This window comes from Mucilaginibacter gossypii (assembly GCF_017569325.2).
Taxonomy (GTDB): domain Bacteria; phylum Bacteroidota; class Bacteroidia; order Sphingobacteriales; family Sphingobacteriaceae; genus Mucilaginibacter; species Mucilaginibacter gossypii.
Window position 1 is genome coordinate 6,165,587 of the sequence record NZ_CP071878.2, and the last position, 57,671, is coordinate 6,223,257.

Sequence of the window (57,671 nt, forward strand, 5' to 3'; positions counted from 1 at the left end):
TGATGAACGCCCGTGAAAAGATGGAGTTTGACAGGGTAAATGCCCTGCCACGTAAAAAGGACGGCCGTGTGGATTATTATTATAAACCTCAAACAAAATACCCTCCGCGAATCTATGTGTATATGCACGCTGAAATATGGTGCGACCGCAACCGCCGTCCGATGGGGCTGTTTCACGCCATCCCTTTTCTGACCCGGCCAATGAACCAGGAGGAAATTGAATACCACCATTTTGACATCCGGCTTTGTTACCACCAGTACGAAGACTGGAATAAACTGATCTACGCCGAGGAACAGGAAGCTGATGAACTGGATAAGGAAAATCCCGGCAGCGGAGCGGTATTCCTGGATAAATTAAAAAGCTTCCGGGAACGCTGCCCAATTGGTAAAGTTGTCACGTATATCCCGGCTGTCAGGGAGGAAGTACCTGAAAGTGAGGAACGGGTTTACATGCGGGAACTGATCTCCAACGGTCAACAATATACTGTCGGGCAAATCGGGGAACTGCTAAAGCAAGAACAGCAGGGAGAAAAAAGGCCAACTATCCTTATTCTTTTGCGGGAACTTTATAAAAACAAGGCCACAGGAAAAACTGAGCGGCTGGCTATTACCGCCGAGCAAATCGAACGAAAGGCGTTCATTTCACAGGAGCGCACCCGTAGAAATACTGTCAGGCGGGTCTATAAAAAAAATCCCCTGTTTGCATTGGAAGAAATTCGTACCAAATATCCTGATTATTCCGAGGGCATGTTACCATGCGACCTCATGACCGGGAAAATTAAAGTAAAAAAGACAAAATGTAAACCTGTTTTAGACCTGCGCCGATGCCAGCTGAAAAAGCTAACCCATAAACTCCTGGCGGGAAATTTGAATGCCCGTGATTACCAAAATACTTGCTGCCGGATCGTAATGCTCCAAAATGCCCATAACCTCCGTTTGCCGATTCCCTTAACCGTAACGCTGAACAGGCAAACATTGGTTTACGCCTTTAATTGGCGTACAAGGGAAACCGTGGTAAAGTCTTTTGTTGAACTTGCCAACACCCGGGGGATGACACACGAGGAATTGGGAAGACGTTATAAAGATATCCTAAGCTCCAATTATAGCTATTAAAGATTTTTCGTCCGGCGGCCCCGGCAAAGCCGGGGCCGTTTCCCCGCAGGTTTATTTTTCTGACAGAATTCTTTTAAACCTGCGGGGCTGTGTCTATGAAAAAAATCGTCCTGCTATTTAATAAGCGATAGAAAGACCGTTATTTTCAGAATAGGTGTTACCTTCATATTAAAATGCTGTAAGTTAGGTAATAAGGGCAAAGAAATACCAAATATTGTAAAATGGGCTTCATCAAAACTATCGGCAAAGACGGAAAGCCGTACTATTTCCGGTACGAACTGGAGAACCAGCCCTGCCGGGGAATAGCAAAAGTCTGTTTTAAAACCAGGTTCATTAACCAGAAGGACAACAACTGGTTCGATTTTAAAGTCGCTCCTTTTGAAGAGCGCTATATAAAAGTGACCGATATGTTTGACACGCCAGACTCTTCCACTCAGCAGTTGCTATTTCAGGGCAAAGGCCTGCCTGAAGCGTTAATCCTCGAAGCACAGCGGGTCTATCCCGACAAAATCATTATTTCAGACTCCGGTGAAGCGCTTTGGCCCGCAGGCCGTGCGGTCTGGCAGCGATTAGTTGACCGCAAACTGGCGAAGTATGAAGCAGGCTTAGACAGATTTATTTTGAACAGGTAGCAAACAAAACCAACGTTAACGGCAAAGCATTTTTTGATCGCAGGAATAACAAGTGTACGGGTGGCTATTGGTGCTGAAAGCTTTGGTTTGATCAGCAATATCACACGCTGAATCGACGGTCTGTTAAAATGGAAAAACAAGCAATGGAACCGTAATATGCCCGGGAAGGATATTGGTGATGTACCTGCCTACTATTTCTTCAAAATGGAAATGACGGTTAACCAGTACCAACAGATCGTTTTGCATACCGTTGACGATGACGTCAACAGCAATTAACAAATCCTTTTCCCTTATATTATTAAAAAAAAGTTGATCATAATTAACCTTTTTGCAGACTTCTTCAGCAAATACTTCCCGGGCATATGCTTCGGCCATTTCAGTCAATCCAGGTGCAGTTACATGTCCGATGGATAAATTTGCATTCCATGGTTTTGCCAGTGCCGCCAAATACCGTACGATTTGTATGCGGCAATACCTTAAATCAGCGATGTAGGTCAATCGTTCAATGTTTTTCAATGGCCAGGTTTCCGGAACAAGTAATAAGGGACAAAGAACCCTGTTCAATACAGAATGGACATTAAAAGTTCTATTTATTTCAGGTTCAGTTATGGTGTTGGCCATACCTTTAATGATCATCCATACCTGACGCTTAATCACCAGTTCGATCACTTCACTTTCGCTTGTAAACGAAACATCAACTTCTTCTACCCGCGGCTTAAAATTAGTCGTGCCGTCATTAAGTGTTTTTAAGCGATAGCGCACACCTGAAGCAGGATAATCAACGCAATTACAGGCGTCGGGGCAGGGCTTGAATAATTCACCTTTCACTACCTTATCTGAAACTGGATAAGGAAAGCAGTCGCAGTTATCCGTACAGGAGTCAAAAAACGCGTCTGCCGGTACTTTACAAAAGTCTTTCTCATTTATTTCGATGGTATTCAACAATAAAATGTCAGCCTGCATCTTTTGCGCTATTATTAACGCAAATTCTGCGGCATGCCGGGCTTCGGAAGAATTATCGTTGATGATCAAAATGGTGCTCATGACCTTTGGCTATAGCAATTCTATTTTAAGCCTAAAGTTTAAAAACAAAATGCGTTTAAAATATGATGGCGGTCACCAGGAGAAATGTTTGTTGTCAATTCTTAATGAAAAGAACTTTTAAGCCATATACATCTTTTCATAGTACTCATCGGCTAACCTGCCTGCTTCGAATTCGGGTACTATATCGTTAGCTGCGGTTTTAATCATGGCGATCCAATTTTCCTGCTTAGTATAATACATCGGTAACAAGATGTTTTCAAGTGTATCCAGCAGATTTTTGTTTTCCTGGATATCTCGTTCATCCGTCGAAGGCCTGTCCGGTGCTGGTTGTATCATAAAACAATTTTCCCTGTCCTTCGCAAATTCAGGTACCCAGCCGTCAGGCAACGACAGGTTAATGCTCCCGTTCATTGCCGCCGCCATCCCACTTGTTCCCGACGCTTCGTGGTACATCCTTGGATTATTCAGCCAGACATCTGAACCCTTTTTGAGCAATGCAGATAATCCAAGTTCGTAGCCGGTGAGGACGGCACAGTTAGCGAATGGTTTTGTTTGGTTAATGATCTGGTTAAATAACGCTATGGATCCGTCATCTTCAGGGTACGGCTTTCCCGCCCAGATCAGCTGAACAGGATGGTTTTTATTATTCATTAATTTCAGGAACCTGTCCCAGTCTGCCATGATCAGCCCGGCTCGCTTGTAATCAGCAAACCGCCTGGCCCAAACAACGGTCAATATATTTTCATCGAATAATTTTCCGCACTGGTCAGCCACTACCTTAAATAAGTCGGATTTCATTTCTTTTTTTCTGTCGGCGATCGATTGATCATTGCCCGACATAATCGCAGTATTAAATTGAATATCTGCCCAATAGGATTTATTTTGCGCGTTGGTGATGGCTATAATTTCACATATTCCGGGATTGTCGCCCCACATGCGCCGGGCTACTTCCCCGTGAAGTTTAGAAACACCGTTAGCCTTTCGTGCAAACTTTAGCGCCGCCAGTGTATAGTTAAAATAGTCGCCATTCATACCCAATATGAATTTCGCCTCATGATCCTGCAATTGGTAAAAGAATGACATCTCTTTTAGTAAACTATACGAGTGGGCCTCATTGCCTGCCATCTCTGGGGTATGCGTAGTGAAGACCACCCGTTTTCTTACTTCTTCCAGGCTTTTATATTTCGCGTACAAATAAAAATTCAATGATACGGAATGCCCTTCATTCATGTGGTAAACATCAGGTGTTATACCTAAAATATCCAGCAGCATGGCCCCGCCAATACCTAAAACTATGGTTTGCGCAATGCGGGTTGCTTCGTTTTGGTCGTAAAGACAATGGGTAATTGAGCGGGAAAGCTCATCATTTTCTGCGATATCGGTACTTAATAAAAATAACGGGGCCGAATTAAATGTTCCCGGTTTAAGCAGGTAAGCCTTTACATGTACCGGTGAATCATGGACGGAAACCGTAAAAACAATGCCGGTATCCTGTAAAAACGAATACTCCTTTTCTATGAACTCAGGTTTCATCAGGCCATTATTGTCCCTCACCTGGTCATAATAGCCATATTTCCATAATATACCGATGCCCAGCAGGTTTTGTTTTAACTCATAAGCACTGCGCAGGTGCGATCCGGCCAAAAAACCAAGTCCGCCGCTATATATTTTCAACGCCTGGTCGATGGCAAATTCCATGGAGAAATAGGCGACGCTGGCAGTATATTTTTCATCCGGCGCAAAGCCAAAAATATCCCCTCTGGTTATCATTTATCGTAACGCTTTTATTTTTAATATTTATTAACTTTCTGTCCTATCGGTCCATTTCCAATCCAATATTTCCGGCATGTCCTTACCATTCGCCCTGATATATTGTTTGTGTTCAATTAGCTTATCCATCAATTGTTGTTTTAAATGAACGCCCTTGCTGCCGGTTTGGGGCAGCCGGTCGATCACATCCATTACCAAATGAAACCGGTCCATTTCATTTAAAACGGTCATATCGAACGAAGTCGTTATGGTTCCTTCTTCTTTATAACCTCTGACATGGATATTGGCATTGTTTGCCCGGTTGTAGGTTAGCCGGTGTACCAGCCAGGGATACCCATGAAAGGCAAATATGACGGGCTTGCTGGTGGTAAACAGCTCATCGAAATCTTTATCGCATAAACCGTGGGCATGTTCCGTATTCTTTTCGAGTTTGAAAAGGTCAACCACGTTAATCACCCTGATCTTCAATTCGGGTAAATGTTCGCGCAAAATGGTCACGGCTGCCAATGTCTCCAGGGTCGGCACATCACCGCTGCAGGCCATCACCACATCGGGCTCACAATCCTGGTCATCACTGGCCCAGTCCCATATACCGATCCCACGGGTGCAATGTTCAATCGCCTCATCAATGGTCAGCCATTGCGGCGCAGGATGCTTGCCGGCAACAATGACGTTTACATAATGACAGCTTCGCAGGCAATGATCGGTAACCGATAACAAACAGTTGGCATCAGGCGGCAGGTAAACCCGCACGATGTCCGCCTTTTTATTAACAACATGATCGATAAAGCCGGGGTCCTGGTGCGTAAATCCATTATGGTCCTGCCGCCATACCGTTGATGTCAATAAAATATTTAACGAAGCTATATTTCTTCGCCAAGGGATTTCACGCGTTGTTTTTAACCATTTGGCGTGTTGGTTAAACATGGAGTCAATGATATGTATAAACGCCTCGTAACAGTTAAACAGTCCGTGCCTGCCGGTTAACAAATAACCTTCCAGCCACCCTTCACATTGATGCTCGCTTAACATTTCCATTACACCGCCCGATGAAGATAAAAATTCGTCATGTTCATCAACCGGTCCGAGCCATTGCCGGTTAGTCGCTTCAAACACAATATCCAGGCGGTTTGAAACAGTTTCGTCAGGGCCGAAAATCCTAAAATTTCGTTTGTCACGATTTTCTCTGATCACATCCCGGAGGAAGCGCCCGGAAACATAGGTGTCTCCTTCGCCGCCGGTTCCGCGAACGGGAATGGGTACGGCATATTTCTTAAAATCAGGCATACGCAGCTCATGTAACAGTAGCCCTCCATTTGCATGGGGGTTTGCGCCCATTCGCCTGTGTCCTTTTGGTGCCAGTTCTGCCAGTTCCGGATTCAAGCGCCCGTTTTCGTCAAAAAGCTCTTCCGGCTTGTAGCTTTTCATCCAGCTTTCCAGCAATTGCAAATGTTCAGGCGGGGCAGCGGCGGAAACCGCCAGCGGTATTTGGTGAGCCCTGAAATTCCCTTCTATTTTATACCCGTCCACCTCTTTGGGCCCCGTCCATCCTTTTGGCGACCTTAGAATGATCATTGGCCAGCGCGGGCGCGTTAGCTTCTCCTGGCCAACAGCATCCTGTTTAATTTGCCGGATCTGCTCAATTGCTTTGTCCAATGCTGCCGCCATTGCCCAGTGCATAGCCTCCGGCTCATCGCCTTCGACAAAATAGGGCGTCCAGCCATAGCCAATGAACAGCTGTTCCAGCTCTTCGTGACTTATCCGCGCTAAAACGGTAGGGTTAGATATTTTATACCCGTTTAAATGCAGGATCGGCAATACGGTGCCATCTGTAATCGGGTTTAAGAATTTATTGGAATGCCAGGCGGTAGCCAGCGGGCCGGTTTCGGCCTCGCCGTCACCGACCACGCAGGCCACGATTAGATCGGGATTGTCAAGGACAGCGCCAAAAGAATGACTTAAGGAATAGCCCAGCTCGCCCCCCTCGTGTATAGAGCCTGGTGTCTGCGGTGAAGCATGGCTGGAAATTCCACCGGGGTAGGAAAATTGCGTAAAAAGCCTTTTCAGGCCATCGGTATCCTGTGAAATAGCCGGATAAACTTCACTATAGGTACCTTCCAGGTAAGTGCCCGCAACTACCGCCGGTCCGCCGTGCCCCGGCCCGGAGACGTAGATCATATCCAGGTCATACCGGTTGATTACCCTGTTTAAATGGGTATAAATAAAGTTTTGCCCGGGCGTTGTACCCCAATGCCCCAGCAGCATATTTTTTACATGCGCCAATTTCAACGGCTCTTTAAGCAAAGGGTTATCGCGTAAATAAAGTTGCCCGACTGATAAATAATTGGCTGCGCGCCAGTAGGCATTCATTTTTTGAAGCAGTTCGGGCGACAATGGTTCCGGTTTAATCAATTCAGTTTTCATATTTTTAATTTTTAACGGCTCGATCTAATACCCCGGCAACGAGATTTGCGATCATTAATTCTTCATTTGTTTTTATGACGCGGACGGATACCCGGCTCGTCTGTTTAGAAATCAGTGGGGTGTTCTCCAGATTTTTTTCTTTGTCTATATCAATACCTATAAAATCGAGGTCCCTGCAAATCCGGTCGCGGATAACGGACGAGTTTTCGCCAATACCCCCGGTGAATACCAATATGTCCAGCCCGCCCATTGCAGCAGCGAGCATGCCTATAAACTTTTTGGCCGAATAACAAAAAGTGGTGAGGGCTTCTTTTGCCCGGATGTCGTCAGCCTCCATGTCAAGCAATTCCTGCACATCGCTCACACCCGCGATGGCCTTTAAACCGGAATGTTTGCTCAGCAAATCGTCCAGCTCGGCTGGGCTTAATTGATATTGATTTAAGAGGTATAATAATACACCGGGATCCAGGTCGCCTGACCTGGTACCCATGACCAGGCCCCCCATCGGGCTCATGCCCATTGTCGTGTCAAAGCTTGATCCGTTTATTACTGCCGCCATACTGGCCCCGTTCCCCAAATGGGCGATAATGATTTTTTGCGCGGCAAGCGCTTCATATTCATCAGCCAGTTTCTGCATGATGTACTGGTAGGATATACCGTGAAAACCATATTTCATTAAGCCTTTATCTTTATACTCAGCTGGCAGCGGGTAATTTTGAACGTAAGAAGGCATATCACGGTGAAAAGAGGTATCAAAACAGGCGATCTGCGCGGTATGAGGATAAGCTGATTGAAATGCCCTGATGACTTTGATCTCATCCGGAAGGTGATTTGGGGCGAGGTAAATATACCGGTGTAAGGTTTGCAATAACTCATCGATTATTTTTTCCGGCTGGCGGTGTTCCGGGCCGCCTTGTACGATCCGGTGTCCTATGGCAACCAGCGGATAACGGTGCTGCCTGTTTTTCAGCCAGTCAATGATCACATTGGCTGCGGCGTCCATATCTTTAAAATGCGCAACCCGGTTTTCCAGAATATTAAAAGCACTATCCTTTATTTCAAGCCGGCTATTATCAGCCCCAATGGTGCTGACAGTGCCTGAAAATTCAATTTGGATAGGTGCAGAACGATACAGGCAGAACTTCAGGCTTGAAGAACCGCAGTTTACCGCTAAAATATAGGTATCCGGTGTATCGGTCATTTAATTGCTGTTAGCAGCTATAACGAATAGCTGTGTTCAAGATTGAATCCATAAATCAAATATCAGTGCAGGGATGCCGATGAAAAATGACGGGTATCATTATACTTTCTGATGGAGGACAATAGAACCTTTAAATTTACAAGAACGGGGTCATCCATCGTGAGGTTCAGAAACACTCCATCTGCGATCATAAAAAATGATCACAATCACATTTCCAAATGTCCGCGATCAATTTAATTGCCAGGATATGACCATAGATTTGAACAGGATTTCAATTTATATCAAAAATGAATACTGTTCAAAGATATTTGAGGCCGGCAAAAAAACGGGAAAAGGGAGTAGATCATCTTTTTAAAAGTAAACTCCAAAACTGTATTGATCAGATCACGTACAGGGAAGAAGACTGGGCCGCTCTCGAACAAATGCTTGGCAAGTTAAAAATTTGATAATGCGATTCTGAATAAGTAATCTGATAAGTAAAATGTTATTAATTTAATCTCAAAGGTGAAACGCGCAACGCTCATATTATTAACAGCCATTTATCTGTTACCCAACCTTGGGTTAACGGTTAATAGCTATTATTGTTGCGGCGTATTATTGTCGACTTCCCTTTCCCCGGGGCCTAAACATCATGACGGTTGCAAAATGGCGTCCGACGGATGCTGTAAAACCAAGAAGCAATATCTCAAGATTAAGGATCGGCATTGGGGCGAGCCCGGGTTTAATTTGAATGTAAAGTTATTTCCAGCTTTAGACATACTCAGCCCTTATGTTACCACTCACTCGTGGTTAAATAACCGCGGGCACCAGGTTGTTTCTTATAACAACTACCGGCGGCCCCCTGACCGGCTTAAAACATCCGTTTATATTTTCAATTGCACTTACCTGATTTGAGTGATCCTTTGTCTAACCGCCACTTCGGCTGCATGGTTAGCGTTTCCTTTTGATCTTTCTGAATGCCACGTTAGTACCAGGTCTTTTCGACTTAAATTATTTATCGATCCTTTAACGCAAGGGGTCCGTAAATGAAGATAGTCCTATTTGCCGGCAATGGCGATTCATTTGATTAATCGGGGATATAGTTGCTTTATTTCTAAAGTTCTATCAATAATCACGAAAATTAAAATAAGTAAAAATGAAAAAGCTATTTAGCTTATTGATAATGGCCGGAGGTCTTCTCGCCATATCCCAGCCTTCCTTTGCCCAAAAAGACAGCAGCGGCATTTATAAAACACCTGCCGACTTCCAGCAGCAAAAATTATCCTATGCTATCAATTACAAAACAGGCAAGCATAAAATAAAGGACGAAATGTTCTTTCATGAGAGCAAAATAAAAGTCATCCATGAAGGCGTGACCTATACATTAGACAAGAACAGTACCTATGGCTATAAAAGCACCAAGGGAGAGGTCTTCAGATTTGCCAACAACACGGAGTACAAAGTGCTGAATCCCGGTGAGCCGCTGATGTTATATGAACTCCCCAAAATTAACAATGCAAGCAAAGGGCAGTTTCGTACTTATCCGGTTTATTTTTTCAGCTCCGGCGCAGCGTCAGCACCACAGGCTTTAACAAAGGAAAACCTGAAGGCAGCATTCCCGGACAACCATAAATTTCATGATGCGCTGGATGAGAACTTCAAAACAGATGGAGAGCTGGCGGCTTATGATGGCTTTCACAAAGTATATAAACTGAACCGGGTTTTTAACAACAGTTTAAAATAAAAAGATGAACGCGACTTATTTGCATATCAAAAATATGTGCTGCCAAAGATGTATTGAAATAGTACGGAAGCTAACAAAGGGCATTAAATACCCCGTGATTTCAATTAAACTGGGTGAACTGGTTCTTAAGGGCAAAGTGAGTGCTGAAGACAAAAATAACTTTGAAAAAAAACTGAACGAAAAGGAATTTTATCTTTCTGAAACGCATCAGGAAAAAATTGTTGGCCATCTTAAAGCGCTGCTTCTCCGGTATAGGGACGAGCTGATGGATAATGAAAAGCCAATCAAGTTATCAGAGTTTGTAGTCCGTGATATGCAAATGAGTTTCTCTCATTTAAGCAGGGTTTTTTCAAAATCGCAAGGTTTAACACTCGAAAGGTACTTACTGTTACTGCGTTTAGAGAAGGCAAAGGAGTTGCTGATTCAAAAGCAATTATCCATTACCCAGGTTGGCTATAAATTGGGCTATAACAGCCCGCAATCTTTTATAACACAGTTCAGGAGAGAGATCGGTAAAACACCGCATGAGTACCAGCTAAACCCCTCACCGCCAAGGAATAACCTGGATAACCTGACAAATCAATATATCAAACAATAAGAGCATCCGGGCGAACAACGGCGGGATTAAAGTACGCTAAGTTTGTTGCCAGGTGATCATAAATAAAAAAAATTAAAATGAAAAAATTAAAATGTTTTTTGATACTGGCCGGAGGTTTCCTTGCCATATCGCAGAGTTCATTTGCCCAAAAAGACAGCAGCGGAATTTACAGGACCGCCGCCGACTTTCAGCAAAAAAAATTGTCCTATGCTATAAATTACAAAACAGAAAAGCATAAGATCAACGACGACTTTTTATTTAGCGCAAGTAAAATAAAAGTCGTACATGAGGGCAAGGCTTACTTCATGGACAAGAACAGTACCTACGGTTATAAAAGCACGACCGGTGAGGTTTTCAGATTTGTTGACAATAAGGAATACAAGGTGCTTAATCCCGAGGGACAATCCTTATTGCTCTACGCTTTTTCAAAGATCTCCACCGCAAGCAAAGGAAACGTCAGGCACTATTCGGTTTACTTCTTCAGCACCAATGCATCTTCTGTCCCGCAGCCTTTAACAAAGAGTAACCTGAAGGCAGCATTTCCCGACAATCATAAATTCCATGATACACTGGATGAAAACTTCAAAACGGATGACGAACTGGCTGCCTATGATGGTTTTCACAAAATGTATAAGGTAATCAGGGTTTTTGAAAGTAGTTTAAAATAGCAAAATAAAGGCAACTCATTCGCCTGTCGGCAGTGTGCTGTTGGAAGTTGTTTTATGCAAATCATTTTTTAACAAATAAAATTTATAATCATGAAAAAGTTACTTCAAAATATAGCTTCAAAAAAATCTCTACTGTTAATTCTTGTAGGCCCGCTTTTGGTTGCAACCAGTGCCTTTTATCAGCAAACGCTTTGGAAAGCCCCGGCAACTGCCGATGCCAAAAAAAGCCCGCTCAAGGCGGATGATGCGACCATAACCGCCGGCAAAGCCGTATATGCCCAGCATTGTCAGTCCTGTCATGGAAAAAAAGGAAAGGGTGACGGAAAATCTGCCGCGACCTTAAATACAGAGCCAGGTGATTTTACAACTGCTGCAACACAGGGGCAAAGTGACGGCGCTCTGTTCTGGAAAGTAGAAGAGGGAAGAAAAGACATGCCAAGTTTCAAAAAGAAACTAACCGAAGAGCAGGCATGGCAGGTTGTTGCCTATTTAAGAACATTAAAATAATTACAGCGCTATGAAAAGGAAACTAATAATATCGCTGGCGGGCTTGCTAATAGCCTGGTGTTCGGTACAGGCGCAAGTTACGCCTGAATATGTTGACAGTGTCGTCAGGAAAACTGTTGAATCGCAAGTTTCAAGTAACAGTAAATTCGCTCTTGTAGGGTATACCGGCATTTCTGTCGCGATTAGGAAGGACCAGTCTTCTTTTACCAACCTGGTGTTTGATCCTATTTTACTCTGGCAACCGCATCCGAAAATCCTGGTAGAAGCCGAGCTGGAGACTGAATTGGAAGGAGCCGAGACAAGTATTGAATTGGGCTACGCAAATGCATCCTATATCGTAAATAAATACCTCAGCATCCGTGCGGGAAAATTTCTTGCGCCCTGGGGCATATTTCAAGACCGGCTGCATCCCGGTTGGATCAATAAGCTGCCTACCCTTCCCGTTGGTACAGGAGAAGATCCGTATGGCATAGGCCCGATGAGCGAAATCGGCATTGATCTGCGGGGGGGAATTCCCCTTGGATCTGCGTCAATGAACTATAGTATTTACTTGTCCAATAATGCGCAGTTAGTGACCGATCCGGCGGATCCAACTTTGCAGGGCACACTGATGTATGGTAATATTGATGCCAGCAACAACAACAAGACTATCGGCGGGCGTGTCGGCTTTTTGCCCTTCGCGAATTCATCCCTGGAGATCGGCGGGTCATTCAGAACCGGTAAGGTGGGGGAAAGGACCACGCAATACCAAAATGTTGGTGCGCAACAATACGCCCTGGACCTCTCCTATAACAACCAGATGGATTTTATCGGTGGGACGTTCGATGTAAAAGGCCAGTGGAACTTCGAAAATATTGATAAAGCGGCCTATGCAAATCCGACCGACACGGCTGCCACCTATACTTTCGACAATAAACGTAACTCCATGTTTGCGCAAGCCGCTTACCGGCCAACGATGTCCTCCAGTAAGTTTCTAAAGAAAACGGAATTTGTTTTCCGGTATGCAGGCTTAAATCCGGCAAACAACCCTTTCGGGCCAGCTAAGATACAACAGTACACTTATGGAATTGATTACTGGTTTAACTGGCGCACGGTAGTAAAAGCTGCCTGGCAATCGCAAAAAGACAACAACACATTTTTTGTACAGGTAGCAGTGGGCTTTTAATTAATTGTAGTTAAAAATTAAACATCATGAAAAGGAATATAATCATCGTAGCAGCTATTGCATTAATGTCAATAGTGCTGATAGTTGAAAGCTGCGTCACTTCTAAAAAAGTAGCAGGTAAAGACGGAAGTCAGCTATGGAGTGAAAATTGCCAGCGGTGTCATAACGCCCCTCCTATTTCCGCTTTTACGAGTTCTGAATGGGGTATAGTTAATTTACACATGCGTCAGCGGGCGGTACTCACTGACGATCAGTATAAAAAGATACTTGCGTTTATGCAACAGAAGGACTAATGTAAATGCGGACTTAGCAAAATGAAGTCGGTAAGGTATCTGATTAAATACTAACAAAAAAAGTCATGAACAATAACGAAGAAATAGCCAGGGCAAAAACGACATCGAGAAGAAAATTTCTGTGGTTGTTTAGCATTTTATCTGTGTTTACAGCCGCTGCGTCATCCGGCCGTTTGCGTTTCCCGGGTAAGAAACTTTCCGGTCCCGGGAAACCGGACGACAAAAAAAGAACGGTTAAAATGCTTACACAGGATGGCAGGCTGGTCGAGGTCGATGAGTCGCTGCTGACGGCAAACAGGAAAAAAGTGACCAATACCGAGCTCCAGCAATGGATCAAAAAATAGGTGTCAAATACATTTTCAAATTAAACGAGATGGAACCAGAAAATAATTCAAGAAGGGGTTTCCTGTTAACAGGTTTGGCCGTAGCCGGGCTTGTAGCAGGCTGCACGCAAAAAAAAGACCCATTTGAAGCAGGTGCGGAGGAACAGGCCATGGCTTCAGGCAAGACAGTAAAACTACTTTCTGTAGACGGAGAAGTGATCGAGGTAGATGAGGCATTCCTTAAACCAGTCCCGCACATGCCGCCGGTATCCAACACTGAAGCAAGAGTCGGTATTCCGGGCAAAAAATTTGTCATGGTTATTGACCTTTCCAGGTGCAAAAATTTAAAAATATGCCAGGCCGCATGTGACCATGCCCATGAATTGAGTCCGGGACAGAACTGGATAAAAGTACGTCCGATGCAGGATGCAGAACATACTGCCCCATACTGGCAGCCAACGCTCTGTATGCATTGCGATGAACCGCCATGCGTTAAAGTTTGCCCCGTGGACGCCACATTTAAAAGGCAGGATGGAATCGTTTTAATTGACCACGACCGCTGCATCGGCTGCCGTTTCTGTATGGCCGCCTGCCCATACTCGACAAGGGTATTCAACTGGGGTGAGCCGGAAATCTCCACCGAAATTGCAAGCGAGCCTTACACGCCCGAATCCCCCTTTCCTCAGAAAAAAGGAACGGTAGGCAAATGTGATTTTTGTGCTGACATGACGCGAAGGGGAGAATTACCGCATTGCGTTACAGCTTGTCCGAACAACGTTTACTTGTTCGGCGATATGAATGAAGATTCGGTGTCCAACGGTTCCGAAACGTTCAGGTTCAGCGACCTGATCAGGGATAGAGGGGGGTACAGGCTGATGGAAGACCTGGGAACCAAACCAAGTGTATACTACCTTCCGCCGGTGAACAGGAACTTCCCATTTGAATCAGGGCTTGAAAACGATAAGTTACAAAATAGTTAACCTAAAATAATCAATCGTGGAAAATTCAATTTCAATAGCAGACGACGAAAAAATAATTCAGGATCTGTTGCCGGGGAAGTTTAATACCACCGGCAAAGTCTGGGTTGGCATTTTAACAGCCATTTCTTTGGTGGGTGTTTATGCCTATTATCGTCAACTGCGATATGGCTTGATAGTTACCAATATGAGGGACTATGTTTCATGGGGTATCTATATATCAAACTTTGTGTTTTTTGTGGCCATAAGTTTAGTCGGCTCCTTAATAACAGCCGTATTCCGGTTAGCTGGCGTGAAATGGGGTACCCCGCTCACACGGATCGCGGAGATGATCGCCGTGGCCGCTATCATTTTTGCCTCAATCATTATCATTGTGGATATGGGTAGCCCCGAGCGGTTCTATAATTTATTTATACATCCGCGCATCCAATCCCCCATCATGTGGGATGTGATTGTAATTACTACTTATTTTTTTATAAGTATCCTGCTTTTATATTATCCGCTGCTGCCTGATATTAAGATACTGCTTCGCTTTAAGGAAAAATCAGGGCCAGCCCTATATAAATTCTACAGCTTTCTCGGTTCCTTCTGGAAAGGCAGTCACAAACAATATTTATTGAGCAAAAAAGCCATTAATGTGCTTTGTATTACGATCATACCGGTGGCATTTACTATTCACACCGTGACCTCCTGGTTATTTGCCACAACTTACCGCCCGGGTTGGGACAGCACCAACTTTGGTGCATATTTTATAGCCGGAGCGTTTTTAGTCGGAGCCGGAGGTGTTGTCGTTGCCATGTACATTTTCAGGAAATGCAACAGTCTGGAGAAATACATTACACTGGATCATTTTGATAAAATGGGTCGGGTATTGGTTCTTTTGGCCCTCCTATACCTTTATTTTAATGTCAATGAGTTTTTAACACCCTTCTTTAAAATGAAGGAATCCGAGGCTGGTTATTTAAAAGATCTATTGTCAGGATCGTTTGCACCCATGTTTTGGTTCGCGGTGTTGACGGGAATTATCCTGCCAATCATTGTTTTATTATTCAAAAAGGGCCGGAGACCGCTACCGATGTTTATTGTAGGTATAATGGTGGTGGTTGGCGCATGGTTTAAGCGTTACCTGATTGTGACGCCAACTTTATTGCATCCCTTCCTGCCAATGCATGATGTTCCAAAAGCGTATCATTATTATTTCCCAAGCTGGGAAGAATGGGCAATCAGCATGGGTTCATTAGCGGGGGCTATGCTGATCATAACCCTGCTTAGCCGGATATTTCCAATTATTCCAATTCAAGAAACTTTAACTGAACACCATCATGAAACTGCTGCACAAAATATTTAGAGGATCGTTATTGGTTATTTTCCTGCTTTCAGGATACTATGGCTTTTCGCAGGCTACTGATAAGGGCACATTAAGCATCGCCATTAATTACTTTGTCAACAACAACCAGGCACAATACCTTTTGGTAAAGGTAAAAACCAAGGTGAACAGGAAGTTTCGGAATGTAGCAGGCATCGGGCTGAAATTATTCCTAGATAAAGATTCCATCGGCACCATGATTGGAAAAGTGGTTACCAATGAAGATGGAGAAGCAAGCGCAATGATACCATCCGCGTTACAGAAAGAATGGCGCACTTCGGTCAAACACACTTTCCTGGCATCTTTTGAAGGGAATACGAAATATGAAGCTGCAAAAGCCGACCTCAGCATTACAAAAGCAAAAATTTTAATTGATGCCGGCAGCGATAAGACGGTTACGGCAAGCGTGTTTGAAATGAAAGATACGACTTGGACGCCGGTGAAAGGTGTTGACATAGTGTTAGCTGTAAAGCGCCGGTTTGGGGACCTGCCCATAGATGAAAAGCCAACTTTTACAACTGATTCAACCGGCAAAGCTTCCGGCGATTTTAAACGGGATAGCATCCCCGGCGATGTAAAGGGGAATATTACCCTGGTTGCCAAAATAGTAGATAACGATCAGTATGGAAATTTATCAATAGAAAAAAAAGTTCCCTGGGGGGCCAAATTTATATACGCCAGCACCTTTAACAAAAGAACACTATTTGCCACAAATGACAAAGCCCCTCTTTGGCTGATACTGATCGCTACATCGATAGTTGCCGTTGTTTGGGGCATTTTAATCATGCTGGGTTTTAACTTGATCCGGATCAGGAAACTGGGCAGGGAAGCCTGATAGCTTTCTGTACCTGAAAATTGTGATTTAAATAACATTTAAATATATAAAATATATAAGTTATGAAAAAGAGTATGTGGGTTTCGACGGGCATTATGATAATAATGCTTGCGGGATGCAGCAGTATTTACAATGTCGTTTCGTCTGATTATGACAGGTCTGCTGATTTTACCAAATACAAGACCTTTGCCTGGCTGCCGGATAAAGCGGATACCGCCAATACATCGTATAATAACGAAATTATCCGGAATAATATCCGCAATTATTTTGGCCAATGTATCAGCGATAGAGGATATTCCTTTGATGCTGAAAATCCCGATGTGCTGATGCAGTTGATTATAACCAATGCAAAAAAAGAAAGGGTCATAAACGCGTATCCTAGCTCGTATTATTACAGCCCTTATTACTATGGGAGCTATTATTACTCCCCGTACCGCCTTGGTTACTATTATAATTATTATTCAACTTTCAGATACACGTACCCCGGGCCTGCATATCCCGTTGCTTATTCCGCCACACAAAAACAGGAATATGTAAATGGCGCCATCACATTAGCTTTTATAGACAGGAAAACAGGCAAGCTTATTTGGCGCGGAACGGCTGAAGGAGATATTTATGACCTCTCATTTATCAGCCAGGATTTGCATCCTGCCGTGCATAGAATATTAGCGGAGTACCCGGTGAAGCCTTTATTAACGCGCAGTCATAAAGTCAGATAAAACAGAAAAAAATATATGAACGAACTGTATAAAATTAAAATGAAGCAGAAGGTTATTCTGTAAAGTTCAATTTTCAGAACACATGAAATCAATTAAAGATATAGACCTATCCCCCAAGCCGGGTAAAGAATACTGGATGAATTGTCACCGTGAATGGCGGGAGGAGTTTATCTACTTCTTATTGGTTGACCGTTTTCATGACAACAAAAAAAGACAAAGCATGGAATTTGAAGTGAGGCATTCCGGCTTTGGCGAGGAAAAACAATTGGGTAAGTCGTGCGGGGGCACTATTCGCGGCATCACGGACCATCTTGATTATATCAAAGAACTGGGTTGTACAGCGATCTGGCTAAGCCCTGTTTTTAAAAATAACCCGGAATCCTATCACGGTTATGCCATTGAAAACTACCTGGAAATAGATCCGCGTTTTGGCACAAAGGAAGACATGGAAAAACTGGTTGAAACAGCGCACGGTTACAACATGAGTGTTTTCCTTGATATTGTTTTGCATCATAGCGGCGATAACTGGTGCTACCCCGATGATCTCGAATATTTTTATTATAAAGGTTTCAGGTTTCCTTTCGGCGGATGGCGGTATGAAGATGAACCGGCGCCAGTGGAACTGCGCGACCCGGAGTTATATGGCCGTAAAGGACAGATCCGGAATTTTGACAGTTACCCTGAAACGAGGGAAGGGGATTTCTATGGTTTAAAGGCATTCAAAAACGATGAATCTGCCGAGGCTATTTACGTTCAAAAGATATTAGCTGATATTCATTGCTATTGGATACGAGAACTGGATATAGACGGCTTCCGGCTGGATGCCGTAAAGCATATGGGCGAACTATCCATCAGCCGCTTTTGCTCAGCCATACGGGAATATGCCTATTCTCTTGGCAAGGAAAATTTCTTTCTTTTTGGCGAGGTCGTAGGCGCTGACGAAATGTACAGCCGTTATATTGGGGCTAAGACACTGTCGACGTATCACGACCAAAATATATATTATGGCTTAAATTCCGTATTGGATTTTCAGCTGTATTTCACTTTGGAAGGTGTGATCAAGGGCGCTGACTCACCGGAAAAACTGATCGACCGGTATAAACAACTCCAAAAAAGCGCCCTCGACAGGGGCGAATATGGTGAGTTTCTGGTAACCTTCCTGGACAATCATGACCAGGTTGGTTCTGACATCAAGCACCGTTACGGATACAATGCAGAACCCGCCCAAATCATTGCAGGGATCGCCTTCCTGCTTTGTGCCCTGGGTACGCCATGTATCTACTACGGTACCGAACAAGGCCTTGACGGCCACGGTAAAGGTGATACTCATATCAGGGAATGCCTGTTTAATCCAGGCGATAAAACCACCAACCTTCTCAATCAGCATTCTTCCATTTATGAAGCCATAGCCGAACTGGCAAAATTCAGGAGCACGAATAATGTGCTGAAGTTTGGCAGGATGTTCATGCGGGAAATCTCAAATGACGGCATCAACTTTCATTTGCCGGATTGCAACAAATGCACCCTGGCATTTTCCAGGATATTGGCTGGCGAGGAAATCGTATTTGTATATAATTCCTCCGCCGAGGAAACAAAGGAAGAGCACATACTGGTGGACTGCGAGGTGAACCGCAACCGTCAGTGGATGAGACCGGTATATGGCCACGGAATTGATGTAGAAATACGGCAATCGCCCGACCCCTCCAATCCGGTCAGATATATCAGGCTGGATTTAAAACCTATGCAGTTGGTTATACTTAAAAATTATTAAAAATGGAGACGAATGATTACCTGAATGCAGACCTGAAGCCGCTTGTCGAAAAAGTCTATCAGGAAGGGGTTAAAAAGGCAAAGGATGAAGCAGAGCAAATCATTGAAGCTGCAAAACGGCAGGCGGAAGAACTGCTTAAAAAAGCGGAGCAACAGATCGCCAGGCTGGAAGAACGGTCATTGGCTGAGACTAACCGGATCAGTCAAAATTTAAAAAGCGAGCTGAAGGCTGTCGCCAGTCAAACCATTAGCGCCGTCAAAACGGAACTCGCCGCGGTCATCACCAAAAAGACAAGCGTCCGCGAGATCAATGATGCTTTGGCGGAAAAAGAATTCCTGCAAAAAATCATTTCCGAGGTGCTTCGGAAGTGGGAACCCGCAGATGATCAATTCCAATTTGAATTGCTGTTAAATCAGGATGACGAAGCGCGGCTGAAGGAATTTTTTGAGCAGCGGATCAAAAAAGAATTAAGCGCCGGGGTCGATATTACAATTGACAATAAAATTAAAAGCGGCTTTAAGATCGGTGTAAAAAATGAAGATTACTACGTGGATTTTTCCGGCGGAGAGTTTGAGGAATTCTTCAAGGGGTATTTGCGTAAGGGCACATTGGAATGGATTTACGGTACAAAAGAAAACGAACATGTCTGAGCAGCATTATTTTTATCTGATCTCCGGCCTGCCGGACATTTCTGTGGAAGATGCGCATTTGCCTTTTTCTGCGAAAACATTTTTGGATGAGCATAAAGACCAGGTAGGCGAAAATGATTTCAGACTGCTCTGCTACCTGTATTATCCAAACGACAACCGCAACCTCCTCGATATACTGCTCGGGAAAAAGGAGACGACACCATCGGGTGGGTGCTATTCACTCCAGGAGCTAAAAAAGGGAATTGCGGGAGATGGGGCTTTACCGGATTATATGAACAGGTTTATTTCCGCTTTCGGCGAAAATAAGAACCGTTTCAGCGAAACCGTATGGGAAGCCAGGCTCACCGAAGCCTATTTCAGGGAAGCCATGAACTCGGGGAACGGGTTTCTTAACCGGTGGATGGAATTTGAACTGAACCTGAAAAACCTGCTGCTTTTAATGAAGAACCGTAAGCAGCAACTTCCATTTGCCGAATTCTTAATGGAAGCGAATGAAATGGCAGCAATAATGAAACAAAACCCATCGGTTGATCTCAGCACGGAATCGGCTATCGATTTTATGAGCGGCCTTTCTAAAATTATTGAAACAGGAAATATCGTTGAACAGGAAAGAAAAATTGATTTGCTGAGATGGAGGAAGCTCGAAGAAATGACCTTTTTTAACTATTTCACCGTGGAAGCCGTCATGAGTTTCCTTATTAAACTCCTGATAGTTGAACGATGGGCGAAGCTGAAGCATGATAATGAAGCAACCTTTCTTCCGTCCATATTAAGCACCTACCTCGAAAAAATTGAAATGCCCGAAACAGTAAATATACAATAAGATGCGCACCGGAAAAGTAAAAGCAATCGTTTCAAATTTGGTCATCGTTTCAGCGGATGAAACGGTTATGCAGAATGAGATCTGCATGATCCGTCTTGGCCAAATATTCCTTAAGGCAGAAGTGATTAAGGTGGTCGGCAAAGATGCTTATGTGCAGGCGTTCGAAAGCACGCGGGGCTTAAAAGTTGGTGATGAGGCGATTTTCCAGGGCCATCTGCTGGAAGCAGATCTGGGCCCCGGCATCCTTACAAAAAAATATGACGGGCTGCAAAATGATCTGGATAAGATCGAAACTGTTTTTCTTACCAGGGGCACCTATACCGATGCATTGGATAAGGACAGCGAATGGGATTTCACCCCGATCACAAAAATTGCGGAAACCGTTAGGGCAGGCAGCTGGATCGGTGAAGTAAAAGAAAAAAATATCCCGCATAAGATCATGGTTCCGTTCCTGCTCGAAGGCGAATACACCGTAAAGAAAGTGGCTGAGAAGGGGCGGTATAAAATAACGGATACCGTCGCTGTGATCGCAGATAAGGACGGAAATGAAACTGCGGTAACAATGGTGCAGAAATGGCCGGTTATCAGGCCGCTGAAAGGATATAAGGAAAAAGTCCGCCCCTATAAATTGTTGGAAACCGGCATCAGGATCATCGATATGATGAACCCATTGGCAGAGGGCGGAACAGGGTTTATTCCGGGCCCGTTCGGCAGCGGGAAGACGGTATTGCAGCATGCCATCGCCCGGCAGGCGAAAGCGGATGTCGTTGTCATGATCGCGTGCGGCGAACGGGCCAACGAAATTGTCGAGATCTTCACCGAGTTTCCCCAGCTGGATGATCCCCAGACAGGCGGCAAACTTATTGACAGAACCGTCATTATCGCCAATACCTCGAATATGCCGGTGGCATCCCGCGAAGCTTCCGTGTACACCGGGATGACCATCGCAGAGTATTACCGCGCAATGGGATTAAAAGTTTTAGTGCTGGCCGACTCCACTTCCAGGTGGGCGCAAGCGCTAAGGGAAATGTCAAACCGGATGGAAGAGCTCCCCGGCCCCGATGCCTTTCCGATGGATCTGCCGGCGGTTGTTTCCGGTTTTTATGCCCGGGCCGGCCAGGTAAAACTGGTGAACGACGCTGAAGGCAGTATTACATTTATCGGAACGGTCTCCCCGGCGGGCGGGAATTTAAAAGAGCCGGTAACGGAAGCGACAAAAAAAGCGGCGCATAGTTTTTACGCCTTGTCGCAGCAGCGCGCAGATAGTAAACGTTATCCCGCCATCGATGCTATTGAAAGTTATTCCAAGTTCCTCGACTATCCTGAATTGATCGGCTACATGCAGCAAACCATTTCGCAGAACTGGAAGGCTGAAGTGGTAAAAATGAAAGACCGCCTGTTCAAAGGCCATGAAGCGATGGAACAGATCAATATCCTCGGCGATGACAATGTTCCCCTCGATTACCACGAAAAATTCTGGAAATCGGAGTTGATCGATTTTGTCATTCTGCAACAGGATGCCTTCGATGCGGTAGACGGCTTTACCGCGCTTGACCGCTTGAAATATATGCAGGAAAAAGTGGCCGAAATCTGCGAATCATCGTTCCGGTTTTCCGATTACGAAGAAATAGGCGGTTATTTCCGGGCCATCATTAATATATGGAAGCAGATCAACTACTCCCTGTTCCAATCCGAGGAATTTAAAGGTTTTAACGGGCAATTGGATGAGTTATTAAATCAAAGGAAAAAAACAAATGAAAGCGTCCCTGTTTAAAAAAATTCATACAAAAGTTATTCATTTAACCAAGGCCACTTGTACGCTGGAGGCGACAGGGGTAGGTTATGAAGAAATGGCCATCGTGGACGGCAAAGCCGCCCAGGTCGTAAAGATAGCCGGCAAGCAGGTTACGCTGCAGGTATTTGAGGGAACAGAGGGGATCCGCACAGATGCCGAGGTCGTTTTTTTGGGTACAGCCCCAACATTAAAGGTAAGCGAAGAATTAGGCGGAAGGTTTTTCAATGCCTACGGCGATCCTATAGACGGCAAATATGCGCCTGCAGGAAAAGCGGTGGAAACAGGGGGGCCGGCATTAAACCCTGTAAGAAGGAAGCAGCCGTTCGACATGATTAAAACCGGTATAGCCGGAATTGACCTTAACAACACCCTGGTTGCCGGGCAAAAGATCCCGTTTTTTGCTGATTCCGATCAGCCCTATAATGCTGTTATTGCGCTTGTGGCGCTCCGCGCCAATGCCGACCGCATTATTCTGGGCGGCATCGGTCTTTCCAATGATGATTATTTGTATTTCAGGAGCCTCTTTGCCGATACAGACAGGCCTGAAAAGATCGTCGGCTTTATCAACACCACCGAATCCCCGGCCGTGGAGCGTCTGCTCATCCCGGACATGGCGCTGGCGGCAGCCGAATATTTCGCCATTGAAAAAAATGAAAAGGTGCTGGTATTACTCACCGACATGACTTTATACTGCGATGCGCTGAGCATCGTCTCTAATCGCATGGACCAGATCCCTTCAAAGGACAGCATGCCAGGTTCATTGTACAGCGACCTTGCAAAGATCTACGAGAAATCGCTGCAGCTTCCGTCGGGCGGTTCCATTACGATCATTTCTGTAACGACTATTTCAGAGGGCGATATTACCCATGCCATTCCGGACAATACCGGTTATATCACCGAAGGACAACTATTTTTACGAAGGGACACCGAGATAGGAAAAGTTATTATCGATCCTTTCCGCAGCTTATCCAGATTGAAACAGCTCGTGATCGGCAAAAAGACGAGGGAAGATCACCCGCAGGTGATGAATGCAGCTATTCGCCTGTATGCTGACGCGGCCAACGCCAAAACAAAACTGGAAAATGGTTTTGACCTGAGCGACTACGATAAACGCACCCTGGCATTTGCAAAACAGTACGCGCAGAAATTACTCGCCATTGACGTCAACATCGATATTACCCGGATGCTGGATATCAGCTGGAGCCTTTTCCGAAAGCATTTTCAGCCCGAAGAACTCGGCATCCGCGAGAAATATATGGAGGAATATTGGGAAAAAGCGACAGAGCCGGAAGGTGAAGACGATGTCCTAACAGACGAAAACGTAATGCTGGCAGACACCTCATTTAAACAAAGGAATAAGATAGCAGCAAAATGGCAATAAAATTTCAATATAATAAAATTTCATTGCAGGATATGCAAAAGCAATTGAAAGTTCGTTTGGACGCCCTCCCCGTGATCAGGTATAAGGAGATGGTATTGCACGCCGAAGCGGAAAAAGCAAAAAGAGAGACGACAGCCCTCGAAACGACCATTTTGAATAAAATAAACCAATACGAATATATGAATAGGCTATGGCAGGAATTTCCGCAGGATGTAATGAGCGTGAAAGAAATTAAGACAAGTCTGAAAAATATTGCCGGGGTAAAGGTACAGCAATTCGACGATGTCGTATTTGAAATCAAACCGCTTGTACTGTTCAATCAACCGTTTTGGGTTTCTGATGGCATTGCGCTGCTCTGCGACCTGCTGCGCCTTTCCATCGAAAAACAACTGCTGGTGATCAAAACGGAATCATTGAACACGGCCAGGAAAAAAACTACCCAGAAAGTTAACCTTTATGAAAAAGTACAGGTACCCGGGTACCTGATCGCCATTTCAAAGATTAAAAAGTTTATGAATGATGAAGAAAGTTTGGGAAAAGCCACCCAAAAAATTATGAAGAAAAGAATTTTAGCCATTTAAATAAACGGAAGCCATGATCGTACCGATGTATAAATTTTCAATGCTTATTTTCCATAGGGAATATGATGCTTTTTTGGAGGAACTTAAAGGTATAGGCGTTTTCCACGTAGCCGAAAGAACAAAAGGAACTGATGCCGCGCAAACTGACCAGCTTCAAATGATAACGGCAGTCAATGAGGCCATAGCTTTTCTTCTCCCATTTAAGAAGGACACGGATAGTCCGTCAACTGACGCGAATAAAACGGTTGATGAAATTCTGGAGCAGGTGAAACAAGCGAAGGAAAAATCAGGGACAGAGGTAAATGAAGAAGTGAAAACAAACCTGGAACAATCTGCAGCTGCCTGGATGTCCTTGCTGGAAAAAAGAAAAGCCGAACTGGAGGCGGTTTACGAGTTAAACCGAATGATGAAAAATACGCAGCAGGCAGCCGACGGAACGATCAGCATATTGGAAGGCTTCGTTCCGAGACCGGAGGAAAAGCGATTTTCTGCATTTCTCGCAAGCAAAGGCATTGTGTATATAGAGAAGCGGGCGCTTTTTGCTGACAATCCGCCGATCCTGCTGCATAACAACTGGTTCACCCGCCTGTTTGAACCGATAGGAAGTTTGTTTTCACTGCCAACCTACAATGATTTAGACCTCACCGTTTTCTTTGCCCCGTTTTTTGCTTTGTTCTTCGGTTTCGGTATGAACGATGCGGGTTATGGCCTGCTCCTGCTTATTGGCGCAACACTTATGAAGATTTTGGGGAAACCGAAGATCAAACGGTCATACCTTACGCTGGTGCAGCTGCTTGGCGGCATTACCTTTTGCTTCGGGCTGATTACGGGAAACATTTTCGGCTTTTCAATTGCCGAATTACCGGGGCTTTCTTTTTTAAAAAATGTATTCCTGAAAGATAAGCAGATTTTTACCCTTGCCATCGCCATCGGTTTTGTGCAGATCTTATTCGGCATGACCTTACAGGGAATCAATAAGATGGTAAAATTCGGTTTCAGGTATGGCCTTCCCCAGGTGGGCTGGATCATGATCATCCTGCATATACTCAACATGTTTTATTTCAAGATACTCCCCATGTATGCCCACGTTGACATCTTTATCGGGCTGGGCCTGATCATATTTTTTGCGGACCCCGACGCGGGTTTTTTCAAAGGGATCGGCAGCGGCATTTGGGAATTGTTCGGCATCACCGGCCTCATGGGGGATGTGCTTTCTTATATCCGTCTTTTCGCACTGGGCGTTTCAAGCGCCATACTTGGCCTGGTGATCAATAGTATTGCCTGGCAGATCGAAAAAGTATCCTACATCGGCCCCGTGCTTTTTCTTATCGTACTGATTTTTGGCCATACGTTAAACCTCTTCGTGGCTTCGCTGGGTGCCTTTGTGCACACCATGAGGCTCACGTTTGTGGAATTTTACAAGAATGCGGGATTTACCGGGGGCGGAAATCCTTATAAACCATTTGCAACTATTTCAAACTAAAAAAATAATCATTATGACAAATTTATTAATAGCATATACAGGACTCGCGCTCATGATCATCCTGCCAGGTATAGGAAGTGCGATAGGCGTTTCCATCGGCTCGAACGCCACTATCGGGGCCTTAAAAAAAAGACCCGATGCATTTGGGAATTATATGTTGCTAAGCGCCCTTTCGGGGACACATGGCCTGTTCGGGTTTGCAGCATTTTTTATCTTTTATTCGAAGGCGGTGTTTACACCGGCCATAACACCTTTTGCTGCCACAGCGGTGTTTGGCGCCGGATTAATATTCGTTGTCGCGACCTATGCGGCGATCAGGCAGGGGCAGATCTGTGCTAACGGTATAGCAGAAATTGCGTCGGGCAACGATGTTTTTGGCAAAACAATGATATTGGCGGTATTCCCTGAACTGTATTCCATCCTGGCATTTGCCGCGGCCTTTTTGATCAGTAATAAAATATAACCTATTAAAATATTAGCTAACATTTAAACCCAACCCAATTATGGTACAGGCCCTTATAAAATTTGCTTTACGAAACCGCTTTATCGTGCTACTGCTTGCTGGCGGCCTTTTTGCATGGGGAATTTATGCCGTTAAACAAAATCCGGTTGATGCGATACCGGACTTATCGGAAAACCAGGTGATCGTTTTTACGGAATGGATGGGACGCAGCCCGCAGTTGATAGAGGACCAGATCACCTATCCTTTGGTATCCAACTTACAGGGGATCCCAAATATCAAATCAGTCAGGGGTACATCCATGTTCGGCATGAGTTTCGTTTATGTCATCTTTGAAGACGATGTGGATATTTACTGGGCGCGCACCCGTGTGCTGGAGCGGCTGAATTATGCACAACGACTTTTGCCCCAGGGGATCACCCCCGCTTTAGGACCAGATGGAACAGGGGTAGGCCACGTCTTCTGGTATCACCTTGATGCCCCAAAAATGGATCTTGGAGAACAGCGTGCGCTGCAGGACTGGTATATCAAGTTCGCCTTGCAAACCGTGCCCGGCGTTTCAGAAGTGGCATCCTTCGGCGGTTTTGAAAAACAATACCAGATCATTTTGGATCCGGTAAAACTCCAGTTTTACAATATACCCCTCATGACGGTCATGAATAAAGTACGCGCCAATAACAATGATGTAGGGGGAAGGAAATTTGAAATGAGTGATATGGGCTATGTCATCCGGGGCCTGGGGTATATCAAGTCGAAGGAAGATGTGGAAAATATTGCTTTAGGCGAGAACAACGGGGTGCCGGTCAGGATAAAGGATATAGGCAGTGTACAAATGGGCGGAGACCTCCGGCTTGGGATCGTAGACGAGAACGGTACAGGTGAAATAGTAGGCGGTATCGTGGTCATGCGGTATGGACAAAGCGCAGATAAGGTCATCAAGGCTGTAAAAGCCAAAATGAAGGAAGTGGAAAAAGGGCTTCCGGAAGGGGTCACATTTAAAACTTCTTATGACCGGAGCGATCTGATAGAAGCGGCCATTCAAACAGTAACCGGAAAGTTAAAAGAAGAAATGATCGTGGTTTCTATCGTGGTGCTCATTTTCCTGTTCCACTGGCGCAGCGCAGTAAGTATTATTGTCCAGATCCCCATCACGCTTTCCATCAGTTTCATACTGCTGAATGCATTTGGCCTGTCCTCCAATTTAATGTCTTTGACCGGTATTGCTATCGCCATCGGTGTGATAGTGGATAACGGAATCATCATGTCCGAAAATGCCTACCGGAGACTTTCCGAATGGCAAAATAGTGATCACCCTGAAAATATTTAACGTTATGAAATTAATCATCAAAATAAAAGAATTTTTTAAGAAAAGGAAACCGTCTTACCGGGTGATCCCGGAGGATATCCGGATGAAGCTGGTGGAGTCTTCGTGCATACAGGTGTCAAGAGGCGTGTTCTTTTCAACCGTGATCATCATTGTTTCATTTATGCCGGTATTTCTTTTAACCGGACAGGAAGGGAAATTATTCCATCCGCTTGCCTATACGAAAACTTTCATCCTTGCTGTTGACGCTATATTAGTGGTAACACTGGCCCCGGTGCTGATTTCCTTTTTTATGAAAGGAAAGTTTTTACCCGAAAATGTAAACCCCGTTAACCGTGTGCTTGAACGGATTTATGAACCGATGATCAGGGCATGTATCAAAAGAAGGAAAATCACCATCGGGATAAATATAATTGCGTTACTCATCAGCATTCCCCTGGTGATGAGTCTGGGCCGCGAGTTTATGCCCCCGCTGGATGAAGGCACCTTGCTGTTCATGCCGGTCATGATGCCGGACGTATCCAATTCAGAAGCCAAAAAGTTATTACAGGTGCAGGATAAGATCATCGCGTCCGTGCCGGAAGTAACGCACGTAATGGGCAAAGCTGGCAGGGCCTATACCGCTACCGATAATTCCCCGATCAGCATGATAGAAACCATCATCATGCTAAAGCCAAGGGACCAGTGGAGAAAAGGTTTCACAAAAGACAGTATCATTAATGAACTGAACAAAAAGCTCCAGATTCCGGGCGTGATCAACGGATGGACCCAGCCGATCATCAACAGGATCAATATGCTTTCGACGGGTATCCGAACAGACGTCGGCATAAAAGTGTTTGGTCAGAATTTGGATACGATTTATTCCTTTTCCCAAAAGGTAGAGAAGGCGCTGGAAGGTACGCCCGGTATCAAAGACCTGTATGTCGAGCCTATCACCGGTGGGAAATATATAGATATCATTGTAAAACGGCAGGAAATCGGCCGCTATGGATTAAGCATAGATGACGTAAACGCTGTAGTGGAAAGCGCCCTTGGCGGCATGCGGCTTACCACGACCATAGAGGGACGCCAGCGATTTTCGGTGAACGCCCGTTTTGCTCAAAATTTCAGGGATAATATTCAATCCCTAAAAAGATTGCAGGTGCAAACCATGGGATATGGCCCGATCCCGCTGGAAGCTGTGGCGAACGTGAAAATTAGCGAAGGCCCGCCGATGATCAACTCTGAGAATGCCATGCTGCGCGGAACCGTCCTTTTTAACGTAAGGGAAAGAGACCTGGCAAGCACGGTAGAGGAAGCGCAAAAGAAACTGAATTCCATGATCAGCAAAATGCCAAAGGGTTATTACCTGACCTGGAGCGGAAATTATGAGAATTTGATCCGGGGTGAAAAGACCTTGAAAATTATCATGCCGGTTGTAATAGTGGTCATTTTCATGTTCATGTATTTCGCATTCAATTCCATGCGGGAATCCTTTTTAAGCTTGATCACGATCCCGTTTGCGCTTATTGGCGGGGCCTATATCGTTTACTTCTGGGGCGTAAATATTTCTATTGCCGTCGCCGTAGGATTCATTGCATTGTTCGGATTAGCCGTGGAAACAAATATTGTGATGGTTATTTACCTCAATGATGCCATGTTGCAATTAGTTGCGAAAAGAGGGAATTCGAGCGATACCATTACGAGGGATGAGCTAAAGGAATATGTGATAGCCGGGGCTGCCAAGAGGTTAAGGCCAAAGCTGATGACCGTTAGCGTATCCTTATTTGGCCTGGTGCCCATACTCTGGAGCACCGGCGTAGGAAGTGATGTGATGATACCTATTGTATTGCCTATGATAGGCGGTGTACTGACTTCTTCAACGTTTATCCTGCTGGTAACGCCGCTGATCTTCCTGATGAACAAGGAACACGAATTAAAAAAACACGGGAAAATAGAAGTAATGGAAACGCATCACTAAAAAATGAAAGTGTTGCAAGATGTTTAATTTTTAAAAAAATAGTATGATGAACCAAAGCCGCAAAATAAAACCAATTCCCTGTCCGGGAGTCTTTCTCCGGGGTATAATAGGTATTGCCACAATACTGCTGATCTTATCGGCGGGTGCAGTTAAGGCACAGCAGAGGATGAATATAAAAGGCATTCTTGATTCTATTGAGTCGGGTAACCCATCAATGAAGATGTACGATGCAGATATACGATCGATGAATGAAACAGCCAAAGGCGCCAAAAGCTGGATGGCGCCCGAATTAAGCACAGGTTTTTTTATGACGCCTTACAATCCGGCGCTTTGGAAAAAAAGCGGTGATATCAACGGGATGGGACAATATTCTATAGCCGGTCAGCAGGTCTTTCCTAATAAGAGCCGGCTGGAGGCACAGTCAAAATACATGACCGCGATGTCAACGATAGCCGTACAGAAAAAAGGCGCCACACTCAACGACCTTTATGCACAGGCTAAATCAGCTTATTATGCCTGGATGATCCTTGAAAAGAAATTAGCCATTCTCGATCAGAACGAAAAGGTGTTGAATTTTATGATAGGCAATGCGGAAACAAGGTATAAAAATGGACTAGAAAAGATCAATGCCTACTACAAAGCGAAAGCAGCCCTGGGCTCCTTGCAAAGCATGCGCCTGATGCTACAGAATGATGTGAAGCAAAAACGCATTTTGCTCAATACGTTAATGAATGCAAAAGACAAGACGAAAGATTATGTGATCGATACGACCTATTCGGTAAGGGACTATTCATCTTATATCATCGACAGTTCCCTGTTTGTCAATTCAAGAAGTGATATCAAGGCGATAGAAAAAGATATTCAGTTAACTTACCTGAAACGGGAACTGGAAAGGACGCAGTTAAAACCGGAATTCGGTATCCGTTATGAGCATATGTTCGGTTTTGGCGGAGCCTCCAACCTGTATACATTAATGGGTATGGTGCGTATTCCTATCGCACCCTGGAGCGCTAAAATGAATAAGGCGAATATAGAAGGCCTAAAATGGCAGGCCATTTCGCTGGAGGCCCAGAAACAGATGGTTATTAACGAGAGTACGGGCATGGCACACAGTGCGTTGACGGAAATTGAAACAAAGAAAAAGCAAATCGAATTGTTTGAAAAAAATATCATTCCCGCTTTACGCAGAAATTACCAAACGATGCAATTGGGATATGAGCAAAATACCGAGGAATTGTTTGAACTGTATGATGCCTGGGAAACGCTGAATATGACGCAGCTGGATTACCTGGACCAACTGCAGCAATTGCTGGCGATGCAGGTTGAGTTGGATCGGACGCTGCAAATACGTTAGAGATAGGTCCTTAATAATAACGATTATGAAAAAAAATAAAATAACGCTGATCATATTATCGGTCCTGGTAATATTAGCTTCAGCCGCATGGATATATGTTAAATACATGCGTCAAAAAAGTCATCCTCTGAAACCTGATACCATGGTCAACATGGATATGGGAGATAAGGGACAGATGGATATGGATATGCCGATGCCCGGGAAGGAAACGAATAGTCCTGCTATAGATACTAAACTTGGCCTTTTGCTGAAACCCACGAATGAATATGTATTGTCAAAAATTCCCACTACCTCCATTCAAAATAAAACACAGGATATAGCGATAAATGCGTTTGGCCGCATAGCCTATGATACCAGGCAGGTAGGATCCATTTCGGCGCGCATAACGGGGAGGATCGTAAAACTTTATGTACGTTACCGGTTCCAAAAGGTAAACAAGGGGCAAAAGGTCATGGATATATACAGTCCTGAAATAGTTACCGACGAACAAAATCTGCTGTATCTTTTAAAAAACGATCCTGAAAACGCACCTTTTATATCAGCGGCTAAAGAAAAACTATTGCTGTTAGGTATGCGTGAAGAGCAGTTAGCACAGGTCATCAGGACTCAAAAAGCGGACTTTACGATTTCGGTTTACAGCCCCTACAGCGGCCATATTCATGAAGCAAGTACCCAGGGAACTGAAGAAATGCCCTCAGCCCAACCCGGAGAGATGAAAAACATTGCCCTGATCACAGAAGAGCTTCCGCTTAAAGAAGGGATGTACGTGCAGCAGGGACAGCCTGTCTTCAGTGTTTTCGATCCGGGTAAAGCATGGGCGATCCTGAATTTTTTTGCCGATAAGCAGGCCATCATAAAAAAAGGAAGCCCGGTCCGCATTGTTCCTGAAACTGCCCCGGGGAAGAGTTTCCAGGCAACAATAGATTATATCGAGCCTTTTTATCGCAAAGACAGCAAAACGGTTACAGCACGTGTATACTTTGATAATACCAAACTCAAAATTCCGGTCGGCAGCCAGGTTTCTGCCGTCATCACCAGTAAAAACCCGAATACAAGCTGGCTTCCTTCAGACGCGCTGGTTTCCCTTGGGATGGACAAAGTGGTATTTGTCAAATACCTTACCGGCTTCAAAGCCCACAGGGTGATCACCGGTTTAACAAATGATAAATCAATTCAAATCCTTTCCGGTCTTTCTGTGAAGGATACGGTAGCAGCCAATGCGCAGTACCTGATGGACAGTGAAAGCTTTATAAAAGTAAACGAATAGTTATGAAAAACGAAAACGCTAATATAGGATTACGTTACGGTACAGCCGGCCCGCATGGGGTGACACGTAACCTGCTGCCTGCAACCCGCATACTGCGCATTCCCGGTTTATTTTTATTTCTTTTAATGGCATTCGTGTCATGCAAAAATAAACCGGAGAAACAAGTTGCGCATACTTCAGCACCCAAATTTTATTATACCTGCTCTATGCATACCCAGATTATGCTGCACAAGCCCGGAAATTGTCCGATCTGTGGCATGAAACTGATCGAGGTGAGCGAAACCAATACCGCGAAGGCCGATGAGATCCGGCTAACACAACAGCAAATACAGCTTGGCAATATCCTGGTGGACACCATAAACGATAAGCGTATTGGTGATAAGGTCATATTTACAGGAACGCTGAATTTCAACCTGTATAAAACCGCGTCGGTAAGTGCAAGAGTCGCCGGAAGAATAGAAAAATTGCACTTCAAAAATATTGGAGATTACGTGCGAAAAGGTGATCCATTATTTGACATCTATAGCGAGGAATTGAATAATGCGCGCCAGGAATATATATACACACTTCAAAAAAAACAAACACTTGATAATTCATTAATTGACTATGACCGCCTGGTACAGAGCGCCAGGAATAAGCTCCTCTTATGGGGATTAACGGAAAAACAAATCCAGGATTTAGGCAACAACAAACAGGTTACCAGACTAACCTCTTTTTACAGTACAGGGTCAGGATTTATCACAGAATTAGGTGTGAAGGAAGGCGACTATGTCATGGAAGGGGGCAAGGTTGTCAACCTTGCTGATTTGTCTACGCTCTGGGCTGAGGCACAGGTTTATACCTCCCAGATGAATGATATTGATAAAGATGGCACCGTAACGGTCCAAATACCCGATATGCCGGGTAAAGAATTTAAGGGCCGAATTGAATTTGTCAACCCCGAGATCAATCCTGATACCCGCATTGATCTGGTAAGGGTGGTTATCCCCAATACGGACCGTCAGTTAAAACCGGGTATGCCCGCCTACTTGATTTTTAGAGCACCGGTACACAAAGCTTTCTCCTTACCAATAGATGCGGTGTTGAGAGATGGCTCGGTGTCAGTCGTTTGGGTTCAGACAGGAAAGAATACCTTCAAAAATAAAATGGTGGAAACCGGGCTGGAGACTGAAAATGATATCGAGATCAAATCAGGATTGCAGAAAGGCGACATCGTCGTCATCAACGGCGCCTATTTATTAAACAGTGAGTACAAATTCAAAAAGGGTTCAAGCCCGATGGGCGGCATGAAGATGTAAGATCAATCAATGAGGTCAAACAGTGATTGACCATATGAAATTTAGTTAACCGTATGCGCTGCATTCCGGTTAACTAAATTTGGATACTTCCCTCTCGTATGGTGTTTTTAACAACGCACGGTTTTACCTTACCAGGTATAGAGCGTATGCTTTATCTTTTTAAAATAATCCTCATTATTTTGCAGTCAATGAAATTATGGTGAAAGAATTATTCTTGAAAATGACGCGGGCGGATAAAAAAGGAGGCGTTTTAAGTTTTTCAAAATCTGTATTTGGCAGCAAAACATAGCTGACCTTATATTTCGCAAATAACGCTGCACCTGACGAGGGCGCCGAAGTGCTTAGATAGGAAAGCATGTCATTTCTGTCATTTTCACGTTCCTCATAACTGATATAAGGATTTGAAAAATAAACTTCCACCGAGACCATTTTAATGCCCGTAGCCATAACAGGGAAAAGGGACTGATCATGTTTGCAAAGCATAACATGGTCAAGGGGCAGGTTTTTTACTATAAAACTATACACTTCAATTTTGTCCGTTTCTTTTTCTTTGGCTAATGCCTGTTGTCTTGGTATTACAAAATCAGTCCTGTTACTATAAATAGGATAGTACATCAGCGCATATGCCAGGACGGAAAACACAAATAAATTAGATGAAAGTGCTGCCGAAAATTTGGTGGAATATTTCCTCAGTGCATAATCTTTTATCCAATCAATGATGACGTCTAATAAATAAACAAAGCCAAATCCAAAGAAAACTGATTGCACCCCTTTGAGATAGAAGAAATAGTGTAGCGCAGGGATCGTATCAGGAAGGGTAATATGCAAAATACGATTCGCAGCAGGCAGCACTGCTTCATACAGGTACATGAATAACGTAATGTAAAACCAGTAAAAAATTATTTTTTTGATTAATGGGTTGTCATATTTTTTATAAAATACCACAAATCCAATGACCGCGATCAGCAGGGAAAAGGTAAGGTTTAATTTGAGCAACTCAATCGTCTTGGCCCTTGCAAAAATACCGGGCGCACATTGAAGAATTGTGCGATTTACAAAGTGCAAATGATATTTAATCAGGACAAAATACAAAAACGGGAAACTAAAGATCAGGAAGGGGATTACGGTGAAAAAACCCTGCAGGAAATACGTTTTTACCAAGGAAAGCTCCTTCTGTCTTATTGCTATGATGATTTTCTGGCCTTGCAATAAAATCATCATTAGAATAATAATAATTGTTGGAGCCGCATGTCCAAGGAAACTAATTCCTAAAAATATTCCCAGGACGATAAACCATCTGATTTTTTGCGTTGAAAAAGCTTTGTAGCACAAAAAGATATTCAGGTAAAATATAAACTGAACATAGCAATCTGCTAATTGCAGGGGTGAATAGGTGGCGCCACCCCAGCCGGGCATATTTCCGGTGGCTAAAAAAAGAAAAGACAAAAGCGCTGCCAGAGCAATCTTGTAGTCAAACAGTTTTCTTGCCATGATAAAAAAGAAAATAGGGCCTAACAGATTCAAAAACATACCGGCCCGGGCAACGACGATATTTATGGGCAACCCGGTGATCTGCACAACGGCCGCTTCAGAAAGGTACAACAGGGGATTGTACCACATGTACTGGCCAAGATAATTTGGATCAGTACCATAGTGGCCATTCAGTGTGGTCCGGATATAGCCAATATCGCGGTCAAAATCGGGTTCAAAAGCCCAATGAAGGTCGTGGACGGCTTTATAACATTGTAAAAAAGCGAGCAGCAGCATAATGATACAGGCAATCAGATATTTTATATTTTTCAATTTCATTGTTCGGAGATTATGGGATTCAAGTTTGATTTTTCGTCGTAATCAATTTTGTCACGGGAAGGCAGTTTTATCAAATCACCATGCATATTATTATTGCGCACCATAGCGCCTGATCACTGAATTATATGCGCGGGCAGAAACCCGGGACATTCAGCAAAACCAGCCGTTACGCTTTTTACAGCGCTAAGGCCATAGCCTTATTTCTAATAAAATGATATATGATTTAATACAAGTCTTATTTGCAGGATACAGGAGTTCCCCGCCGCGACGTCGCAGTGCTTGAATCAGATAAGAAGCGAATGATTGGAGATATAAATAGGTTGCCTGAAAATAAAAGGAGGTCCTGTCGCGTTGGGCCACCTGATCGTGCTATTTATAATTGCGGGAATATTATGAAAGACATCTTGTTTTGGCTGAAAAATAGCAAGCTCAACGGTTGCGAACTGAAAACTTATTGACGAATTAAAATTCTCATTAACTACATAAGTCCCATGGTGATAACAACAGGTGCAATCCTCTCCGCAACGATCATCATCCTTGCCCTGTTCCCCTTTATCGTCATCTTCGGCTGAATGACGTGTTTCCTGGATAAGGCCTGTTTTTGATAATAAGTATTCGGTTGTACAGTGGAGCAGACAGGCATAAGTACCTGTCGTTAATAACAAGTAAAATACAGTCAAACAAAATACTCCAGGTCTCTTCATTAATAAAACGGGTGAAGACGCAAATAGGGGTATTATTTTTGTTGTTCCTTCGAAAAACAGTTCGCAGGTTAGCGCTTTAAAGATATTGTTTAAAATATAGGTTTCCTATAATAAACCGCATTTTTAAATTAATTTTTCACCTTTAATAATGCGGCATTGATCGCAACAACAACGGTGCTGACGGTCATCAATACAGCCCCTGCGGCAGGGCTTAATACAATGCCCTGGTTATAAAGCACACCGGCAGCCAATGGCAAGGCAACGACGTTGTAACCTGTTGCCCAAACCAGGTTCTGGATCATCTTGCGATACGTTGCTTTTCCGAATAAAATTAAACCAACGATATCTTTCGGATTGCTGTTCACCAGAACGATGCCTGCGGTTTCCGCGGCGATATCGCTGCCCGACCCAACGGCAATGCCGATATCGGCCTGTGCCAATGCCGGCGCATCGTTGACGCCGTCCCCGGTCATCGCTACGAATTCGCCCTTTTGCTGTAATGCTTTTATTTCTTTCAATTTCTGATCAGGCAATACTTCGGCGATAAAACTATCCATGCCCAAAGTCTTGCTTACACTTGCCGCTACTTTACTGTTGTCCCCGGTAAGCAATATGGATTTAATCTTTTCTTGTTTTAAAGTTTTGATCGCCTCTGCCGATTCAGGCCGTATTTTATCGGACAAAGCAATGTATCCGGCCAATTTTTTATCAATGATGACAAATACAACGGTTTCTGTATCATCAGCGGTAAAGCCCTCGGGAATGGTTATCTTATTTTCTTTTAAATAGCCGGGGCTGACCACCAATATTTTTTTACCTTCTACCGTTGCTTCCACACCTTTGCCTGTAATGGCATTAAAATTTTCCGTTGCCGGTATTTTGATAGCCAGGTCTTTTACTTTTTGCAGGATGCCTGTCGCGATCGGGTGTTCTGATTTTTGTTCCAATGCGGACGCTAAACGAAGGAGCTCATTTTCTTTTAGCGCTTGATCGAGGGAAATTATTTTTGAAACTTCAAACTTTCCTACAGTTAGTGTGCCCGTCTTATCAAACACAACCGTGGTGATCTTTCTTGAATTCTCAAATGCGTTCCTGTTTTTGATCAGTAAGCCATTCTTTGCAGACAGGGCCGTTGATTTGGCTACTACCAAAGGGACAGCTAAACCCAAAGCGTGAGGGCAGCAGATCACAATTACGGTAACCATTCTTTCCATAGCGAAGGCTAAGGGCTGGCCCGTCAAATACCAATATAAAAATGTGGCGATACCACTGCACAAAGCAATAATGGTTAACCACCTGGCGGCTGTATCTGCCAGCAATTGTGTTTTTGATTTTGATTTTTGTGCATCATCCACCAGCTTCACTACCTGCGAGAGGTAGGAATCTTTTGCGGCATGGGATACCGTAACTTTAAAAGAGCCGCTTCCGTTGATGGAGCCGGCGATCACTTTGTCCCCCTTTACTTTCTTTACCGGTTTTGACTCCCCGGTTAGCATACTTTCGTTCAGATAACTTTCCCCTTCCAGTATGATCCCATCTGCAGCAACCTTTTCGCCCGGTTTTACCAGGATGATATCATTTTCTTTTAATGTGTCCGTCTTGACATCATGAATCATATCAGCCATAACCATGTGGGCGTCTGATGGCATCAATTGCACCAATAGCTCCAGTTCTTTTGAGGCCCCTGCAATAGATTTCATTTCGATCCAATGCCCTAATAACATGATCCCGATCAGGGTTGTCAGTTCCCAGAAGAAATCCATACCCTTTAACCCGAATACGATGGCTACGCTGTAGATGTAGGCAACGGTTATAGCGAAGCCGATCAGGAACATCATACCAGGGTTCTTCGCTTTTATTTCCCCGATCCATCCCGTTAAAAAAGGCCAGCCCCCATAAAAAAATACCACGGTTGACAGCGCAAACAATAGATAGGAAGAACCTGCAAATTGCCAGTCAACACCAATGAAACGCTGTATCATTGCCGATAGCAGCATGATCGGTAAAGTTAGGGCCAGTACCACAAAAAACCGCTTCTTAAAGTCGGCGATCATCATGGAATGATCATGCCCTGCCATACCCATTGAGGGATTGGAGCCATGGTGCATGGTGCTATGGTCCATTTTTGAGTGATCCGTTGCCGGCGTTTTAGTGTGATGTTGATGTTCCATTTTTTAATTTATTAATAAGTATTAAATTTATGATTTAAGGACCAGTAACTTGTTTTTTGGCAATACCAAATACGCAGACCCCAGTAGAACGACCGCGACCGACCAATAAGCAATATGATTTGACCAAATCATAATTACTCCCCCGGTCACTACACCAGTGACCTGCCCAAGACTATTGACAGAACTAAATATTCCAAGGGATGCCCCATGCCCTTTTTCTGAATTTTTTGTTATGAGTGAGGCAAGGGCCGGCGTCAAAATGGCCATCCCCGTGGAAATGAAAGCGACATAAATTAGAATCCATTCCATTGCCCGCGAAGTAGTGAGCATGAATATTCCAATGCCCAGAAATAGAAAGCCAAAAGGCAGCAAGCTGTTTTCACCTTTCTTATCGATTAACCATGCAACAGGACCTAACTGCAGAAAGCCCATCAGTGAGCCACAAACGATAAAGACCACGCTCAATTGCTGCGGGCCGAACGAAAAAAGGCGCTGGGAATGTAAGGCGAAGGTGCCTTCAAACATGGATAAGGCGAACTGACTGATAAAGGAAAAAGCAAGTAACGATAGGAATGTCCTATTTAGTAATTTCCAGTTCGGGATCAGCAGTGTCTTTACTTTAGGTATAGGTTGCGTTGCTGCTTTAGGGTAAACCTTGTGTGATTCCGGCAGCAAAATAACGTAAAGGATAAAAACCACTAATGCAAGCAAGGATGAAATAACAAATGGAGTAGAAAATTTATCAAGTTTTAACTGCCCGAAAAAAAGGTTAAGCTTTACATTAACTTTTAACAGATTTCCAAGTAAAGGGCCCGCAACCGCACCGAGCCCGGCAATACTGCTCAGCACCGCCATATTTTTCCCTCTTTGTTCTTTTGAAGTCAAATCGGCAATGTAAGCCCCTGATGCGGTCACAAAACCGGCGGTAAAAATTCCGGCTAATAAACGGGAGGCATAAAGTAACATGACGCTCCCTCCCAGCGAAAAAAGAAAAGTGGAAACAGCAAAACCGGCTATGCCCGCCAGGATGAGTGGCCGCCGACCTATCTTATCAGACAATGAACCCAGGTAAGAAGAGAACAAAAACTGGGTAAGCGGAAAACTCCCGGTGATCAACCCTACGTGGAGGGAAACTTTATCAGATGAAATGCTGCCTGACAGCAGCAACTTTTCAATATAGAACGGAAGCACCGGAAGCGTTATTCCCAGCCCCGTCATTACCAGGAACACGCCGCACAGCAATATTATCTTTCGCTTATCATATTTTTTTATATCAATCATCCGGGCATTTTTAGTATAATTTCCCCTGCATTGTTAAATCCAAACGGATCAGATCCAAATCAGTCCATGGAAGAAATGATCGTTACCCAACAGGTTTCGGTGCTGATCATTTCCATAAAGTATAGTTGCTGACTTCGGACAGGCCTGTAACTAAAAAAACTGCTCACCGGTCGCTTGCGGACAGCAGCCATTTATTTTTGCTTTGCTGAATCATTTTCCAGGATCTTTTTCTTTTCCTGGTATTCTTCCGTTGTGATCTCACCTGAAGCAAACCGCTTTTGCAAAATATCGAGCGGCGATTCTTTTTTCTTTCGCTGCCCGGGAATATCATAAGGCGTTGCGAATATCCAAAAAAGGAGGATCATCCAAACAAACCACCATATCAGGTGCATTCCCCAAAAATTACCGTTGTAGTACATCATGATCTTTATAATTTAATTATTAATATTTGATTATTTATTTCGGCCTAAGGCAGCGTTGTAAATTACAGCTATGCAAGAGCCCATTAACCAGGCGATAATGAACCACTCAATGATCCCAGTTATTGCTTCAGAGAAAGTAATAGGTGCCTTTCTGATAATAGCAGTAAAATCGAAACTATGAGCGAGGGAGCCGAAAAACTTGGCCACAGCCTCGTTACCGAGCGCCAACGATATGATAATGCACCCGGAATAGATGATGGCAACTGTTGTGCCGGCTGCAAATCCTAACTTTGTTACATGCAAACGATTCATGATATGTCCTCCTTATGCTGATCCAGGCCCTGTTGTGCTGATGAATGATAGTGTTTGCTATGCCTTCCCATCATCATAAAATGACAGCCAAACATTAACACGATGAAAATGAGAAATGAATAATTTCCTGTAATGCCAAATAATGGTAAAAGGAAAATGAGCAGCAAGGGCACTGTGCACCCGACGATCATCCAGAATAAGTGCTTGTTCATAATTCAGTTTTTTATTAACTTAAAAATGTTGTTACTTCAATATAATTCAGCCAGCAAGTCCGGTAAGCCCTCTTGCAGAAGACTTACCGGACAAACGAATGAGCATACCCGCTCATTTGCCACGTAAACAAGGCTTATTTTGTCTTTGCTTTATCCGCTTTTTCTTTCTTTAGCTTTGCCTGTTCCAACCAGTAGCAATGCGCCGCGCAGGCATGCAATTTATAATTCCGGTGAACATAGCCCTGGCTATGGCCCTTGGGATCTAAAATTTCACATCTTTCTGCATCTGCATTTTTTAACTGAAGGACAACTTCTCCATCGTTATTATAATAATCGCCGTTCTTTTTAGCCTTTCCCAGTTTGGTGCCGTCTGCACTGATCACATTGCCGTCTCTGTCGATGAAATATAATTTTTGCCCCTTATTGTTCCGGACAATATCATTCTTGTCGATATAGCCGAGTTTGGTGCCGCCGTGATCGTGCATCCCGCCCTTGGCATCGATGACCAATTTCCTGGTGCTGTCTTTTGAAGTTTGCGCCCAGGCATTAACAACAACACCCGTGGTCATTGTTAATATCAATAATAGAAAATACAGTTTTTTCATGATTTTTATTTTTTACGTTGATATAGTTTTTAATTAGTGCAATTTAGCTCGATTTTAGTTTTATTAGCGTGATTATCAGCAATCTAAAAAGTGATAATTATCATTTTATTCAATAATAAGGAGATAATGTTTCGTCATTTATGTCTATTTAACCCGACCTTCAAAGAGCATATTTATTATTCCATTTTCCCAGGCAATCTATCGGGTATATCCAGTCGTGCAACGCCGATGCGGTTATCCGCCATACCGTAATACACATCAAAGCGTTGCGGTTGTCCCAGGTCGTCGCGCCGGTCTATTCCTGTTGGGAATACTACGTTGGCGATCACCCCAACCTGTTCTTCAGGTAGATCCGGAGACAATACAGGGCTCGGCGACCTGTACAATATCCTTTCCGGATGTTCTTTATCCAGTATCATCAGCCCGGCAGCATACCGCAGCTCATGGGCATCATCTTTGGTGGGGCGCATATCGCTTACGCCATGATATAAGATGAGCCAGCCCAGTGGGGTTAACACCGGCGGCGTTCCCGCACCGATTTTAAGACTTTCCCAGGGTGCCGATGGGATCGCCAGCGGCTGATTGGACTCAAACCTTGCTAAATGCCTGGGTTTAGCCGGGTCCATTTTGATATGGCAATAGGATATCCAGATGCATTCATGGTGATCCCCTATTCTGCGGTTAATAGATTTCAGCATTGTATCTTCAGGCCTCGTGCCGGGAAAAAGTGGTCTGTGAAGCATAGCCATGGAGAGGTGGTTATGCTTGCTAAGCACCCCCATTGGAAAAATACAGGCGTCCTTGTTATCGATCCCGTTAAACCGAATTTTTTTATACGGTAAAAATTTCGCCAGGCCTAAACGTTCCCAGCGGATCAGGTCTGTTGATTGAGCCAGCGCAATACGGGGGCCATCTGCCGAAAAAGCAGTATAGGTCATCATATACCGCCCCAGTGTTTCGACAAAGGTTATACGGGGATCCTCACAACCGCCGCCTCCGGGACGTTTTTCATAATCCTCTTCCGGCTCCAGGGCAATGCCCAACCGGTCAACACCACAGGGGTCGCCCTTTTTGTCAAACTTGACCCGCGCGATCCCAATGCGGGAATAATTTCCCTTAGCCACCAGGCGGGGGAACAAATAAAGTGCTCCGTCAGGCCCGCGTACTGCGGCCGGATTGAGCACGCCCCCGATCTCCATATCATTACCCGGTTCGGGTACCATTATTGTGCCGAGGCGGCGTAATTTAAATGCGCTCATGATGATCCATTTGATGTTTAATCGCCCAACAGTTATTTTTTAACCCTTTTTATAAGCCATGATGATTTGTACCTCTCCAAAGAATGTCTTAAAATGCTCACTGATCGTGATCTTTTTAAAACCCGCCTCATTAATTAACCCCGGAAGCTGCCCTTTGGCGTTTGCTGCCGTTGATTCAAACCCGTCAAGGATCCTGATCATGTTAAATTTAAACCTTTGCCAGGCAGATGCTGAACGGCCAAAATCAGCTATGATCAGCTGCCCGCCGCTTTTTAAGATGCGATAGATTTCTTTTAGGATGACTGATTTTTGTGAACTATAAATATGATGAAATACGAGACAGGACACGATGTCAAAAGAAGCATCCTTAAATGGAAGTCTTTCCCCGTTATACCTGATCAGGTTAATATCGGCCATAGTCTTGCTCGTTCTCTCCTTAGCCCCGTTGAGAATGTCTATATCCACGTCAACACCCGAAATATTGGCTAAAGGATGGGCAGTTTTCAGCATTATGGTAAGCGTACCCGAACCGCAACCAAAGTCGAGAATGTCTGACGGCGTTGATACTTTTATTTCACTGATCAAAGCCGTTTTGATGGTTTCCTCCGGCATCGTAAGCTTTAGTAAACGATCATAAAACGGGGTTAACCAATTAAAGCTCAAGGCGGGAATAAATTTCGGTGCGGTTGGTGTATTGCTCATCTTTTTATTCATTAATAGGTGATTGTTAAACCGGCGCCTGCTCCCATATCACTATCGTAATGCGTTGAAAAGGAGAAATACTTAGTTACAATATACCGCAGCCCGGCAGCATATTCCTTATCGGTATTGATCATAATGTTAAAGCGAAGGCGTTGCGTCAGGGGGATGTCTTCGCGGCCTAACTGAAAGCGCAATTTACCGTTCGCGTCAATGCGCATATCAGCTACAAATAACATCGGCAGCGTATAGGCCAGGCCCGCAACCACTGTATGACGGTTTTCTTTGTTGCTAACCTGCCCGAAGAGGTTTTTGTAATCGCTGCCAAAAATATTCTTTTCATCAGGATTGAATTTTTTGTAATGATAGTCAAAGCCCACGTAAGGGAACAGCCATTGGTTCCTGCCTATATATCGGCCGAACGTCGTTTCGCTTTCGTACCCCATCATGGCATCCGTACCCAGGTGCCACATGGTAGTTGCTTTCCAGCGGGTACTGCCCAGCATCAACTGCCCGTCTGTGCCATTGCTTTCCAAACCGACCTTTCCCATCAGGTGAGGCATCTGGTCGTCCCAGAATAAACTGCGCTGTGCAAATTCCGGATCGGGAACATCCGGGTTAGGCGGGGAGTCACTGTAACTGAATATGCGGCCCATTCCGCTCATCATATGGTAAAGGATATGGCAATGAAAGAACCAGTCGCCCCCCGGTTCGTTAGCCGCAAATTCAATGGTGTCCCTTTCCATGGGCATAATATCGATCACATTCTTCATCGGGGCGTTCTCACCCTGCCCGTTCAGCACCCGGAAGTCATGCCCGTGCAAGTGCATCGGGTGCCGCATCATACTATTATTATATAAAATGATCCGCAAGTTTTCCCCTTTTTTGATCAGGATCTTATCAGACTCGGAAACGGTTTTGTTATCCAGCGTCCAAACGTAACGGTTCATATTGCCCGTCAGGTCGAACTTCAGCTCTTTCCAGGGCCCGTTTGACAGTGTTGTCTTATTCGGGTCGCGCAGCATGCTGTAATTAAGGGTGACCAGGTCTGCATTGGCCGTAGCCATATTCATGCCTGACATACTTTTATCAGTCGGTTCCTGCACGGCCGGCATAACTTTCTGTTCCTTTTTGGCGGGTTTTTCTTCACCGGTTATCTCCGGGTACATCACGGTATTCATATCCATGGTCTGGTTCTGCATTTTCATGCCGTCCATTTCAACCATATTGCCATTCATGTCCATCATGTCATTCATCATTTTCATCCCGGCGAAATACTTCAGCTTCGGCATCTTGCCGGCATAAACCTTATCACCCGTACCCAGCCAAAGTGATGCGGACCGGGTCCGGTCCTCAGGTGTCACCAGGAACTCATAACTCTTATTCTCGGGCAGCGTCACCACCACATCGTAAGTTTCCGAAACGGCCACGATCAGCCGGTCGACTTCGACGGGTACCACATCATTGCCATCGGTCGCGACCACGGTCATTTTACCGCCCGCATACTTGAGCCAAAAATAGGAGGATGCGCCGGCGTTGGCGATACGCAGTCTTACCTTATCACCCGCCTTAAATTGCGGTTGCTCACGCTGGTTTTTCCCGTTGATCAGGAACTGATCATAGTAAACATCGCTGACATCCATCGCATTCATTCGCTTCCATTCATTGTCTACCTTAGTTTTAAAATGACCGCTTTGGATGGCCTCCAGGTAACTTTGGGTTGTACCCTTTTTAATAGCGAACCAATCCGTGGCTGCATGCAGGCTGCGCTGTACCTCTTTGGGGCTCATATTGGTCCATTCACTTAAAACGAGCGGAATGGTGGGGATATCCCATTCCTCCCGTTTGTTCATGATAAAAGCGCCGTACATGCCGATTTGTTCCTGTAAGCCGGTATGGCTGTGATACCAGTGTGTGCCATGTTGTTTGATCGGGAACCTGTAAAGATGTGTTGCGCCTGGCTTGATAGGCATTTGCGTCAGGTTCGGAACGCCGTCATAACGGTTGGGCAGGAACAGCCCATGCCAGTGCAGGGAAGTCTCTTCTTTGAGTTTGTTGTGTACATAGATCTCTGCTGTATCGCCTTCGGTAAATGTAAGTGTGGGCATAGGGATACTACCATTGACCGCGATGGCCCTTTTCGGTTTTCCGCCGTAGGTCACCGTCGTGTCGGCAATATACAGGTCGTAACGCACGGTACGCGGAGGAAATTTAGCTGCGACAGTTTTAATAGGTTCCAAGTGGACCTTCGCTGCCGGGCCTGCTGGCATATCCATATCATCCATTTTTACGCCCTGTTTCGTGCTGTCCGTCACCGGCATCTTCATACCGTCCGGCATTTTCTTGATATTTGGCTGCTCTTTGACCAGTTTCATGCCGCATTTAGGACAATTCCCGGGTTGGGCTGCATGGATCTCAGGGTGCATCGGGCAGGTATAACTTACGGCCTTCGTCGCCGGATTTGTACTCATTGGCACATCATCCATCTGCATGCTTTTTTCCTTCACGGGCATGTTCCGGACGGCAGCTTTTTTAGGAACTGCCTTTGGCTTTTCTTTAACCAGCTTCATACCACATTTAGGGCAATTGCCCGGTTTGGTAGCGTGTATCTCCGGATGCATGGGGCAGGTATAGGTAATTGGCTGCTGTTTTTTCATATCCGCCATGGTTTGCATGTCGCTCTGCGCAAAAGCTATCTGCTTCAGGCAAAGTATCAGCACCGCAATCAGTATTTTCTTCATTTTTATTTTTCTACAGGCTATCCGACGTTTGTTTAACCCAGTTCATTAATTGTGCCTTTTCCGTTTGGGAAAGTATCGCGTTACGGTGCAGCAGCGTGTAGGAAGACAGCGGCATCGACCCCTCTTCCAGGCTTTGACCGATCGCACGCAGTTTGCTTCGTTGCTTTCGTGCCGTATAGGTTCCGAAAGTATTGAAGTTCAGTTCGGCCTTACCGTTCCTGACATGACGATCCATCATTAGCCTCACCGGCTGCAGTCGGGCATACCAGGGGTAATCGGTTTGGTCGCTGTGGCAGTCATAACAAGATCTTTTCAGGATCACGCTCACATTCGCAGGGATCTTATACACCCGGTCGATGGCATTGACAGCCGTGTTACCCGCCTCGTTATGGTCGCGCGGGATGAACTGAAGGGCGATCAACAGCAATGTACCGATACCCAGCAAAGGTTTTAGCAAGCGCTTCATGCCTTATTTGATTTCTTCTTTAATAGAACCGCAGGTCGGCATTTGAGCACCCAGGTATGGGTTTTTGATCGCTTCGGTTTCGCTCAGCCAGTTAGCCCCTTTGTTGTGGTTATACATCGGGCAATGATCAACGTACAAGGGTTGTCCGGCGCCAAGTAGTTTAACCAGGTCGACCATATCCTGGCTCAGCATCTCGAAATGCTCCCGCTGATGGGGTAAATTCCCAGCGCTTTTACCAATATGTTCAGCCATTTCTTTGGCATCACCTTCGATGTCAGCAAAAGATTTCTTTTGAGCTGCGTTCAAAGCGGTTTGATCAAATTCTGTGAAGCCTTGTGCAAGCGCTTTACCGGCTGTTGCCGCCTGGTTGCTGTTATCGGCGGCAAGCGCATTTTTTAATTGCAGGTAATTATCCAAAAGACCTTTTACCGCTGTTGCAGAGCGGCCTTCAGCGGCCGGTTTTTTTGTCGCGGAAGCCATCCCGGTGGAATCAGCAGAAGTGGCCGTAGCAGATTTATTGGCATTATTGCAGGCCAGCACGGTTAACGTGGTTGCCACAAATGCAGCTATAATGATCAGATTTTTCATAACGGAAAATTTAAGGGTAAGGGAATAGCCCTGCCAAACGAAGCCTATTCGCCAGCAGGGTCGTTCAATTTTGTCGGTAATTATTTATTCAGGGTTTCGCTCACCTTGCCGCAGGTCAGCATCTGGCTGCCGTAATACGGGTTTTTGATCGGCGCTTCTGCCGATAACCAGTAGCTCTTTTTCATCGGGCAGTAGTCATAATAAACAGCCTGGCCGGTCAGTTTGACCGCTTTGGCCAGTTTAAAGAAGTTAGCGGATAAATCGGCAAAATGCTCCCTTTGATGGGCGATATCCTTGCTTTCAGCGATATGCCTGGCATCGAGCGCCAATTTTTCCTGCAATGACATAAAAGCATTCATATCAGCCGCAGGCAATGATTTCATGTTCACAGCGCTCAATAGTTTGCCGAATTCGGCAGAACTGGCCGCAGCATCCTGGCTGCTGGAAGCAACAAGCGCGTTTTTTACGCTGTAATAAGAGGTCAGCAGTGGTGTCAACGGGCTTGGTTTAACATCCTGCGCGAAAAGTTGTTGGGTAATTGAGGTCGCGATCAGCGCGGCCATTAAAAGTATTTTTTTCATGATCTTTGAATTTGATTAAACAGTAATAGCAATAAAAGGGCATGGAAATGCCACGATAGGTTATACTATTGTTATCAGATCAGGAAACTCTGTATGACGACCCGGATATCTTTGTCCGGTGGCCGCTTTTTCTCCCCCGTAACCATCAATTTGGCTACGTAAAGACTGGTCGGGGCAGTAAGAAAAAAATCAATGGGCTTGCTGACGTAAGTAAACGAAGCAAGCGGTAATATATGATTGCCTGCCGGTACTTGTTTTGCCAGGGAAGCAAAGTTATTAACGGCACCCTGGCAACAGGTTTCGTTTGGAGCGAGGACGGCACTGCTGGCTATTTGTGCGTGAGTAACGGATTCGGTGGCGTGCCCATGTTCGTGATGTCCTGTCAGCTCGTGATGATCCTCATGCATCATATGCAAAGCACAACAGAACCCGGTAACCGTGTTCAGGAGGAATACAACCAGCAATATTAGCGCTTTACCTTTCATTACGATACAAACTTAAAAATTAACGCGGCGGCAGATTTATATAATTCCGTCATTTTTTTATATTTTGACGTGAAAGTTTTCAAATAGCTTTTCTTGCTATTTTCTGCATAATCGCATGGTCATCGCCGAATTTGCAAAGCGCATCACAATGCTGCCTCAAGTCTGAAAAGCAGATGTATTTCATCTCCATATTTCCCTGCCGGATCGATGGCCTGGAGAGCTGCATGATGACATCTTTTTCACGCTGGTCGGGAACCACCAGATAAAGTACTTCTTCCTTATTATTTAAGCTGCAGCTCAGATCGGTTAACCGCAGGATGCCGGAATAGATACTGGTGCTTTTTTCTACTTCAAACGCCGCGATCACTTTTGATGTGGCCTTTTGAAACCAGAGCACATCGATCAGCTTTACGGTATTCAGCACTTCCTTGTCCAGGTCCATCTGCGGAAAATCGGCCAGGGAGATGAAGCTGAACTTATTTCCACCCCACTCCCTGGAGCGATCGTTGGATGCGGCGATCACATCATATCCGAGGGAGTGCCCGATCTTTAGCAAATGATACTGCATTTCATTGTGTAGCTGTTCATCCGCAGTTTCCGTACTTTTTTCCTTGTGGCGCTTTTCGATAAGTTTTTCCAGCCGGTTACGCTCTATCTCTGACAAATACTCATCCTTGCCTAAAAGCAACTTTTGGGTACCGATCTCGAAAAGCAGGCCTGCAAAAGCACCGGTATCCAGGGAAAGTTCGTTACAGTGCTTCCGGTTAGTGTCCATAATAACTTCCCTGATCTTCAGATATTCGCTCCAGCTGCCTAACTTTTTTTTATCCTTAAACAGGTAATTAAATCCGTTGATGATCGCGGTGTTAAACGGCGGCATCCAGGTCGGGTGAAGAAAATACAGGATACTTGCCACGGCCGGTCCAAGGCCCTTTATTTTGAGCGCGTCCAGTTTTTCGATTTCTTTGATCACCTGTTCTTCGTTTTTGGCGTGGATACAGTTCTCCAGGAACTGCCCGAATGCGATCTTGTTCGCCTGGTTCTCATAAATGTCCGGGATCCTTAATTTGGGCTTCCAGTAAAACGGATGGGATGCGCCCTCGAATACCTGTTTTTGTTCTGTGATGCAGGAAAGTACGAATTCAAGCGATGTGCCTTTAAAGTCATTGCCGAAACGTTTGGTCTTGATGTCGTCAATGACCTGCAGTACTCCTCTGCGGATCGAGCGAAAAGCTTTTAAGCGTTCTTCGTTATTGATAAACCAGGTATTATATACCGATTCCTGGTCATTCTTGTATTGATTGATGATGGATTGCAGGTGTTCGCTCATTGCGGATAAAATTGAGGTATCCGCATAAAACGGATACCCTAAATAACAAGTTTAAATAGATAATAACAATAGGCCTAAAATAACCTTCGCTTTATAATTCTCTTAAGGCCAGGATGCGTCGGAGAATTTCTGTTACGAGCTCCTGGTCTCCAAGCGAGCCGCTGTCAATGTAAAACCGGGATTCATCTTGAACTACCATATGCGCGGCGATCGTCCCGTTGATTTGGATATCAAAACCAGCCCCGTTCTGTACGATCCCGATAACATCATCTTCCGGCCCAAAGAGAAAATAAGGCGAAATATTATACAAGGGATGTTGCATGATCGCGGCAAGCTGTTCATCGCTCATGTATAAGGCACTTTGGGGGTCGTTCAGGTCCCCTTCCCTAAGGACCGGGTGATTATCTGCCTCGTCAAACCATTCTTCAACATGTTCCTGAATGATGTTTACCAGCTGCGTAATTTCCATTTCGCAAAGTCCATCGCCTTCATAACGCCATTCGTAAAAATTTTCGTTCAAAAAACGGAGACTGCCTGCGAAGGCCATATAGGCATCTATATCCAGCTCCCGCGGTGGCGGCGCCAGGTCCTTGGGGATCATATGGAAAAGACGGAAAACGCCGGTTATACTGATCCGTCCGTTCACGCCGGGCTTAGTTTCCGGGACGATCTTTATTTCCGCAATGGTACCTGAGGGCTTGTGGATGTTGTAGACAATATGCTGATTCATACGACCTCCGGCTTTTTAAGGTTTACAAAAGCACAACCGCAGGTATCAGCCAACAAACAGGCGCGGTAAGTGAAGATCAAAAGTATTTTATCTCGGTCGATGCTGACCGGAACGAAATGCATATCCGGCACGCTCCCCGATTGGAAGAGTGCCGCATTTAAAATAAAATGTGGGTTCATCGTAATAATTCAAGCTAAAAATGAGATAATGGTTATCCTGGCCGGCGGGTTCCGGCAAAAGCTTGAATCAGATCAGAAGGGAACGGGATAATATGTAAATAGGGTAACTGGATAAAAAGGGCGGCCCGGTTGCTCTCGGCCAGCTAAGGACAGGCAAAGTGAACTCGGCACGATATACCTCCCACACCTTTTGACTTGGAATCACCCCTGTGACGATGTTTGTAAAATCGAAGACAGGATCGCGGCTGAAATTTTCACTGACTACGTAGCTGCCATGATGATAGCAGCAATGACAGTCTCCGCTCTTGCACAGTTCATCATTTTCTCCGCCTTCTTCCTCACTGCCGCTGTGTGCAGCTTGTTGTTGAATGGAAAAACGTTCGGCAAGCAGGTCAGTTGCACAATGAAGCGCACATGCATAAGCTCCCGTCGTCAACAGCAGGTAAAACGCGGTAATACATAAGGTGCATATCTTTCTCATTCGGCGAGCAGGCAATACGGGTTAAAGATAGTAGTTATTGATCAAATTCTTCCAGGTCACCGTTTTGATTGATAAAAGTTGGCAGGCAGCAAAATCTAGCCTGCCAACGGAGCGGTATTCTATAAAAGTTTAACGGAATCCTGTAAAGATGCAGCTGCGCGCTATACATAACTTTGTAGGCTAAACAGAGAAAGAATGTCACCTGCAACCATATACACCCAGACTTTTCCGGTTACCGGCATGACCTGTGCCGGCTGCGCATCGAGCGTCGAATCGATGCTTGGCGCCCAAAAAGGTGTTGAAAAAGCTGAAGTTAATTTTGCCACCCAGTCGGTAAAGGTAGCTTACCACCCGGACCTCATCCGGCCGGAAGGCTTGCAGCTTTCCGTACAGTCGGTTGGTTACGACCTGATCATTGACACGGAAAACGGGAAAGAAAAAAGCGAACAGGCACAACAGGCCCATTACCATGCGCTGAAGAAAAATATCATATGGGCCGCTGTCCTTACCCTGCCGGTTGTCCTGATCGGCATGTTTTTGATGGACATTCCTAATGCCAATTATATCATGCTGGTGCTGACCGCCCCTGTGCTGTTCATTGCGGGCAGGAATTTTTTTACCGGCGCATGGAAACAGGCGAAGCACGGCCGGGCGAATATGGATACGCTGGTAGCGATGAGTACCGGGATCGCCTTTTTATTCAGCGTGTTCAACACGGTATACCCGGAGTTCTGGCACCGGCAGGGCTTGCATCCGCACGTTTATTACGAGGCAGCATCGGTCGTGATCGTATTTATCATGCTGGGAAAATTGCTGGAAGAGCGGGCGAAATCTAACACCTCTTCCGCTATCAAAAAGCTGATCGGGCTACAGCCGAAGACGGTATTGCTGATTACGCCGGGAGGTGAAAAAATTACGCCTGTGGAGGGCGTAAAGATCGGCGACCTGCTACTGGTCCGTCCGGGGGAAAAGATCGCGGTAGATGGAATTGTTGAACAGGGCAGTTCTTACATAGACGAGAGCATGATCAGCGGTGAACCCGTTGCGGTGGAAAAAAAGACAGGGGACCGCGTTTTCGCAGGAACGATCAACCAAAAAGGCAGCTTTCGCTTTAGTGCAGAAAAGGTCGGCAGTGAAACTTTATTAGGGCAGATCATTAACCTGGTGCAGGAGGCGCAAGGCTCAAAAGCGCCGGTGCAACGCCTGGTCGATAAAATCGCCGGGGTATTTGTACCGATGGTGATGCTCATTGCACTGTTGACGTTAGGAACCTGGCTGCTGTTTGGCGGGCAGCAAGCCCTGACACACGGTCTTCTGGCGATGGTGACCGTACTGGTGATCGCCTGTCCCTGCGCGCTGGGACTAGCCACACCGACAGCTGTCATGGTCGGTATCGGCAAAGGAGCCGAGAACGGCATCCTGATCAAAGATGCTGAAGCGCTGGAGCTGGGATTTAAGGTGGACGCCATCGTCTTTGATAAGACCGGTACCATCACTGAGGGTAAACCCATGGTCACCGACCTGATCTGGGCAAAACAAGCGGCCGGTGAAAAGACTGCTTTAATGTCAATATTGTTTTCCCTGGAACAGCAGTCCGAACATCCGCTGGCGACCGCTATAGTCAACTACCTGAAGGAACAAAACATCCCCGCTGCGGCGTCGGGTTACTTCAACAGCCTGACAGGACGGGGCATTGAGGGCCTGTTCGATGGGCAGCCTTTTTTTGCCGGCAACCTTAAACTGGTGGAATCCCGCAAGACGATTGTGCCAGATGAACTTCGTGTTGCCGCAGAAGAGCTTTCCCGGACCGGGAAAACGGTGATCTTCTTTGGTTCCGGTTTAACGGCACTGGCCATTGTCGCCCTTCAGGACCGTGTAAAAAGCAGTTCCGCCAAAGCCATAGCGGAATTGAAAGCCAGCGGTATAGCCGTTTATATGCTTACGGGTGACCAGGCAGCCACTGCAGAGCATATCGGAAAGGCAGCCGGAATCGGCGATATCATCGCCGGCGCGATGCCGGCTGATAAAGCTGAGTTCATTAAGACTTTACAGCGCAAGGGAAAAATAGTGGCCATGGTGGGGGATGGCATCAACGACAGCCAGGCGCTGGCACAGGCAGACCTTTCTATCGCAATGGGACACGGCTCGGATATTGCCATGGATGTAGCCAAGATCACGCTCGTATCATCGGACCTGCTCCAGATCACGAAAGCCCTGAAATTGTCACGGCTGACGGTAAGGACGATCAGGCAGAATTTATTCTGGGCATTTATCTATAACCTGATCGGCATACCGCTGGCTGCCGGTATACTATACCCGGTGAACGGTTTTTTACTGAACCCGATGATCGCTGGTGCCGCAATGGCGCTAAGTTCGGTATCAGTGGTCAGCAACAGCCTGCGGCTTAAAATGTCAAAAATTACTTTTTAATTAAAAACACAAAAATGGAAACTTTAAAATTCAAGACCACCATCAAATGCGGTGGCTGCATAGCAACGGTTACCCCCGTTCTAAATCATTTAAGCGGGGTTGAAAAATGGGAAGTGGATACCGCAAACCCCGATAAGATCCTCACAATAGAGGCGGGCCCTGGTTTGGAGCCAAATGAGGTGATCGCCGCATTGGCAGCCAGCGGATACCGTGCGGAATCCATATAAATAAATCCCTCTCCGGGTAACCTCCTGAACCAAAGGCTTCAGGGGGTTATTTGATTATCCGGAAAATACACTAAATTTAAACAATTGTAACAGTTTAATGTACTATTAGTTAATGAGAAGATTCGGTGCTTTTACGCTGGCTGCGTTTTACCTGTTGTTGACAACAGGTATGTTCGTATGCTTGGTACATTGCGGCGCCGAATATTTTTTTGGAACACCCGGGCATGAATTAGTCGTTCATGAGGATGATGACGACGATGATCATGACCATGAAGCGGTGCCTTCCGCCGGACAGTATGATCAGCACAAAAAGGGAGAATCACACCACCATAAGAAATCCTGCGGGGAAGGCAAAGATTGCAGTTGCTGTAACCGGCACGACAACTATGTAGTTAAAGAAAACACTTCCGGATCACTCGAATTTCAATCGTTCGCCATCCAGGTCATCCTATTCCCGATACCTTACCAGGCATTGCCACCGGTACCCGGCGTATATGAGGCCAAAGTATCCTGGCTTAACGCGACCGGACCGCCTGGGGCGACGAGGCCTCCGCTATTTATTAAATACCGATCCCTTCTGATCTGATTCAAGCTTTGCCGCCTTCTGCGGCCTGAAGAATTATTGCCTTCACTTTTCTTTTAGCTTGAATAAAACATGACATTATATATTAAAAATATGGTTTGCGACCGCTGCATCATGGTCGTTAAACAACAGCTGGAAAACCTTGGGTTCCGGGTCGATTCCATTGTGCTGGGTAGCGCCGTTGTCCAGCCAGGACCGGATGCCATTCAATTAAGCGCCATTTCTTCCGCATTAAAACTGCTCGGCTTCGAGCTGATCGATAATGAAAAGGACCGTGTGGTACAACGCATCAAGGACCTGATCATAGAAAAGATACATCACAGCGACCTATCGGACAGCCACCTCAGCTTTTCGGACTACCTGTCTGATCAGCTGCATAAGGATTATACTTATCTCAGCCGGATGTTCTCGGAGTCGGAAGATACCACTATTGAAAAGTTTATTATTCAGCAAAAGATAGAAAAGGTCAAAGAACTGCTGGAGTATGGCGAACTCAATATAAACGAGATCGCCTGGAAGATGGGCTATAGCAGCAGCGCTCATTTGTCCGCGCAGTTCAAAACGATAACCGGGTTAACGCCAAGCCAGTTCAAAGCATCCGGGCACAGGCAGCGTAAAGCCATTGATAAAATTTAAAATCTATCGTCCTATGAAAAACTTAATGATCACCGCAGTCCTGCTTTTAGGGCTCACTTCTATCGTGTTCGCTCAAACCATGAACATGAATGATACGACGAAGGCCAAAAAAGATAAAAAAATGAACATGCCAATGAAGCATGACGGGATGAAAGGCATGAAAATGCCGGACACCACCAAAAAGGTAAAAAGCAAAAAAATGGGTATGCCAATGAACCATGACCATATGAAAGGCGTGAAGATGAAAGATTCTTCCATGTCGGGCATGGATATGGGCGGCATGAAAATGGATGATATGTCCATGAAAATGATGAGCAGTTCACAGTCGCTTAACTTGCCCATGACCAGGGACGGATCGGGTACCAGCTGGCTGCCGGATGCTTCGCCTATGTATGGTATAATGCTGAACAGCGGCAAATGGAGCTATATGCTGCATGGCAATATCGCCCTGCGTTATACCAAACAAGACCTTGGCAATAAGGGCAACCGGGGCGACGACAGGATCGATGCCCCCAACTGGTTCATGGGTATGGCGCAGCGTAAGGTGGGCACAAACGGCCTGCTGCATTTTAACCTGATGATGTCCCTCGACCGCCTGACGGAAGGCGGTGGCGGATATCCGCTCCTGTTCCAGACTGGTGAAAGCTGGAAAGGTTCTCCGCTGATCGATCATCAGCACCCACACGATCTTTTTTCCGAAGTATCAGCGAGCTATGCCTATGCCTTTTCCAAACAGACCGACCTGAGTATTTATGTAGGCTACCCCGGCGAGCCGGCGTTAGGCCCGGTGGCTTTTATGCACCGGCCCTCTGCGATGTCCGATCCGGATGCGCCGATCAGCCACCATTGGTCTGATGCGACGCATATCACTTTCGGGGTGGCGACCATCGGTTTCCGGTTCTATGATTTCAAGATCGAGGCCTCGTCTTTTACAGGCAGGGAACCTGATGAGAATCGTTATGACTTTGACAGGCCGCGATTTGATTCCTGGAGCGGACGTTTAAATTATAATCCTTCCGCCAATTGGGCGCTGCAGGTTTCCCACGGCTATCTCAAGAGCCCGGAGGAGCTGCACCCGGATGAAAATGTTTACCGTACTACGGCCTCGGCTACTTACAGCCTGCCTTTCGGCGATGAGAAAACGTTCAATGCGACAGCGCTGTGGGGCCTGAATAAAATACCGAACCACGCGGGCAATAATTCGGCCTTGCTTGAAGGAGACCTAAGACTGAAAAAGCTGGCGATCTATGGCCGTTACGAATTTGTGCAGAAGACCACGGAAGAACTGGTATTGAATCCTGCGATTTATGGCGATGATACCATTTTCCCGATCAATGCGATCACCCTTGGGCTGAATTACGACCTGTTTAAGATCGGTCCGCTGAACCTCGCCGCAGGGGGGCAACTGACTTATTATGCTGCCGGTAACAGACTCAACAGCCTGTATGGTAAAAATCCGATGGGCGGCGAGGTCTTCCTGCGGCTTTACCCCCGGATGATGAAAATGTAATATGTCTAAAATGAAGACCGGCGGGCTCGCTGCCGTCGGTCTTTCCTAAATAACTAAACCTTAACACGTATGAAAAACAAAGAAGAAACTAAACAAAAAATCATCAACGCGGTTGGTGAAATTTTTAAAGCCGAAGGCCGGGAAGGGTTGAATTACGCAAAGATCGCTGCCAGGGCGGGTGTGGACCGGGGACTGATCTACCGGTATTTTGGAAAAAACATTGATAAACTGGTTGAAGCCTATGTCGTGCAAAAAGACTACTGGTTAAAATTTGCGGAAAAGATAAATGCCGAAGTCAGCAAAAATACACACGAGAGCAGCAAGGAGCTGATCATTGACATTTTACTTAACCATTGGCGATACTTCTCAGTTGAAACAGAAATGCAGCAACTGATCTTATGGGAATTAACAGGGAAAAGCGATTTAATGAGAAGTATTCACAACACTAGAGAACTGATGGCCCAGCCGATCATAGAAATGGCGGAAGCGGAATTACAGCATAAAACCATCAAGTTTAAGCCCATTGCAGTCCTGTTATTAGGCGGCATATATTATGCCAATATTCACGCGCTGCATAACGGAAAAATCATTTGCGGAATGGATGTGAAATCAGAACAGGGACAGGCTGATATATTAGATGCAATTAAACAGATTATCGAATGGATTTATATGTACGGCAGCTAAGGTATCTCGAAATGTAATAAGATTGAAAGGTATGGTGGGCGGATTAACCGGACTGATCAGGTAGTAGAATTCCTTTGCAAACGGTCGTTAAGACATCGCACGGATCAACATTCATCGCCATCGCGATCTTATATAATTCTTCTACGGTTAGCCTCGTTGTGTTGCTATTTGAAAGTTGGGTCAACCTCGCTTTGCTGATACCTGAACGGCGGGATATTTCTGCCTTATTCACTGACTTCTTTGATAAAAATAATCCCAGCTCTGTCATTAATTTCTAAATCCTAAATAGTTATATAGAATTAATGTACACCTGTTTAATTAAATGAAATAATTATTTTGATTTTGGATAGATTTTCTATACACTTGTTTAGAAAATAGAAACACCATATGTTATGGTGATGCCCTCTTTTCTCCGGTATGAACCAGTAAAGCAGGTGATGGAACAAAAAATTTTGTCTAGCTCAGAAGAACTTTCGCTTTATATTAACACCATAGAGTCCTTTTTTAAACGGAATTTTCCAAAACTTGAAAAGGATAAGTTCTGGCCCTGGTTCCTGAAGATGCTGACAAACAAAGAATACGATATGAATAACCTGGCCACCCAGGAAACGGAGGAAATATTGTGTAAATTAAAGGAGCTGGGCGATCTGCTTTTTGATCCTCGAAAGGTTCACGACATCAATTGATTTCGGTCCCTGTTTAAACCGGGCGGGCTATGGTAAGCTTGAAATTCAGGTACAGCATATTTTCGGTTAACTTATTTTTCTACCTGGGAATTCTTGGCCTTTTCTTTTTTGCGGCAACCGGAGTTTTTTCAACTTTAGCATACCCGGGCGGGTCTGTTGCTTTTGTGGTAAAGACTTTCGACGCACCCCGTTTCGTGTCGTCGGCAATTCGTACACTGATCTTTCTTTCATCTATGGTTGCGCCGTCCAATGCCTTGATTGCTTGTTCCGCGCCGGCTCGATCGCTCATTTCGATAAATCCATATCCCTGGCTTTCGCCTGTTACCTTGTCAGTAATTATGGTTACTGTGTTTACG

General features: G+C 45.1%; 59 protein-coding genes (2 of these 59 running past the window's edge). 34 read left to right on the plus strand and 25 right to left on the minus strand.

The features are described from left to right. Window positions 1–1,112, plus strand: the 3' portion of a protein-coding gene (locus tag J3L18_RS26335) for a hypothetical protein (RefSeq protein ID WP_129568264.1). It extends 25 nt beyond the left edge of the window; 1,112 of the gene's 1,137 nt are visible here — the last part of the coding sequence; its start codon lies off the left edge, out of view; it ends in the stop codon at window positions 1,110–1,112. Between the two features lie 221 nt (window positions 1,113–1,333). Next, a complete protein-coding gene (locus J3L18_RS26340; RefSeq protein WP_129568265.1) occupies window positions 1,334–1,744 on the plus strand; it encodes a hypothetical protein in 411 nt (136 codons plus the stop codon). A 123-nt stretch (window positions 1,745–1,867) separates the two neighbouring features. Here J3L18_RS26340 and J3L18_RS26345 read toward each other — a convergent pair whose 3' ends face one another. The 4 genes from J3L18_RS26345 to J3L18_RS26360 form a co-directional block, all read right to left on the minus strand. Continuing rightward, window positions 1,868–2,788, minus strand: coding sequence for a putative universal stress family protein (locus tag J3L18_RS26345; protein ID WP_129568266.1), 921 nt, complete (start codon window positions 2,786–2,788; stop codon window positions 1,868–1,870). 117 nt (window positions 2,789–2,905) lie between these two features. Beyond that, entirely contained in the window at window positions 2,906–4,558 is a 1,653-nt protein-coding gene (gene glgP, locus J3L18_RS26350) for an alpha-glucan family phosphorylase (protein ID WP_129568267.1), read from the minus strand. A gap of 30 nt (window positions 4,559–4,588) precedes the next feature. Further along, window positions 4,589–6,982 carry a phosphoketolase family protein gene (locus J3L18_RS26355; protein WP_129568268.1) on the minus strand — a complete coding sequence of 798 codons (2,394 nt, stop codon included), beginning with the start codon at window positions 6,980–6,982 and terminating at the stop codon, window positions 4,589–4,591. A 4-nt stretch (window positions 6,983–6,986) separates the two neighbouring features. Next, window positions 6,987–8,183, minus strand: coding sequence for an acetate/propionate family kinase (locus J3L18_RS26360; RefSeq protein ID WP_129568269.1), 1,197 nt, complete (start codon window positions 8,181–8,183; stop codon window positions 6,987–6,989). A gap of 504 nt (window positions 8,184–8,687) precedes the next feature. On the opposite strand from J3L18_RS26360, the gene J3L18_RS31145 reads away from it, so the two are divergent. The 25 genes from J3L18_RS31145 (at window position 8,688) to J3L18_RS26480 (ending at window position 33,504) form a co-directional block, all read left to right on the plus strand. Beyond that, window positions 8,688–9,077, plus strand: coding sequence for an HYC_CC_PP family protein (locus J3L18_RS31145; RefSeq protein ID WP_438861465.1), 390 nt, complete (start codon window positions 8,688–8,690; stop codon window positions 9,075–9,077). 241 nt (window positions 9,078–9,318) lie between these two features. Next, window positions 9,319–9,906 carry a hypothetical protein gene (locus J3L18_RS26365; RefSeq protein ID WP_129568270.1) on the plus strand — a complete coding sequence of 196 codons (588 nt, stop codon included), beginning with the start codon at window positions 9,319–9,321 and terminating at the stop codon, window positions 9,904–9,906. A 4-nt stretch (window positions 9,907–9,910) separates the two neighbouring features. Next, window positions 9,911–10,504, plus strand: coding sequence for a helix-turn-helix domain-containing protein (locus J3L18_RS26370; RefSeq protein ID WP_129568271.1), 594 nt, complete (start codon window positions 9,911–9,913; stop codon window positions 10,502–10,504). Between the two features lie 77 nt (window positions 10,505–10,581). Then, on the plus strand, window positions 10,582–11,172 hold the full coding sequence (locus tag J3L18_RS26375; RefSeq protein WP_129568272.1) for a hypothetical protein: 591 nt from the start codon (window positions 10,582–10,584) through the stop codon (window positions 11,170–11,172). Window positions 11,173–11,262: 90 nt separating this feature from the next. Then, the gene (locus J3L18_RS26380; protein WP_112658732.1) at window positions 11,263–11,679 is read left to right on the plus strand and encodes a c-type cytochrome; all 417 of its coding nucleotides are present in this window, start codon (window positions 11,263–11,265) and stop codon (window positions 11,677–11,679) included. A gap of 10 nt (window positions 11,680–11,689) precedes the next feature. Continuing rightward, window positions 11,690–12,844, plus strand: a complete 1,155-nt coding sequence (locus J3L18_RS26385; RefSeq protein ID WP_112658734.1) for a hypothetical protein — start codon at window positions 11,690–11,692, stop codon at window positions 12,842–12,844. Between the two features lie 26 nt (window positions 12,845–12,870). Then, window positions 12,871–13,137, plus strand: coding sequence for a c-type cytochrome (locus J3L18_RS26390; RefSeq protein WP_112658736.1), 267 nt, complete (start codon window positions 12,871–12,873; stop codon window positions 13,135–13,137). A 65-nt stretch (window positions 13,138–13,202) separates the two neighbouring features. Continuing rightward, window positions 13,203–13,481: a hypothetical protein gene (locus J3L18_RS26395; RefSeq protein ID WP_112658738.1), complete on the plus strand. Its 279-nt coding sequence runs from the start codon at window positions 13,203–13,205 to the stop codon at window positions 13,479–13,481. 29 nt (window positions 13,482–13,510) lie between these two features. Next, window positions 13,511–14,440 (plus strand): 4Fe-4S dicluster domain-containing protein, encoded by a 930-nt coding sequence (locus J3L18_RS26400; protein ID WP_129568273.1) that lies wholly within the window; start codon window positions 13,511–13,513, stop codon window positions 14,438–14,440. A gap of 16 nt (window positions 14,441–14,456) precedes the next feature. Further along, complete coding sequence (nrfD, locus tag J3L18_RS26405; RefSeq protein WP_223266107.1) at window positions 14,457–15,785, plus strand: NrfD/PsrC family molybdoenzyme membrane anchor subunit; 1,329 nt, start codon at window positions 14,457–14,459, stop codon at window positions 15,783–15,785. Further along, window positions 15,760–16,638, plus strand: coding sequence for a hypothetical protein (locus J3L18_RS26410; RefSeq protein ID WP_129568274.1), 879 nt, complete (start codon window positions 15,760–15,762; stop codon window positions 16,636–16,638). Before nrfD ends, J3L18_RS26410 begins: the two co-directional genes overlap by 26 nt. 62 nt (window positions 16,639–16,700) lie before the next feature. Beyond that, complete coding sequence (locus J3L18_RS26415; RefSeq protein WP_129568275.1) at window positions 16,701–17,357, plus strand: DUF4136 domain-containing protein; 657 nt, start codon at window positions 16,701–16,703, stop codon at window positions 17,355–17,357. An 82-nt stretch (window positions 17,358–17,439) separates the two neighbouring features. Then, window positions 17,440–19,128 carry an alpha-amylase family glycosyl hydrolase gene (locus tag J3L18_RS26420; RefSeq protein ID WP_129568276.1) on the plus strand — a complete coding sequence of 563 codons (1,689 nt, stop codon included), beginning with the start codon at window positions 17,440–17,442 and terminating at the stop codon, window positions 19,126–19,128. A 2-nt stretch (window positions 19,129–19,130) separates the two neighbouring features. Continuing rightward, window positions 19,131–19,778 (plus strand): hypothetical protein, encoded by a 648-nt coding sequence (locus J3L18_RS26425; protein ID WP_129568277.1) that lies wholly within the window; start codon window positions 19,131–19,133, stop codon window positions 19,776–19,778. After that, window positions 19,771–20,601: a DUF2764 family protein gene (locus tag J3L18_RS26430; RefSeq protein WP_166091203.1), complete on the plus strand. Its 831-nt coding sequence runs from the start codon at window positions 19,771–19,773 to the stop codon at window positions 20,599–20,601. The genes J3L18_RS26425 and J3L18_RS26430 overlap by 8 nt, the downstream gene beginning before the upstream one ends. Window position 20,602: 1 nt before the next feature. Beyond that, window positions 20,603–22,375, plus strand: coding sequence for a V-type ATP synthase subunit A (locus J3L18_RS26435; protein ID WP_129568279.1), 1,773 nt, complete (start codon window positions 20,603–20,605; stop codon window positions 22,373–22,375). Then, on the plus strand, window positions 22,356–23,777 hold the full coding sequence (locus tag J3L18_RS26440) for a V-type ATP synthase subunit B (protein WP_129568280.1): 1,422 nt from the start codon (window positions 22,356–22,358) through the stop codon (window positions 23,775–23,777). Before J3L18_RS26435 ends, J3L18_RS26440 begins: the two co-directional genes overlap by 20 nt. Then, window positions 23,768–24,358, plus strand: a complete 591-nt coding sequence (locus tag J3L18_RS26445; protein WP_129568281.1) for a V-type ATP synthase subunit D — start codon at window positions 23,768–23,770, stop codon at window positions 24,356–24,358. Before J3L18_RS26440 ends, J3L18_RS26445 begins: the two co-directional genes overlap by 10 nt. 40 nt (window positions 24,359–24,398) lie before the next feature. Next, window positions 24,399–25,841: a V-type ATP synthase subunit I gene (locus tag J3L18_RS26450; RefSeq protein ID WP_189549086.1), complete on the plus strand. Its 1,443-nt coding sequence runs from the start codon at window positions 24,399–24,401 to the stop codon at window positions 25,839–25,841. 13 nt (window positions 25,842–25,854) lie between these two features. Further along, window positions 25,855–26,304 carry an ATP synthase subunit C-like protein gene (locus tag J3L18_RS26455; RefSeq protein WP_112658756.1) on the plus strand — a complete coding sequence of 150 codons (450 nt, stop codon included), beginning with the start codon at window positions 25,855–25,857 and terminating at the stop codon, window positions 26,302–26,304. A gap of 40 nt (window positions 26,305–26,344) precedes the next feature. Further along, the gene (locus J3L18_RS26460; protein ID WP_112658758.1) at window positions 26,345–27,628 is read left to right on the plus strand and encodes an efflux RND transporter permease subunit; all 1,284 of its coding nucleotides are present in this window, start codon (window positions 26,345–26,347) and stop codon (window positions 27,626–27,628) included. Window positions 27,629–27,632: 4 nt separating this feature from the next. Beyond that, window positions 27,633–29,585, plus strand: a complete 1,953-nt coding sequence (locus tag J3L18_RS26465; protein WP_129568283.1) for an efflux RND transporter permease subunit — start codon at window positions 27,633–27,635, stop codon at window positions 29,583–29,585. A gap of 43 nt (window positions 29,586–29,628) precedes the next feature. After that, a complete protein-coding gene (locus J3L18_RS26470) occupies window positions 29,629–30,939 on the plus strand; it encodes a TolC family protein (protein WP_202985345.1) in 1,311 nt (436 codons plus the stop codon). A 25-nt stretch (window positions 30,940–30,964) separates the two neighbouring features. After that, entirely contained in the window at window positions 30,965–32,206 is a 1,242-nt protein-coding gene (locus J3L18_RS26475; protein WP_129568284.1) for an efflux RND transporter periplasmic adaptor subunit, read from the plus strand. A gap of 2 nt (window positions 32,207–32,208) precedes the next feature. Next, window positions 32,209–33,504 (plus strand): efflux RND transporter periplasmic adaptor subunit, encoded by a 1,296-nt coding sequence (locus J3L18_RS26480; RefSeq protein ID WP_202985344.1) that lies wholly within the window; start codon window positions 32,209–32,211, stop codon window positions 33,502–33,504. Window positions 33,505–33,678: 174 nt separating this feature from the next. Here J3L18_RS26480 and J3L18_RS26485 read toward each other — a convergent pair whose 3' ends face one another. The 19 genes from J3L18_RS26485 to J3L18_RS26570 form a co-directional block, all read right to left on the minus strand. Then, window positions 33,679–34,995 carry a hypothetical protein gene (locus J3L18_RS26485; protein ID WP_129568285.1) on the minus strand — a complete coding sequence of 439 codons (1,317 nt, stop codon included), beginning with the start codon at window positions 34,993–34,995 and terminating at the stop codon, window positions 33,679–33,681. Window positions 34,996–35,597: 602 nt separating this feature from the next. Further along, complete coding sequence (locus tag J3L18_RS31165; protein ID WP_498366044.1) at window positions 35,598–36,017, minus strand: HYC_CC_PP family protein; 420 nt, start codon at window positions 36,015–36,017, stop codon at window positions 35,598–35,600. A 128-nt stretch (window positions 36,018–36,145) separates the two neighbouring features. Beyond that, on the minus strand, window positions 36,146–38,188 hold the full coding sequence (locus tag J3L18_RS26490; protein WP_129568286.1) for a copper-translocating P-type ATPase: 2,043 nt from the start codon (window positions 38,186–38,188) through the stop codon (window positions 36,146–36,148). A 27-nt stretch (window positions 38,189–38,215) separates the two neighbouring features. Further along, window positions 38,216–39,469, minus strand: coding sequence for an MFS transporter (locus tag J3L18_RS26495; protein ID WP_129568287.1), 1,254 nt, complete (start codon window positions 39,467–39,469; stop codon window positions 38,216–38,218). Window positions 39,470–39,660: 191 nt separating this feature from the next. Continuing rightward, window positions 39,661–39,891 (minus strand): SHOCT domain-containing protein, encoded by a 231-nt coding sequence (locus tag J3L18_RS26500; protein WP_095705315.1) that lies wholly within the window; start codon window positions 39,889–39,891, stop codon window positions 39,661–39,663. A gap of 30 nt (window positions 39,892–39,921) precedes the next feature. Then, window positions 39,922–40,203: a DUF5676 family membrane protein gene (locus J3L18_RS26505; protein ID WP_129568288.1), complete on the minus strand. Its 282-nt coding sequence runs from the start codon at window positions 40,201–40,203 to the stop codon at window positions 39,922–39,924. Beyond that, a complete protein-coding gene (locus J3L18_RS26510) occupies window positions 40,200–40,415 on the minus strand; it encodes a hypothetical protein (protein WP_129568289.1) in 216 nt (71 codons plus the stop codon). The genes J3L18_RS26505 and J3L18_RS26510 overlap by 4 nt, the downstream gene beginning before the upstream one ends. 134 nt (window positions 40,416–40,549) lie before the next feature. Further along, a complete protein-coding gene (locus J3L18_RS26515; protein WP_129568290.1) occupies window positions 40,550–41,020 on the minus strand; it encodes a 5-fold beta-flower protein in 471 nt (156 codons plus the stop codon). A gap of 176 nt (window positions 41,021–41,196) precedes the next feature. After that, on the minus strand, window positions 41,197–42,279 hold the full coding sequence (locus tag J3L18_RS26520) for a glycoside hydrolase family 130 protein (RefSeq protein ID WP_129568291.1): 1,083 nt from the start codon (window positions 42,277–42,279) through the stop codon (window positions 41,197–41,199). Between the two features lie 39 nt (window positions 42,280–42,318). Further along, window positions 42,319–42,981: a class I SAM-dependent methyltransferase gene (locus tag J3L18_RS26525; protein ID WP_189549088.1), complete on the minus strand. Its 663-nt coding sequence runs from the start codon at window positions 42,979–42,981 to the stop codon at window positions 42,319–42,321. An 11-nt stretch (window positions 42,982–42,992) separates the two neighbouring features. Continuing rightward, window positions 42,993–45,719 (minus strand): multicopper oxidase domain-containing protein, encoded by a 2,727-nt coding sequence (locus tag J3L18_RS26530; protein WP_129568293.1) that lies wholly within the window; start codon window positions 45,717–45,719, stop codon window positions 42,993–42,995. Window positions 45,720–45,729: 10 nt separating this feature from the next. Further along, window positions 45,730–46,185 carry a heme-binding domain-containing protein gene (locus J3L18_RS26535; RefSeq protein ID WP_129568294.1) on the minus strand — a complete coding sequence of 152 codons (456 nt, stop codon included), beginning with the start codon at window positions 46,183–46,185 and terminating at the stop codon, window positions 45,730–45,732. 3 nt (window positions 46,186–46,188) lie between these two features. Continuing rightward, window positions 46,189–46,773 (minus strand): DUF3347 domain-containing protein, encoded by a 585-nt coding sequence (locus tag J3L18_RS26540; protein ID WP_129568295.1) that lies wholly within the window; start codon window positions 46,771–46,773, stop codon window positions 46,189–46,191. An 80-nt stretch (window positions 46,774–46,853) separates the two neighbouring features. Beyond that, window positions 46,854–47,354 (minus strand): DUF3347 domain-containing protein, encoded by a 501-nt coding sequence (locus J3L18_RS26545; protein ID WP_129568296.1) that lies wholly within the window; start codon window positions 47,352–47,354, stop codon window positions 46,854–46,856. Window positions 47,355–47,428: 74 nt separating this feature from the next. Next, entirely contained in the window at window positions 47,429–47,839 is a 411-nt protein-coding gene (locus J3L18_RS26550) for a hypothetical protein (RefSeq protein WP_129568297.1), read from the minus strand. Window positions 47,840–47,918: 79 nt separating this feature from the next. Next, window positions 47,919–49,169, minus strand: coding sequence for a type II restriction enzyme NmeDI-related protein (locus tag J3L18_RS26555; protein ID WP_129568298.1), 1,251 nt, complete (start codon window positions 49,167–49,169; stop codon window positions 47,919–47,921). A gap of 91 nt (window positions 49,170–49,260) precedes the next feature. Then, window positions 49,261–49,815 carry a hypothetical protein gene (locus J3L18_RS26560; RefSeq protein WP_129568299.1) on the minus strand — a complete coding sequence of 185 codons (555 nt, stop codon included), beginning with the start codon at window positions 49,813–49,815 and terminating at the stop codon, window positions 49,261–49,263. 80 nt (window positions 49,816–49,895) lie between these two features. Beyond that, window positions 49,896–50,078, minus strand: a complete 183-nt coding sequence (locus tag J3L18_RS26565; RefSeq protein WP_166091200.1) for a hypothetical protein — start codon at window positions 50,076–50,078, stop codon at window positions 49,896–49,898. A 67-nt stretch (window positions 50,079–50,145) separates the two neighbouring features. Beyond that, window positions 50,146–50,559, minus strand: a complete 414-nt coding sequence (locus J3L18_RS26570) for an HYC_CC_PP family protein (RefSeq protein WP_129568300.1) — start codon at window positions 50,557–50,559, stop codon at window positions 50,146–50,148. 195 nt (window positions 50,560–50,754) lie between these two features. On the opposite strand from J3L18_RS26570, the gene J3L18_RS26575 reads away from it, so the two are divergent. The 6 genes from J3L18_RS26575 (at window position 50,755) to J3L18_RS26600 (ending at window position 56,629) form a co-directional block, all read left to right on the plus strand. Continuing rightward, window positions 50,755–52,989: a heavy metal translocating P-type ATPase gene (locus J3L18_RS26575; protein WP_129568301.1), complete on the plus strand. Its 2,235-nt coding sequence runs from the start codon at window positions 50,755–50,757 to the stop codon at window positions 52,987–52,989. A 14-nt stretch (window positions 52,990–53,003) separates the two neighbouring features. Further along, window positions 53,004–53,216 carry a heavy-metal-associated domain-containing protein gene (locus J3L18_RS26580; protein ID WP_129568302.1) on the plus strand — a complete coding sequence of 71 codons (213 nt, stop codon included), beginning with the start codon at window positions 53,004–53,006 and terminating at the stop codon, window positions 53,214–53,216. 112 nt (window positions 53,217–53,328) lie between these two features. Then, on the plus strand, window positions 53,329–53,802 hold the full coding sequence (locus J3L18_RS26585; RefSeq protein ID WP_129568303.1) for an HYC_CC_PP family protein: 474 nt from the start codon (window positions 53,329–53,331) through the stop codon (window positions 53,800–53,802). Between the two features lie 69 nt (window positions 53,803–53,871). Next, window positions 53,872–54,435, plus strand: a complete 564-nt coding sequence (locus J3L18_RS26590; protein WP_129568304.1) for a helix-turn-helix domain-containing protein — start codon at window positions 53,872–53,874, stop codon at window positions 54,433–54,435. A 13-nt stretch (window positions 54,436–54,448) separates the two neighbouring features. Beyond that, entirely contained in the window at window positions 54,449–55,945 is a 1,497-nt protein-coding gene (locus tag J3L18_RS26595) for a hypothetical protein (RefSeq protein WP_129568305.1), read from the plus strand. Window positions 55,946–56,014: 69 nt separating this feature from the next. Then, window positions 56,015–56,629: a TetR/AcrR family transcriptional regulator gene (locus J3L18_RS26600; RefSeq protein ID WP_129568306.1), complete on the plus strand. Its 615-nt coding sequence runs from the start codon at window positions 56,015–56,017 to the stop codon at window positions 56,627–56,629. A gap of 43 nt (window positions 56,630–56,672) precedes the next feature. Here the strand turns inward: J3L18_RS26600 and J3L18_RS26605 are convergent, their stop codons facing one another. Beyond that, complete coding sequence (locus J3L18_RS26605; protein ID WP_129568307.1) at window positions 56,673–56,897, minus strand: helix-turn-helix domain-containing protein; 225 nt, start codon at window positions 56,895–56,897, stop codon at window positions 56,673–56,675. A 184-nt stretch (window positions 56,898–57,081) separates the two neighbouring features. Here J3L18_RS26605 and J3L18_RS26610 point away from each other — a divergent pair, with 184 nt between their 5' ends. Then, window positions 57,082–57,315 (plus strand): hypothetical protein, encoded by a 234-nt coding sequence (locus J3L18_RS26610; protein WP_129568308.1) that lies wholly within the window; start codon window positions 57,082–57,084, stop codon window positions 57,313–57,315. A 79-nt stretch (window positions 57,316–57,394) separates the two neighbouring features. On the opposite strand, the gene J3L18_RS26615 is transcribed toward J3L18_RS26610, so the two are convergent. Next, window positions 57,395–57,671, minus strand: the 3' portion of a protein-coding gene (locus J3L18_RS26615) for an RNA recognition motif domain-containing protein (RefSeq protein ID WP_129568309.1). Its footprint extends 80 nt past the window's final position; only the last 277 of its 357 coding nucleotides appear in the window; its start codon lies off the right edge, out of view; the stop codon is at window positions 57,395–57,397.

Excerpts from the sequence above, each read along its gene's own strand:
- J3L18_RS26605 (WP_129568307.1), bottom strand. The coding sequence starts at position 56,897 with ATGACAGAGCTGGGATTATTTTTATCAAAGAAGTCAGTGAATAAGGCA.
- J3L18_RS26375 (WP_129568272.1), top strand. The coding sequence starts at position 10,582 with ATGAAAAAATTAAAATGTTTTTTGATACTGGCCGGAGGTTTCCTTGCC.
- J3L18_RS26485 (WP_129568285.1), bottom strand. The coding sequence starts at position 34,995 with ATGGCAAGAAAACTGTTTGACTACAAGATTGCTCTGGCAGCGCTTTTG.
- J3L18_RS26390 (WP_112658736.1), top strand. The coding sequence starts at position 12,871 with ATGAAAAGGAATATAATCATCGTAGCAGCTATTGCATTAATGTCAATA.
- J3L18_RS26355 (WP_129568268.1), bottom strand. The coding sequence starts at position 6,982 with ATGAAAACTGAATTGATTAAACCGGAACCATTGTCGCCCGAACTGCTT.
- J3L18_RS26460 (WP_112658758.1), top strand. The coding sequence starts at position 26,345 with ATGGTACAGGCCCTTATAAAATTTGCTTTACGAAACCGCTTTATCGTG.
- J3L18_RS26370 (WP_129568271.1), top strand. The coding sequence starts at position 9,911 with ATGAACGCGACTTATTTGCATATCAAAAATATGTGCTGCCAAAGATGT.
- J3L18_RS26360 (WP_129568269.1), bottom strand. The coding sequence starts at position 8,183 with ATGACCGATACACCGGATACCTATATTTTAGCGGTAAACTGCGGTTCT.
- J3L18_RS26525 (WP_189549088.1), bottom strand. The coding sequence starts at position 42,981 with ATGAGCAATACACCAACCGCACCGAAATTTATTCCCGCCTTGAGCTTT.
- J3L18_RS26585 (WP_129568303.1), top strand. The coding sequence starts at position 53,329 with ATGAGAAGATTCGGTGCTTTTACGCTGGCTGCGTTTTACCTGTTGTTG.
- J3L18_RS26555 (WP_129568298.1), bottom strand. The coding sequence starts at position 49,169 with ATGAGCGAACACCTGCAATCCATCATCAATCAATACAAGAATGACCAG.
- J3L18_RS26420 (WP_129568276.1), top strand. The coding sequence starts at position 17,440 with ATGAAATCAATTAAAGATATAGACCTATCCCCCAAGCCGGGTAAAGAA.
- J3L18_RS26450 (WP_189549086.1), top strand. The coding sequence starts at position 24,399 with ATGCTTATTTTCCATAGGGAATATGATGCTTTTTTGGAGGAACTTAAA.
- J3L18_RS26380 (WP_112658732.1), top strand. The coding sequence starts at position 11,263 with ATGAAAAAGTTACTTCAAAATATAGCTTCAAAAAAATCTCTACTGTTA.
- J3L18_RS26340 (WP_129568265.1), top strand. The coding sequence starts at position 1,334 with ATGGGCTTCATCAAAACTATCGGCAAAGACGGAAAGCCGTACTATTTC.
- J3L18_RS26415 (WP_129568275.1), top strand. The coding sequence starts at position 16,701 with ATGAAAAAGAGTATGTGGGTTTCGACGGGCATTATGATAATAATGCTT.
- J3L18_RS26475 (WP_129568284.1), top strand. The coding sequence starts at position 30,965 with ATGAAAAAAAATAAAATAACGCTGATCATATTATCGGTCCTGGTAATA.
- J3L18_RS26470 (WP_202985345.1), top strand. The coding sequence starts at position 29,629 with ATGATGAACCAAAGCCGCAAAATAAAACCAATTCCCTGTCCGGGAGTC.
- J3L18_RS26545 (WP_129568296.1), bottom strand. The coding sequence starts at position 47,354 with ATGAAAAAAATACTTTTAATGGCCGCGCTGATCGCGACCTCAATTACC.
- J3L18_RS26410 (WP_129568274.1), top strand. The coding sequence starts at position 15,760 with ATGAAACTGCTGCACAAAATATTTAGAGGATCGTTATTGGTTATTTTC.
- J3L18_RS26400 (WP_129568273.1), top strand. The coding sequence starts at position 13,511 with ATGGAACCAGAAAATAATTCAAGAAGGGGTTTCCTGTTAACAGGTTTG.
- J3L18_RS26480 (WP_202985344.1), top strand. The coding sequence starts at position 32,209 with ATGAAAAACGAAAACGCTAATATAGGATTACGTTACGGTACAGCCGGC.
- J3L18_RS26575 (WP_129568301.1), top strand. The coding sequence starts at position 50,755 with ATGTCACCTGCAACCATATACACCCAGACTTTTCCGGTTACCGGCATG.
- J3L18_RS26500 (WP_095705315.1), bottom strand. The coding sequence starts at position 39,891 with ATGATGTACTACAACGGTAATTTTTGGGGAATGCACCTGATATGGTGG.
- J3L18_RS26365 (WP_129568270.1), top strand. The coding sequence starts at position 9,319 with ATGAAAAAGCTATTTAGCTTATTGATAATGGCCGGAGGTCTTCTCGCC.
- J3L18_RS26510 (WP_129568289.1), bottom strand. The coding sequence starts at position 40,415 with ATGAACAAGCACTTATTCTGGATGATCGTCGGGTGCACAGTGCCCTTG.
- J3L18_RS26455 (WP_112658756.1), top strand. The coding sequence starts at position 25,855 with ATGACAAATTTATTAATAGCATATACAGGACTCGCGCTCATGATCATC.
- J3L18_RS26445 (WP_129568281.1), top strand. The coding sequence starts at position 23,768 with ATGGCAATAAAATTTCAATATAATAAAATTTCATTGCAGGATATGCAA.
- J3L18_RS26430 (WP_166091203.1), top strand. The coding sequence starts at position 19,771 with ATGTCTGAGCAGCATTATTTTTATCTGATCTCCGGCCTGCCGGACATT.
- J3L18_RS26425 (WP_129568277.1), top strand. The coding sequence starts at position 19,131 with ATGGAGACGAATGATTACCTGAATGCAGACCTGAAGCCGCTTGTCGAA.
- J3L18_RS26520 (WP_129568291.1), bottom strand. The coding sequence starts at position 42,279 with ATGAGCGCATTTAAATTACGCCGCCTCGGCACAATAATGGTACCCGAA.
- J3L18_RS26565 (WP_166091200.1), bottom strand. The coding sequence starts at position 50,078 with ATGAACCCACATTTTATTTTAAATGCGGCACTCTTCCAATCGGGGAGC.
- J3L18_RS26550 (WP_129568297.1), bottom strand. The coding sequence starts at position 47,839 with ATGAAAGGTAAAGCGCTAATATTGCTGGTTGTATTCCTCCTGAACACG.
- J3L18_RS26395 (WP_112658738.1), top strand. The coding sequence starts at position 13,203 with ATGAACAATAACGAAGAAATAGCCAGGGCAAAAACGACATCGAGAAGA.
- glgP (WP_129568267.1), bottom strand. The coding sequence starts at position 4,558 with ATGATAACCAGAGGGGATATTTTTGGCTTTGCGCCGGATGAAAAATAT.
- J3L18_RS26530 (WP_129568293.1), bottom strand. The coding sequence starts at position 45,719 with ATGAAGAAAATACTGATTGCGGTGCTGATACTTTGCCTGAAGCAGATA.
- J3L18_RS31165 (WP_498366044.1), bottom strand. The coding sequence starts at position 36,017 with ATGAAGAGACCTGGAGTATTTTGTTTGACTGTATTTTACTTGTTATTA.
- J3L18_RS26535 (WP_129568294.1), bottom strand. The coding sequence starts at position 46,185 with ATGAAGCGCTTGCTAAAACCTTTGCTGGGTATCGGTACATTGCTGTTG.
- J3L18_RS26600 (WP_129568306.1), top strand. The coding sequence starts at position 56,015 with ATGAAAAACAAAGAAGAAACTAAACAAAAAATCATCAACGCGGTTGGT.
- J3L18_RS26590 (WP_129568304.1), top strand. The coding sequence starts at position 53,872 with ATGACATTATATATTAAAAATATGGTTTGCGACCGCTGCATCATGGTC.
- J3L18_RS26570 (WP_129568300.1), bottom strand. The coding sequence starts at position 50,559 with ATGAGAAAGATATGCACCTTATGTATTACCGCGTTTTACCTGCTGTTG.
- J3L18_RS26515 (WP_129568290.1), bottom strand. The coding sequence starts at position 41,020 with ATGAAAAAACTGTATTTTCTATTATTGATATTAACAATGACCACGGGT.
- J3L18_RS26440 (WP_129568280.1), top strand. The coding sequence starts at position 22,356 with ATGAAAGCGTCCCTGTTTAAAAAAATTCATACAAAAGTTATTCATTTA.
- J3L18_RS26540 (WP_129568295.1), bottom strand. The coding sequence starts at position 46,773 with ATGAAAAATCTGATCATTATAGCTGCATTTGTGGCAACCACGTTAACC.
- J3L18_RS26490 (WP_129568286.1), bottom strand. The coding sequence starts at position 38,188 with ATGGAACATCAACATCACACTAAAACGCCGGCAACGGATCACTCAAAA.
- J3L18_RS26495 (WP_129568287.1), bottom strand. The coding sequence starts at position 39,469 with ATGATTGATATAAAAAAATATGATAAGCGAAAGATAATATTGCTGTGC.
- J3L18_RS26505 (WP_129568288.1), bottom strand. The coding sequence starts at position 40,203 with ATGAATCGTTTGCATGTAACAAAGTTAGGATTTGCAGCCGGCACAACA.
- J3L18_RS26345 (WP_129568266.1), bottom strand. The coding sequence starts at position 2,788 with ATGAGCACCATTTTGATCATCAACGATAATTCTTCCGAAGCCCGGCAT.
- J3L18_RS26435 (WP_129568279.1), top strand. The coding sequence starts at position 20,603 with ATGCGCACCGGAAAAGTAAAAGCAATCGTTTCAAATTTGGTCATCGTT.
- J3L18_RS26465 (WP_129568283.1), top strand. The coding sequence starts at position 27,633 with ATGAAATTAATCATCAAAATAAAAGAATTTTTTAAGAAAAGGAAACCG.
- J3L18_RS26595 (WP_129568305.1), top strand. The coding sequence starts at position 54,449 with ATGAAAAACTTAATGATCACCGCAGTCCTGCTTTTAGGGCTCACTTCT.
- J3L18_RS26580 (WP_129568302.1), top strand. The coding sequence starts at position 53,004 with ATGGAAACTTTAAAATTCAAGACCACCATCAAATGCGGTGGCTGCATA.
- J3L18_RS26385 (WP_112658734.1), top strand. The coding sequence starts at position 11,690 with ATGAAAAGGAAACTAATAATATCGCTGGCGGGCTTGCTAATAGCCTGG.